General features: G+C 57.1%; 56 protein-coding genes (1 of these 56 running past the window's edge). 11 read left to right on the forward strand and 45 right to left on the reverse strand.

Annotated features, from left to right (window positions below; genetic code table 11):
- Positions 1-491: 491 nt before the first annotated feature.
- The 9 genes from lysS to hslO all read right to left on the reverse strand — a co-directional run bounded on the left by lysS (position 492) and on the right by hslO (position 7777).
- Positions 492-1991 carry a lysine--tRNA ligase gene (gene lysS, locus EL26_RS10845; protein ID WP_038088198.1) on the reverse strand — a complete coding sequence of 500 codons (1500 nt, stop codon included), beginning with the start codon at positions 1989-1991 and terminating at the stop codon, positions 492-494.
- 21 nt (positions 1992-2012) lie between these two features.
- Positions 2013-2489: a transcription elongation factor GreA gene (gene greA / locus EL26_RS10850; protein WP_038088201.1), complete on the reverse strand. Its 477-nt coding sequence runs from the start codon at positions 2487-2489 to the stop codon at positions 2013-2015.
- Between the two features lie 211 nt (positions 2490-2700).
- Complete coding sequence (dusB, locus tag EL26_RS10855; protein WP_202962855.1) at positions 2701-3699, reverse strand: tRNA dihydrouridine synthase DusB; 999 nt, start codon at positions 3697-3699, stop codon at positions 2701-2703.
- A 99-nt stretch (positions 3700-3798) separates the two neighbouring features.
- Positions 3799-4017: a helix-turn-helix domain-containing protein gene (locus tag EL26_RS10860; protein WP_038088202.1), complete on the reverse strand. Its 219-nt coding sequence runs from the start codon at positions 4015-4017 to the stop codon at positions 3799-3801.
- Positions 3972-4505: a 2-amino-4-hydroxy-6-hydroxymethyldihydropteridine diphosphokinase gene (folK, locus tag EL26_RS10865; RefSeq protein ID WP_038088206.1), complete on the reverse strand. Its 534-nt coding sequence runs from the start codon at positions 4503-4505 to the stop codon at positions 3972-3974. Before folK ends, EL26_RS10860 begins: the two co-directional genes overlap by 46 nt.
- Positions 4502-4861, reverse strand: coding sequence for a dihydroneopterin aldolase (folB, locus tag EL26_RS10870; protein WP_038088209.1), 360 nt, complete (start codon positions 4859-4861; stop codon positions 4502-4504). The genes folK and folB overlap by 4 nt, the downstream gene beginning before the upstream one ends.
- Positions 4862-4901: 40 nt before the next feature.
- Positions 4902-5759 carry a dihydropteroate synthase gene (gene folP, locus EL26_RS10875; RefSeq protein WP_238546095.1) on the reverse strand — a complete coding sequence of 286 codons (858 nt, stop codon included), beginning with the start codon at positions 5757-5759 and terminating at the stop codon, positions 4902-4904.
- Between the two features lie 95 nt (positions 5760-5854).
- Positions 5855-6781, reverse strand: coding sequence for a cysteine synthase A (gene cysK / locus EL26_RS10880; protein WP_038088212.1), 927 nt, complete (start codon positions 6779-6781; stop codon positions 5855-5857).
- Positions 6782-6880: 99 nt separating this feature from the next.
- Entirely contained in the window at positions 6881-7777 is an 897-nt protein-coding gene (gene hslO / locus EL26_RS10885) for an Hsp33 family molecular chaperone HslO (RefSeq protein WP_038088215.1), read from the reverse strand.
- Positions 7778-7923: 146 nt separating this feature from the next.
- Between hslO and EL26_RS10890 the strand changes: the two genes are divergently transcribed.
- The 3 genes from EL26_RS10890 to EL26_RS10900 all read left to right on the forward strand — a co-directional run bounded on the left by EL26_RS10890 (position 7924) and on the right by EL26_RS10900 (position 12706).
- Positions 7924-8979 carry a YheC/YheD family endospore coat-associated protein gene (locus EL26_RS10890; protein ID WP_038088217.1) on the forward strand — a complete coding sequence of 352 codons (1056 nt, stop codon included), beginning with the start codon at positions 7924-7926 and terminating at the stop codon, positions 8977-8979.
- Positions 8980-9033: 54 nt separating this feature from the next.
- Positions 9034-10287, forward strand: a complete 1254-nt coding sequence (gene dinB / locus EL26_RS10895; protein WP_038088220.1) for a DNA polymerase IV — start codon at positions 9034-9036, stop codon at positions 10285-10287.
- A 253-nt stretch (positions 10288-10540) separates the two neighbouring features.
- Positions 10541-12706, forward strand: coding sequence for a 5'-nucleotidase C-terminal domain-containing protein (locus tag EL26_RS10900; protein ID WP_038088224.1), 2166 nt, complete (start codon positions 10541-10543; stop codon positions 12704-12706).
- Between the two features lie 106 nt (positions 12707-12812).
- Here EL26_RS10900 and EL26_RS10905 read toward each other — a convergent pair whose 3' ends face one another.
- The 3 genes from EL26_RS10905 to EL26_RS10915 form a co-directional block, all read right to left on the reverse strand.
- On the reverse strand, positions 12813-14420 hold the full coding sequence (locus EL26_RS10905) for a CTP synthase (protein WP_038088227.1): 1608 nt from the start codon (positions 14418-14420) through the stop codon (positions 12813-12815).
- 213 nt (positions 14421-14633) lie between these two features.
- Positions 14634-15161, reverse strand: a complete 528-nt coding sequence (rpoE, locus tag EL26_RS10910) for a DNA-directed RNA polymerase subunit delta (RefSeq protein WP_052036257.1) — start codon at positions 15159-15161, stop codon at positions 14634-14636.
- A 127-nt stretch (positions 15162-15288) separates the two neighbouring features.
- The gene (locus EL26_RS10915) at positions 15289-16182 is read right to left on the reverse strand and encodes a nucleoside hydrolase (RefSeq protein WP_038088229.1); all 894 of its coding nucleotides are present in this window, start codon (positions 16180-16182) and stop codon (positions 15289-15291) included.
- 76 nt (positions 16183-16258) lie between these two features.
- Here EL26_RS10915 and EL26_RS10920 point away from each other — a divergent pair, with 76 nt between their 5' ends.
- The 3 genes from EL26_RS10920 to EL26_RS10930 are packed head-to-tail and all read left to right on the forward strand — an operon-like array spanning position 16259 to position 20000.
- Entirely contained in the window at positions 16259-17731 is a 1473-nt protein-coding gene (locus EL26_RS10920) for a spore germination protein (RefSeq protein ID WP_038088232.1), read from the forward strand.
- A 29-nt stretch (positions 17732-17760) separates the two neighbouring features.
- Positions 17761-18876, forward strand: a complete 1116-nt coding sequence (locus EL26_RS10925; RefSeq protein WP_052036258.1) for a GerAB/ArcD/ProY family transporter — start codon at positions 17761-17763, stop codon at positions 18874-18876.
- Entirely contained in the window at positions 18873-20000 is a 1128-nt protein-coding gene (locus EL26_RS10930) for a Ger(x)C family spore germination protein (protein ID WP_038088235.1), read from the forward strand. The genes EL26_RS10925 and EL26_RS10930 overlap by 4 nt, the downstream gene beginning before the upstream one ends.
- A 501-nt stretch (positions 20001-20501) precedes the next feature.
- Here EL26_RS10930 and EL26_RS10935 read toward each other — a convergent pair.
- From EL26_RS10935 to EL26_RS10995, 13 genes are all read right to left on the reverse strand, one after another.
- Positions 20502-20696 (reverse strand): hypothetical protein, encoded by a 195-nt coding sequence (locus EL26_RS10935; RefSeq protein ID WP_038088238.1) that lies wholly within the window; start codon positions 20694-20696, stop codon positions 20502-20504.
- A 160-nt stretch (positions 20697-20856) separates the two neighbouring features.
- On the reverse strand, positions 20857-21351 hold the full coding sequence (locus tag EL26_RS10940; RefSeq protein ID WP_038088243.1) for a S1 domain-containing RNA-binding protein: 495 nt from the start codon (positions 21349-21351) through the stop codon (positions 20857-20859).
- Positions 21352-21436: 85 nt separating this feature from the next.
- Positions 21437-21820 carry an FtsB family cell division protein gene (locus EL26_RS23730; protein ID WP_052036259.1) on the reverse strand — a complete coding sequence of 128 codons (384 nt, stop codon included), beginning with the start codon at positions 21818-21820 and terminating at the stop codon, positions 21437-21439.
- Between the two features lie 22 nt (positions 21821-21842).
- Positions 21843-22490 (reverse strand): spore cortex biosynthesis protein YabQ, encoded by a 648-nt coding sequence (gene yabQ / locus EL26_RS10950; protein WP_038088246.1) that lies wholly within the window; start codon positions 22488-22490, stop codon positions 21843-21845.
- Between the two features lie 12 nt (positions 22491-22502).
- On the reverse strand, positions 22503-22808 hold the full coding sequence (gene yabP / locus EL26_RS10955) for a sporulation protein YabP (RefSeq protein ID WP_052036260.1): 306 nt from the start codon (positions 22806-22808) through the stop codon (positions 22503-22505).
- A gap of 108 nt (positions 22809-22916) precedes the next feature.
- Positions 22917-23207 carry an RNA-binding S4 domain-containing protein gene (locus EL26_RS10960; protein ID WP_038088248.1) on the reverse strand — a complete coding sequence of 97 codons (291 nt, stop codon included), beginning with the start codon at positions 23205-23207 and terminating at the stop codon, positions 22917-22919.
- A gap of 3 nt (positions 23208-23210) precedes the next feature.
- The gene (locus tag EL26_RS10965) at positions 23211-23483 is read right to left on the reverse strand and encodes an HU family DNA-binding protein (protein WP_038088250.1); all 273 of its coding nucleotides are present in this window, start codon (positions 23481-23483) and stop codon (positions 23211-23213) included.
- A 98-nt stretch (positions 23484-23581) separates the two neighbouring features.
- Positions 23582-25054 carry a bifunctional methyltransferase/pyrophosphohydrolase YabN gene (yabN, locus tag EL26_RS10970; RefSeq protein ID WP_038088252.1) on the reverse strand — a complete coding sequence of 491 codons (1473 nt, stop codon included), beginning with the start codon at positions 25052-25054 and terminating at the stop codon, positions 23582-23584.
- A 50-nt stretch (positions 25055-25104) separates the two neighbouring features.
- Entirely contained in the window at positions 25105-26727 is a 1623-nt protein-coding gene (locus EL26_RS10975; RefSeq protein ID WP_038088253.1) for a putative polysaccharide biosynthesis protein, read from the reverse strand.
- 106 nt (positions 26728-26833) lie between these two features.
- Positions 26834-27139, reverse strand: coding sequence for a hypothetical protein (locus EL26_RS10980; protein WP_152559244.1), 306 nt, complete (start codon positions 27137-27139; stop codon positions 26834-26836).
- Positions 27096-28067 carry a hypothetical protein gene (locus tag EL26_RS10985; RefSeq protein WP_038088255.1) on the reverse strand — a complete coding sequence of 324 codons (972 nt, stop codon included), beginning with the start codon at positions 28065-28067 and terminating at the stop codon, positions 27096-27098. Before EL26_RS10985 ends, EL26_RS10980 begins: the two co-directional genes overlap by 44 nt.
- The gene (locus EL26_RS10990; protein ID WP_052036261.1) at positions 28068-28550 is read right to left on the reverse strand and encodes a TIR domain-containing protein; all 483 of its coding nucleotides are present in this window, start codon (positions 28548-28550) and stop codon (positions 28068-28070) included.
- A 356-nt stretch (positions 28551-28906) separates the two neighbouring features.
- Positions 28907-29422 carry a GNAT family N-acetyltransferase gene (locus tag EL26_RS10995; RefSeq protein WP_038088256.1) on the reverse strand — a complete coding sequence of 172 codons (516 nt, stop codon included), beginning with the start codon at positions 29420-29422 and terminating at the stop codon, positions 28907-28909.
- A 72-nt stretch (positions 29423-29494) separates the two neighbouring features.
- Here EL26_RS10995 and EL26_RS11000 point away from each other — a divergent pair, with 72 nt between their 5' ends.
- A complete protein-coding gene (locus tag EL26_RS11000; RefSeq protein ID WP_038088258.1) occupies positions 29495-30091 on the forward strand; it encodes a DedA family protein in 597 nt (198 codons plus the stop codon).
- A gap of 197 nt (positions 30092-30288) precedes the next feature.
- Here EL26_RS11000 and EL26_RS11005 read toward each other — a convergent pair whose 3' ends face one another.
- A complete protein-coding gene (locus EL26_RS11005) occupies positions 30289-31545 on the reverse strand; it encodes a cation:proton antiporter (RefSeq protein ID WP_038088263.1) in 1257 nt (418 codons plus the stop codon).
- Positions 31546-31759: 214 nt separating this feature from the next.
- On the opposite strand from EL26_RS11005, the gene EL26_RS11010 reads away from it, so the two are divergent.
- The 4 genes from EL26_RS11010 to EL26_RS11025 all read left to right on the forward strand — a co-directional run bounded on the left by EL26_RS11010 (position 31760) and on the right by EL26_RS11025 (position 37616).
- Positions 31760-32974 (forward strand): cytochrome P450, encoded by a 1215-nt coding sequence (locus EL26_RS11010; protein ID WP_052036262.1) that lies wholly within the window; start codon positions 31760-31762, stop codon positions 32972-32974.
- Between the two features lie 106 nt (positions 32975-33080).
- Positions 33081-35498 (forward strand): heavy metal translocating P-type ATPase, encoded by a 2418-nt coding sequence (locus EL26_RS11015; RefSeq protein WP_038088267.1) that lies wholly within the window; start codon positions 33081-33083, stop codon positions 35496-35498.
- Between the two features lie 77 nt (positions 35499-35575).
- Positions 35576-36952: a sensor histidine kinase gene (locus tag EL26_RS11020; protein WP_038088269.1), complete on the forward strand. Its 1377-nt coding sequence runs from the start codon at positions 35576-35578 to the stop codon at positions 36950-36952.
- On the forward strand, positions 36921-37616 hold the full coding sequence (locus tag EL26_RS11025; RefSeq protein WP_038088272.1) for a response regulator transcription factor: 696 nt from the start codon (positions 36921-36923) through the stop codon (positions 37614-37616). The genes EL26_RS11020 and EL26_RS11025 overlap by 32 nt, the downstream gene beginning before the upstream one ends.
- Before the next feature lie 202 nt (positions 37617-37818).
- Here the strand turns inward: EL26_RS11025 and spoVT are convergent, their stop codons facing one another.
- The 19 genes from spoVT to cphA all read right to left on the reverse strand — a co-directional run.
- Entirely contained in the window at positions 37819-38361 is a 543-nt protein-coding gene (spoVT, locus tag EL26_RS11030) for a stage V sporulation protein T (RefSeq protein WP_038088274.1), read from the reverse strand.
- Positions 38362-38647: 286 nt separating this feature from the next.
- On the reverse strand, positions 38648-39583 hold the full coding sequence (locus EL26_RS11035) for a peptidylprolyl isomerase (RefSeq protein ID WP_038088277.1): 936 nt from the start codon (positions 39581-39583) through the stop codon (positions 38648-38650).
- Positions 39570-43112, reverse strand: a complete 3543-nt coding sequence (mfd, locus tag EL26_RS11040; protein ID WP_038088280.1) for a transcription-repair coupling factor — start codon at positions 43110-43112, stop codon at positions 39570-39572. The genes EL26_RS11035 and mfd overlap by 14 nt, the downstream gene beginning before the upstream one ends.
- Positions 43113-43175: 63 nt before the next feature.
- On the reverse strand, positions 43176-43409 hold the full coding sequence (locus EL26_RS11045; RefSeq protein WP_038088283.1) for an anti-sigma-F factor Fin: 234 nt from the start codon (positions 43407-43409) through the stop codon (positions 43176-43178).
- 74 nt (positions 43410-43483) lie between these two features.
- A complete protein-coding gene (gene pth / locus EL26_RS11050) occupies positions 43484-44044 on the reverse strand; it encodes an aminoacyl-tRNA hydrolase (protein WP_038088285.1) in 561 nt (186 codons plus the stop codon).
- 100 nt (positions 44045-44144) lie between these two features.
- Positions 44145-46094, reverse strand: coding sequence for an ABC transporter substrate-binding protein (locus EL26_RS11055; protein ID WP_038088289.1), 1950 nt, complete (start codon positions 46092-46094; stop codon positions 44145-44147).
- A gap of 283 nt (positions 46095-46377) precedes the next feature.
- Entirely contained in the window at positions 46378-47013 is a 636-nt protein-coding gene (locus EL26_RS11060; protein WP_052036263.1) for a 50S ribosomal protein L25, read from the reverse strand.
- Between the two features lie 143 nt (positions 47014-47156).
- On the reverse strand, positions 47157-48119 hold the full coding sequence (locus EL26_RS11065) for a ribose-phosphate diphosphokinase (RefSeq protein ID WP_038088292.1): 963 nt from the start codon (positions 48117-48119) through the stop codon (positions 47157-47159).
- Between the two features lie 16 nt (positions 48120-48135).
- A complete protein-coding gene (gene glmU, locus EL26_RS11070) occupies positions 48136-49524 on the reverse strand; it encodes a bifunctional UDP-N-acetylglucosamine diphosphorylase/glucosamine-1-phosphate N-acetyltransferase GlmU (RefSeq protein ID WP_038088295.1) in 1389 nt (462 codons plus the stop codon).
- Positions 49525-49695: 171 nt separating this feature from the next.
- Positions 49696-50193, reverse strand: coding sequence for a hypothetical protein (locus tag EL26_RS11075; protein ID WP_038088298.1), 498 nt, complete (start codon positions 50191-50193; stop codon positions 49696-49698).
- Positions 50194-50225: 32 nt separating this feature from the next.
- Entirely contained in the window at positions 50226-50723 is a 498-nt protein-coding gene (locus EL26_RS11080) for a HEAT repeat domain-containing protein (RefSeq protein ID WP_038088301.1), read from the reverse strand.
- A 34-nt stretch (positions 50724-50757) separates the two neighbouring features.
- Positions 50758-51060 (reverse strand): hypothetical protein, encoded by a 303-nt coding sequence (locus tag EL26_RS11085; protein WP_038088305.1) that lies wholly within the window; start codon positions 51058-51060, stop codon positions 50758-50760.
- Between the two features lie 13 nt (positions 51061-51073).
- Complete coding sequence (locus EL26_RS11090; RefSeq protein ID WP_038088309.1) at positions 51074-51727, reverse strand: hypothetical protein; 654 nt, start codon at positions 51725-51727, stop codon at positions 51074-51076.
- Positions 51728-51894: 167 nt separating this feature from the next.
- Complete coding sequence (gene proS, locus EL26_RS11095) at positions 51895-53340, reverse strand: proline--tRNA ligase (protein ID WP_038088425.1); 1446 nt, start codon at positions 53338-53340, stop codon at positions 51895-51897.
- A gap of 232 nt (positions 53341-53572) precedes the next feature.
- Positions 53573-53851: a septation regulator SpoVG gene (spoVG, locus tag EL26_RS11100; RefSeq protein WP_038088312.1), complete on the reverse strand. Its 279-nt coding sequence runs from the start codon at positions 53849-53851 to the stop codon at positions 53573-53575.
- A gap of 190 nt (positions 53852-54041) precedes the next feature.
- Complete coding sequence (locus EL26_RS11105) at positions 54042-54422, reverse strand: RidA family protein (RefSeq protein ID WP_038088315.1); 381 nt, start codon at positions 54420-54422, stop codon at positions 54042-54044.
- Positions 54423-54442: 20 nt separating this feature from the next.
- Entirely contained in the window at positions 54443-55258 is an 816-nt protein-coding gene (gene purR, locus EL26_RS11110; protein ID WP_038088428.1) for a pur operon repressor, read from the reverse strand.
- 74 nt (positions 55259-55332) lie between these two features.
- Positions 55333-56181: a 4-(cytidine 5'-diphospho)-2-C-methyl-D-erythritol kinase gene (gene ispE / locus EL26_RS11115; protein WP_038088318.1), complete on the reverse strand. Its 849-nt coding sequence runs from the start codon at positions 56179-56181 to the stop codon at positions 55333-55335.
- Positions 56182-56299: 118 nt separating this feature from the next.
- Positions 56300-57671, reverse strand: the 3' portion of a protein-coding gene (cphA, locus tag EL26_RS11120; RefSeq protein WP_038088321.1) for a cyanophycin synthetase. The gene runs 1265 nt beyond the window's last position; the window shows 1372 of its 2637 coding nt (coding positions 1266-2637); its start codon lies off the right edge, out of view; it ends in the stop codon at positions 56300-56302.

Below are 57671 nucleotides of genomic sequence, written 5' to 3' on the forward strand. Positions count from 1 at the left end.
CGAAGAGCTTCTGGCTCGAATCGATCTTCATCTATCACTCGTTTAGTTTTCAAGGATCAATCAGTTCACATCGTGCCGCCGAGGCGACAAGAAGTAATCTATCACATTCAGTCGAAAATGTCAACTCCCTGTTTCCGCCACCGCATCTCTCGCGGCGACAAGAGTTATCTTATCACGCCCTTCCCCCGCACCTCAACGCGCATTCTGAAACAAATCCAAGCAATCCACGGCGCCTTTTTGCAAAGGTCGGGTCGCTCTCGATTTCTCGACATCTTTCGTGCTTGTTCTTGTGGATAAAAACTGAGCTATGCCGAAGTTATCCACATTACACACAGGTTTATCCCCAAAATCACCTTCTTTGTCCACATTTCATCCCCGTTTTCCACATAGTTGTACACATTTGCACGATTTTGTGCCTCCTTATGCAACAAAAAGACCCGGCTCCCTCATCGGGAACCGAGTCTTTTTATCCACATTCACACAAGGAACGCTTAGATGTTGCGCATGTGCGGGAAGAGCAGCACTTCGCGGATCGTCGGCTGGTCGGTCAAGAGCATGATCAGACGATCGATGCCGATGCCCAAGCCGCCGGTCGGCGGCATGCCGTACTCCAGCGCTTGCACGAAGTCTTCATCCATTTCGAATGCCTCATCGTTGCCTTGTTCTTTCTCGCGCAATTGCGCTTCAAAACGCTCGCGTTGATCGATCGGGTCGTTCAGCTCAGAGAACGCATTCGCCAGCTCGCGGCCAACAACAAACAGTTCGAAGCGATCCGTATAACGCGGGTCTTCCGTGTTTTTCTTCGCCAGCGGCGAGATTTCCACCGGATGACCGGTGATGAAGGTCGGCTGGATCAAGTTTGCCTCCACGAATTCCTCAAAGAACGCGTTGAGGATGTGACCGACTTTCCAAGCTTTCTCGACTTTCACGTTGTGCTTCTCCGCGAGCGTGTGCGCTTCTTCGTCGGTCAGTACCGCTTTGAAGTCCACGCCGACCGCTTCCTTGACCGCATCGACCATCGAGATGCGCTTCCACTGCGGGGTGAGATCGATCTCTTGACCGCCGTAGGTGATCTTGGTCGTGCCGAGCAACTGCTCCGCGATGTACGAGATGGAGTTCTCCACCAGCGTCATGATGTCGGTGTAGTCCGCGTACGCTTGGTACAGCTCCAGCATCGTGAATTCCGGATTGTGGCGGGTCGAGATGCCCTCGTTGCGGTAGACGCGGCCGATCTCGTAGACTTTCTCCAAGCCGCCGACGATCAGACGCTTCAAGTGCAACTCGATGGCGATCCGCATGTACAGTTCCATATCGAGCGCGTTATGGTGAGTGATGAACGGGCGAGCCGCCGCCCCCCCTGCAATCGTGTGCAGAGTCGGGGTTTCTACTTCCAAGAAGCCTTGCTCGTCCAGATAACGGCGCAGGGTTTGGATGATCTTCGAGCGCAGGATGAACGTATCGCGCACTTCCGGGTTGACGATCAAATCCACATAGCGGCGGCGGTAACGCTCTTCCACGTCCTTCAGACCGTGGTGCTTGTCCGGCAGCGGACGCAGCGCTTTGGACATCAATTGCAGGGACTCCACGTTGACCGACACTTCTCCGCGGTTGGTCTTGAAGATCTCGCCGTCCACCGCGATGAAATCGCCGATGTCCATCTTGTCAAACAAGCCGTAAGATTCCTCCCCGACGGTATCCTGTTTGACGTAGATTTGCACGCGGCCGAACTGGTCTTGGATGTGTGCAAAACCGGCTTTGCCTTGGCCGCGCTTGAGCATGATCCGGCCTGCGATCATCACGCGCTGCTTCAGTTCAGCGAGTTCTTCCTTGGACTTCTCCTCGCCGAATGCGACGATCTCCACGGAAGTATGGGTCGCGTCAAAGCGCGTGCCCCACGGGTCGATGCCGTTGTCGTACAGAGCTTGCAGTTTGTCCCGACGGACCTGCATCTGCTCATTGAGTTCCACTGCTGTCTGTTGCTGTTCTGACAATGTTCTCACTCCGATGATGTGCTATTTTTTGATTTCAAGTATTTCGTACTGGATCGCTCCAACTGGTACATTAACTTCAATCTTATCGCCAATCCCCCTGCCAAGTAAAGCCCGACCGACGGGGGATTCATTCGAAATTTTGTTTTCGACCGGATCTGCTTCCGCCGTCCCGACGATTGTATACTCCATGATGTCGCCAAATTCAAGGTCTTTGATGATCACAGTCGTGCCGATTCCGATGTTTTCAGTATCGACTTCGTGCGCCGAGATAATCCGAGCGTTGCGGAGCATTTTTTCCAACGTGATGATGCGGCCTTCGATGAAAGCCTGTTCGTTCTTGGCATCGTCATACTCGGAGTTCTCCGAGATATCTCCGTACGAGATGGCAATCTTGATTCTCTCCGCCACTTCGCGGCGTTTCACCGATTTCAGGTGATCGAGTTCGTCTTCGAGTTTTTTCAAACCGTTATGGGTAAGGAGCACTTCTTTTTCCGCCATGGTCATCGTCCCTCTTTCTCGGTAAACATCTAATTGTCAGAAATTATAGATTCCTCCTCACTTACTTGTCAAGATATTTCCAATAAATAATGGCAACACTTACATTTGTATCACTGAATTCCAGCAACAAAAACTTTTATATACACAAAAAAAGCCGATGTGCTCCTCCACGGGAGTTCATCGGCTTTGATTTCTATTTGCACAAAAATGCTTATACGGTCACTTCTGCCGCAGCGCGTGCGAGCAACGTTTCCAGATAGCGGTGCAGCGCGTCTTTGAGACCTTGGGACGACTCGATCAAGTTGATCTCATCGCGGAATCGGTTCGATTCAAAAAGACCCTTGGTGTACCACGCGATGTGTTTGCGCATCTCGCGGGTGCCGACGTACTCGCCTTTTTCCTCGACGAGGAGGTCGGTGTGGCGAAGTGCCACGGCGACGCGCTCTTCCGCCGTCGGAGCCGGAAGTTCGATGCCCGTCGCGATGTAGTGCGCGACTTGTTTGAAAATCCACGGGTTGCCAAGCGCCCCGCGTCCGATCATCACGCCGTCCGCGCCGGTTTCCTTGAGCATCTGAACGGCCTTCTGCGGCGACGTGATGTCGCCGTTGCCGACGACGTTGATGTTGACCGCTTCCTTGACCGCTTTGATGATCGACCAGTCGGCGTGACCGGTGTACATCTGCTTCGCGGTGCGTCCGTGTACAGCGACCGACTTCGCGCCCGCTTGCTCGGCGATCTTGGCGATCTCCACCGCGTTGATGTTCTCATCGTCCCAGCCCTTCCGGAACTTGACGGTGACCGGCTTGCTGCCCGCCGCTTTCACGACCGCTTCGATGATGCGTCCGGCGTTCTCCGGGTCGCGGGCGAGCGCCGCGCCGGAACCGGCTTTGTGGACTTTGTTCGCCGGGCAGCCCATGTTGATGTCGATGATCTGCGCGTCCGTCTCTGCGATCAATTCCGCCGCCAATTGCATCGACTCCACGTCGCAGCCGAGAATCTGCATCGAGACCGGTTGCTCGTCCGGCAGAATCTTGAGCATCGAGCGGGTCTTCGCGTTGCCGTGCTGGAGCGCGCGGGTCGCGACCATCTCCGCCGTGACCAAGCCTGCGCCCATCTCCTTGCACAAGATTCGGAACGACGGGTTGCAGACGCCGGCCATCGGGGCGAGAACGACGTTGTTCTCCAGTTCGACGTTGCCGATTTTCATCATTCCAATTGCACCTCCGTATATGCGAAAAACACAGGCATTCACCTGTGTTTCGCTCCTGAATTCGTATGCTACTTATCATACACATCTTGACGCGATTTCTCAACCGCCAAAAGTTACACTCTCGCCCCGCAGTTCCTGTTCGGTCACGCCGAGGACGTCGTGAATTTGGCGCAGGAGATCCGGCGTCGGCACCCGCGTGCCGCGTTCGATCGCCCCGACGATGGCGATGGAGACGTGCAGACGGTCTGCCAGTTCTTGCTGCGTTAAGTTCTTCAGCTTTCGGTAGGCTCTAAGCCGCTTGCCAATGGTATCTTGCATAGAAAGACCCCGTCCTTTCCTTCTACTCGATTGGCCATGTCAGACACGGTCTGGCGAGTCACCGGGTGGAGCAGCTCGCCAGCCAAGTCGGCAAGCGGAAGCAATACGAAGGCCCGTTCCGCCATCCGGGGATGCGGTACAATGAGGTCGTCCGTGTCCATGACCTGTTGATCCACCAGCAGGATGTCTATATCTATAGTACGGGGTCCCCACTTGATATCCCTTTGTCGTCCCAGCTCGATTTCTGTAGAACTGGTGATTTTCCACAATTTTTTTGCATCCAGCGAGGTGCAAAGTTCGATCACGAGGTTCAAAAAATCCGGCTGGTCGAGGTAGCCCACCGGTTCCGTTTCGTAAACGGGCGAAATCCGGGTCACTTGAATCTCCGGATGCGAATCAAGCATTTCAATCGCACTCTGCAAGTTCAAATGACGATCTCCTACATTGGAGCCCAGCGAGAGGTAGACGGTGTGCGGGAAGGGATTCATCGGCACCGCACGATCTCCACGGCGACGCCGTTCATCGGACCCTTGATCGGCGGATTCGGCTTGGTGACTTTGACTTGCACTTCCCGCACCGCCGGGTAGTTGTCCAAAAGCGCCTTGGCGATGCGCTCCGCCAGCGTTTCGAGCAGTTGCACCGGCTCACCGTCCATGATCTCGCGGATGCGGTCATACGCCTCTCCGTAATTCACCGTCGCGCGCAGGTCGTCGTCCTCGCCCGCCTTCTGCAGCGGCAAACTCATCACCACATCGGTATAAAAACGCTGCCCCAAACGGTTTTCCTCTTCAAACACGCCGTGGAAGCCGTAGAATTCCAGCCCGTTCATGTAGATTTTGTCCATGCAACAAACCTTCCTCTCTAAAAAACAATCTGTCACGCGCCTATTGAAACGAAAACGTACTCCGCACCATCGCATCGGTCATCCGCGCCACGCGGGTCATCTCTTGAATGTCATGCACGCGCACCATCTCCACGCCCTTGACAATCCCCAGCGCCACCGTCGCCGCCGTGCCTTCCACGCGCTGGTCGACCGGAAGATCCAGCGCATGCCCGATCATCGACTTGCGCGACGTGCCGAGCAGAACCGGATAGCCGAGCGCGCAGACCTTCTCCAGATGTTGCATGACGTAGAGGTTGTGTTCGTACGTCTTGCCAAATCCGATGCCGGGATCGAGCCAAATCTGTTCGTCCGGAATGCCGACCGCATGCGCACGCGCCACGCAGTCGCGCAGTTCTTGCAGAGTGTTCTCCAGCACGCGGCTCTCATGCGGCACGTCGCGGTTGTGCATCAAGATCACCGGAACCCCCAGGTCGGCGCAGGTCTGCGCCATCTCCGAGTCGCCGAGGAAGCCCCAGATGTCGTTGACGATGTGCGCCCCCGCTTCCACGGCGGCGCGCGCCACAGACGCTTTGAACGTATCGATGGAAAGCGGAACGTGCGGCAGTTCTTGGGCGAGACGCCGGATCACCGGAACGACGCGGGCGATCTCTTCCTCCGCCGAGACAGGAGCATGTCCGGGGCGGGTCGATTCGCCGCCGATGTCGAGGATGTCCGCGCCCAGTGCGACCATCTCGCGGGCATGCGCCAACGCGGCCTCCACGGAATCGAAGCGTCCTCCGTCGGAAAATGAATCCGGAGTCACGTTCAAAATCCCCATGATCAACGTGCGGTTGCCGATTTCTAAAGTTGAAGCGCCGGTTTTGAGCAGGCGCTTTGGTTGTTGTGCAGGTTGTGTCACGAAGTTCTCCTCCTTGCAATCGTCTCTATTATACAAAAAATAAGACACAAAAAAAGCACGAGACCCGCATAGGGACTCGTGCTCTCGGAAAGCTCTTATTCGAATTGGAACAGCGGGGTCGACAGGTAGCGCTCGCCGGTGGACGGAGCCACGGTGAGGATCTTCTTGCCGGCGCCGAGTTTCTTCGCCAGTTGGTGTGCCGCGTAGACGTTGCCGCCGGAGGAGATCCCGACGAGGATGCCTTCGTTCTTCGCGAGACGACGCGCATATTCGAACGCTTGGTCGTTCTCCACGTGGATGATCTCGTCAAACAGTTCGGTGTTGGCGACAGACGGAACGAAGCCTGCGCCGATACCTTGGATCTTGTGCGGGCCCGGTTGGCCGCCTGCAAGAACCGGAGAGTCCTTCGGTTCAACGGCGACCACTTTGATGTTCGCGTCGGTTTCCTTCAGGATTTCGCCTACGCCGGTGATGGTGCCGCCGGTGCCGACGCCTGCGACAAACGCATCGAGGCCGCCCATCGCGTCACGCGCTGCCAGAATTTCTTGCGCGGTGGTTTCGCGGTGGATCTTCGGGTTTGCCGGGTTGTCGAATTGCTGCGGGATGAACCAGCCGTTTTGCTCGCTCAGTTCTTTCGCTTTGGCGATCGCGCCCTTCATGCCTTCCGCGCCCGGGGTGAGCACGAGCTCTGCGCCGTACGCTTTGAGCAGGTTGCGGCGTTCAACCGACATGGTTTCCGGCATGACGATGACCGCACGGTAGCCCTTCGCAGCCGCGACCATCGCGAGGCCGATGCCGGTGTTGCCGGAAGTCGGCTCGACAAACGTGTCGCCCGGCTTCAAGATGCCGTCCTTCTCCGCTTGCGCGATCATCGCGTATCCGATGCGGTCCTTGACGGAGCCGCCCGGGTTGAACGATTCCAGCTTGATGTAGATTTCCGCTTCGTCCGGACCGGTGATCGTGTTCAACTTGATGATCGGAGTTTGGCCGATCAGTTCTGCTATGTTGTTCGCAACGCGCATTTCTGTTGCCTCCTCATCTATAAAAACCGACTAAGAACATTGGTTTTACTGTCTATCTAAAGTGTACGACTGCGCCGTTTTTCTGTCAATCCCTGACTTTTAGCGGTTTTCCGCCATGCGCAGCAGTTCTTCAAGTTCCGCTTCACCGAAGTTGTACTTCTCGTTGCAGAAATGACAGACGAGTTCGGCCCCTTTGTCTTCTTCGAGGATCGAGCGGATCTCCGCCGCCCCGAGCGAGAGCAAGCCGCGGGCGAAGCGGTCGCGGGTGCAGTCGCAGGTAAACGTCACCGGATACGTCTCCAAGAAGTTGATCTCGCCCGGAAGCAAGCGCTTCAAGATGTCTTCCGGCGTCGTGCCTTGAACGAGCAGAGACGTGATGTGCGGGAAGCTGCTCAGCTGCTGTTCCAAATAGTCGATGTCTTCGTCCGACACGCCCGGCAGGAGCTGGATCAAGAAGCCGCCCGCCGCTTTGACGGTTTGGTCCTTGTCGACGAGCACGCCGAGCGACAGCGCGGACGGGGTTTGCTCCGATTGCGCGAAGTAGTACACGAAGTCTTCGGCGATTTCCCCGTTGTGCAGCGGAACGGAGCCGGTATACGGTTCCTTCATCCCGAGGTCTTTGATCACGAACAGGTAGCCGTCGCCCACGCCTGCGCCGACGTCGAGCTTTTCCACATCTGCATAAGCACCGCCTTCTTTGGGCGGCAGTTCGACCAGCGGGTTCTCAATGTAGCCGCGCACTTTCGCGTCGGCGTCGGCGGTGACGATGATCTTGCCGAGCGGCCCGTCGCCGCGCACTTGGAGCGTGACGGTCTCATTGCCTTTCAACATGACGCCCATCATCGCGCCCATCGTCGCCGTGCGGCCGAGCGCAGCGCTTGCGAGCGCCAAGCAGCCGTGTCGGTTCGACAACTCTCTCACCAATTCTGTGGTTATACAAGCAAACGCACGCAACTTCCCGTCGAGGGCCGTTGCCCGTACGATGTAATCGCTCATTTCTGCGGTTCCTCCTCCAGAGTCATTCTTATGTAATGCAAATCAAAAAAAATCTATGTCTTCCCTATGTTAGCATGTTCCACCACCTGTTGCATGTATTCGGGGTTTCACATACATATAGAAAGAAAAAAACGGAGGTGTCTCGCGTGACATTGCCCCCAACCGTCGGCCTGATCACGACCGAAAATCCGATTGGAAATCCCCATTCCCAATGGCAACTGCTGGCCGAAGCGGGCGTTGCGGCGGGCGTGGATGTTGTTTTTTTTCACCCGGATCAACTGGATGCACGCAGGCGGCGGGTGCGCGGGCATCGATACCGCACCGAACGCGGCTGGCAAACCGGTACGACGGCGCTGCCCCGCGTGCTGATCGACAGCGTGTACGTTTCCTACGCGCGCGCTTCCCGCCGCTTCTCCGAGCAAAAAAAAACCCTGCGCCGCGCCGGGTACCACATCCTCAACCCGCGCTTTCCGGACAAATGGGGCGTCTGGGAATCGCTGATCTCCACCTCGGACTTAGCGCCGCATCTCCCGCAGACGTCGTTGTGGCGGGCGGTGTCGGATGTGGAGGTGTGGTTGCGGAGGCATTCGTCCGTTTTTTTGAAGCCGGCGCGCGGATCGGGGGGTTTCGGCGTGCTGGAAGTGCGCCCCGAGCACAATCTTACCTACCGCCTCACCACCGCTCGCGAATCGCGGGTGTTGGCGGCGGAGGAGATGCGGGCTTTCTTGCACGAGCAATTCGGGCAGGGGAAGTTTTTGATCCAAGGCGGGATTGCGCTCTTGGAAGTGGAGGGTCGCAAGTGCGATTTGCGGATCTACTTGCAGCGCGACGGTGACGGAAGGTGGCAGGCGGTAACCACGGTGGCACGGCTCGCCGCTCCCGAGCAAGTGGTGACGAATCTCGCGCAGGGAGGTGTTGTGAGATCGTTCGATTGGTTGGTGCAAGCCGCGCGCGAGCATCTGTTTCGCGTGCCGCCGCGCGCGGAAGTTGAAGCGGTGGCGATTCGCGCGGCGGACGTTCTGACGGAGAAGCGAAATACGCTTGCATTTTTAGGAATCGACATCGCGCTCGACCGCGAGGGGCGGGCGTTTTTGCTGGACGTCAACCCGCGCCCCGGCCGCAAGTCGCTCTCCGTGGAAGAGAAAAAAACGGCTTTCTCCCTCCTGCTCGCCTATGCCGTGCGTCTGTTGGGCTGCTCTTAGGTTTTGTGGTATGACAAGGGAAACAGACGTTCGGAAAAAGGGGGCGCAGCGTCCATGGAAAGGGACACGGCAAGGACGATCTTGCATTTAGATATGGATGCTTTTTTTGCGTCGGTGGAGCAGCGGGATCACCCGGAGTTGCGCGGCAAGCCGGTGATCATCGCGCACCCGGCGGCGGTGCGCGGCGTGGTGTCCACGTGTTCTTATGAAGCGCGGCGGTTTGGCGTGCATTCGGCGATGCCGACGGCCCGGGCGTTGCGGCTTTGTCCCGACGGCATCTACATCGAGCCCAACCACCGCAAGTACAGCGCGGTGTCGCGGGAGATGATGGCGATTTTGGCGCGGTACACGCCGCTGATCGAGCCGTTGTCGGTGGACGAAGCGTTCCTCGATGTGACGGGGTGCCGGCGGTTGTTTGGCGACGGGGTGACGATTGCGCGGCGTATTAAGGAAGAGATTCGTCGGGAACTGCAGCTGACGGCGTCGGTGGGGATTTCCTACAATAAGTTCCTCGCCAAGCTCGCTTCCGATCTGGAGAAGCCGAACGGATTGGTGCCGATCATGCCGGACGACTTGGAAGCGAAAGTGCACCCCTTGCCGATCACCCGCCTCTGGGGTGTCGGGCAGAAGGGCGCCGAGCAACTCCAGCGGCTCGGCCTGCACACGATCGGCGATGTGGCGCGGATGGATGTCGTACGAATGCGGACGTTTCTCGGCTCGACGGCCGATCACATCTACGCGCTGGCACACGGCTGGGACGAGCGACCGGTGGTGCCGGAGCGGGAAGCGAAATCGGTCGGGCAAGAGACGACGTTTGCGACCGATGTGCGGGATGTGGTTTTTTTGGAAAGCACGTTGCTCGCTCAGTGTGAGAAGATCGCGCGGCGACTGCGCAAAACGGGCGTTGAGGGCCGCACGGTGACGCTGAAATTGCGCTATGCGCCGTGGCGGACGATCACGCGCAGCCAGACGTTGCCGAGGGCAACCGACTTGGAGACGCCGTTGTATGCGGCGGTGAAGGGGTTGCTTACGAAGTGCGGGTTAACGCGGGAAGACGCGATTCGGCTGATCGGCGTGCAGGTCGGGAACTTGGTGCCCAAGGGGCAGGGCAGCGCGGAGGCGGAGGACGCCCAAGCGTTCGGGGAGCAGTTGTCGCTGTTCGACGTCCCCGCCGCGAAGCCTGCCGCGCCCGTCGTGGAAGTTGACCCGCGGCAGCAAGAGCTCAGCCGCGTGGTTGATTCCTTGAAGGACAAGTTCGGGGAGAAGATCGTCACGCGGGCACGGTTGGTGCGGCGGGACGAAGAATAGCCGTTTGCAGAGCAAAAAAGAACCAGTCCCACCCGGGTCGGGTTCTTTTTTATCTCAATGATTGAATCGACAGGTTTACGCGGTTTGCGGGAAGCTGTGCACATCCCCGCGGGCGGAGAAACGCTGGTTTTCCTTCGAGAATAGCAATTTTTGCGAAGAATTTTCTTGCTCATCCAACTCTTTCATCTCCTAATCTAGTATACTAGAAATCGATTCGGAATCTTGCTACTTATTAGGAGGCTATTCAACTCGTATGAAACGTTCTTCGAAGTTTGCTACGATGGCAGTTGCCGCATCTCTGCTCTCTGCTCTGTACGGCCCGCAAGCGTTTGCGGACGACTCGACCGGGAAAGTGATCTCTCCGGCTCCGTCCACCGCACCGAAATCCGACTTGGAACTGGCTCATGAGAAGGGCGCGATCTCCGGTTATCCGGGCGACTCCGACCTTCACGGGTCGCAATACGTCACCCGCGGTGAACTCGTCTCCATGATCAACCGCGCCGCAAAACTCACGGACGTCACCATGAAGAAAGCTCCCTTCGACGACCTTGAATCCTGGCAGACTCAAGCGATCGCCAACGCAGAAGCAGCCGGCATCGTGCACGGCACTGAAAACGGCCACTTTGAACCGAACCGCTACGTCACCCGCCAAGAACTCGCGGTGTTGATCGGCGCGGCAATGAACGGCGGCAAGACCCCGAACGTCAACCAAAACGTACTCAACTACTACAAAGATAAAGACACGCTCTCCGACTGGGCGAAACCGTTCATCGCGTACGCCACCCTCGGCGGCGTGTTCGCTCCGACGCTCGACGGCGCGTTCAACCCGGACGCTCCGATGACCCGCTCGGAAGCTGCCAAAGCGCTCAAACCGCTGTTGTTTGACGTCGTGGACGTGCTCTCCACCAACGACATCCACGGCCACATCGAAACCGCGCCGGACAAGAAGCGCAACAACCAACTCCAAGGCGGCATGGAAACGATCGGCGGCATCGTCAACGATTTCCGCTCCGTCAACCCGGATCACACCGTCGTCGTCGACGGCGGCGACATGTGGCAAGGCACGCTGATCTCCAACCTGTTCAACGGTCAATCCGTCATGGACACGATGGCCGACATCAAGTACGACGCGGCGGCGATCGGCAACCATGAGTTCGACTTCGGCCGCGACACCCTGATCAACAACATCAAGAACGCGAAATTCCCGATCCTCGGCGCGAACATCATCGACGATGCGACCGGCAAACGCGTCGATTGGACCCAACCGTACACCATCGTGGAAAAAGGCGGCCTGAAGATCGGCATCATCGGCTTCTCCACTCCGCAAACGACGACCACGACCAAGTCGACCAACATCGAAGGCTTGTCGTTTGTCGATCCGGCTCCGATCGCGAAAGACCTCTCCGCAGAGCTCAAAGCGAAGGGCTGCGACCTCGTCATCGTCACGTCGCACTTGCCGGGCGACCAAGCGTCCGCGTCCGACAAAGTCATGGACGAACTGGCGGATCTCGCAACCGGCACCGGCAACGGCACGCTCGACGCGATCATCGGCGGTCACTCGCACAAGCGCGTCGTCGGCAACGTGAACGGCATTCCGGTCATCGAAGCGCAAAACTGGACGCTGGCGGTCGGCCACATCCAGCTGTTCGTGGATAAGGAATCCAAGAAAGTCGTCTCTTCCAGCGCTTCGCTCTTGGAAACCTACACCAACCTGACCACCGGCGACGCGACCGTTCGCGACACCGTCTCCGGCTACCACTCCAAGGTCGAAGAGAAAGAACAGCAAGTCATCGCCACCGCAGGCGAAGCGATGACCCGCACGCCGTTCCGTTCGGCGATCGACGGCGGCGCAGAACGCGACGGCGTCACTCCGCTTGGCAACATCATCACCGACGCGATGCGCTCCAATGAGAACGCCGACGTGGCGTTCACGAACATCGGCGGCATCCGCGCCGACGTCGACGCAGGCGAAATCACGTACGGCGACATGTTCTCCGTGCTGCCGTTTGGCAACACCGACATGATCGGCACGATGACCGCGAAGCAGATCAAATCCGCGCTCGAAGTGCTCGACAAGTACTCCAACTTGCCGGCGATCCAATTCTCCGGCTTGAAAGTCGAATGGGACAACACCCGTCCGACCGGCGACAAGTACACCAAGATCACGCTGACCGACGGCACTCCGGTGTACGTGGACGGCAAATTCAACGAATCCCGCACCTTCAAGGCCGTCACCAACGACTTCATGGCGACCGGCACGGGCGACGGCTTCACCGTCTTCGGCGAAGTGAAGGACTGGAAGATCGGCGACGTGATGCTCGACGCGTGGATCAAGTACACGCAAAACCTCACCAAGGACGGCTCCAAAGTCGTGCTCAAGGACGACGGCCGCGACATCCGCACCGACCTCCAGAAGTAATTGCATACAAGTAAAAACCGGGGCGCAATCCCCGGTTTTTTTGCGCACAAAAAAGCGACCCCGCTGCTACAGGGTCGCTTTTTCCTTGCTATTGGATTGCTTCGCCTTACTTCCCTTCCCGATGCTCCAGCGACGCTTTGACGAAGTCGCGGAACAGCGGTTGCGGGCGGTTCGGGCGGGAGATGAACTCCGGGTGGAACTGCGAAGCGACGAACCACGGGTGGTCTTTCACTTCGATGATCTCCACCAGACGTCCGTCCGGGGACGTGCCGGAGAACGCGAAGCCCGCTTTCACCATCGCATCGCGGTACTCGTTGTTGAACTCGTAGCGGTGACGGTGACGCTCGTACACCAGCGTTTCGCCGTACGCCGCCGCCGCTTTGGAGCCCGGTTCCAACTTGCACGGGTAGAGGCCGAGACGCAGCGTGCCCCCCATGTCTTCGATGTCCTTCTGCTCCGGCAGCAAATCGATGATCGGCGTCGAGGTCAGCTCGTTGATCTCGCTGGAGTTTGCGTCCTCATGCCCCAACACATGACGCGCAAATTCGATGCACGCCACCTGCATGCCGAGGCAGATGCCGAGGAACGGGATTTTGTGCTCCCGCGCGTACTTCGTCGCGATGATCTTGCCTTCCACGCCGCGGTCGCCGAAGCCGCCCGGCACCAAGATGCCGTCCGCATTCCCGATCAACTTCTGCACGTTCTCTTCCGTCACTTCTTCCGCCGGCACCCAATCGATCTCGATGTTGGAGTCGGCCGCAAAGCCCGCGTGGTACAGCGCTTCCGCCACGGAGATGTACGCATCCCGCAAGGCGACGTACTTCCCGACCAGCGCGATGCGGGTGGTGTGCTGAAGGTTCTTGACCTTGTGCACCAGCTGCTTCCATTCGGTCATGTCCGCTTCCGGCACGTTGAAGCCGAAGTGGCGCACGACGAGGCGGTCGAGACCCTCCTCTTGGAACATCAAAGGCAAGTCGTACAGCGTATCCGCATCGCGGGACTCGATGACCGCTTCTTCGTCGGTGTCGCAGAACATCGCGATCTTGCGCTTCACATCGGAGGGCATCGGTTGCGCCGTGCGGCAGACGAGGATGTTCGGGGTGATCCCGATCGAGCGCAGTTCCTTGACGGAGTGCTGCGTCGGTTTCGTCTTCATCTCGCCCGCTTTGCCGAGGTACGGAATCAGCGTGACGTGGATGTACATGACGTTCTCGCGGCCGAGATCAAACTTGATCTGGCGGATCGCTTCCAAGAACGGCAGCGACTCGATGTCCCCGACCGTGCCGCCGATCTCCGTGATGACCACATCGGCGTTCGTGTCGCGGCCGCCGCGGAAGATGCGTTCCTTGATCTCGTTGGTAACGTGCGGAATGACTTGCACCGTGCCTCCGAGGTAGTCGCCGCGGCGCTCCTTGGTGATGACGGAAGAGTAGACTTTCCCGGACGAGATCGAGTTGTTTTTGGACAAGTTGATGTCGATAAACCGCTCGTAGTGACCGAGGTCGAGGTCGGTTTCAGCGCCGTCGTCCGTGACGAAGACCTCGCCGTGTTGATACGGACTCATCGTTCCCGGGTCCACGTTGATATATGGGTCGAATTTTTGAATGGTGACTTTCAGTCCACGATTCTTCAGCAGACGCCCGAGCGATGCTGCCGTGATGCCTTTGCCGAGAGAGGATACGACGCCACCCGTTACAAAAATATACTTAGCCATGCCTTGCTGTGCCCCCTATGTACGCTTCTTGTCCTTAGTTTCCCAATTCCGGTTCGAAAAACACATTTGCTATCTTAACTTTCCCCTGCAAGGTTGTCAATAGGAGCCCAGCGAAAAGAGCCGCACCCCGGTGGCCCGGTTTGCGGCTGGTGAACAGCATGGGTTGTTTTTTTGAAAAATAACGGGTTACGAAAAAAGCATCGCTTCGAAATCTTAGAAGTCGTCTTCCTCTTCGTACGCGTCGAGGTCTTCCTCTTCGGACTCTTCCGCTTCTTCCTCGTCGCCGAGTTCGCCGTCGAAGTCCTCTTCGGCTTCTTCCGCTTCTTCGTCGAGGTCATCGTACTCCGCCGCGAACGAATCGTCCTCGGTCTCTTCTTCGTCGAACGATTCCTCGTCTTCTTCGTCGTAGAAGTCTTCGTCGTCCTCGTCGATGTCTTTGCGGACAAATTTCTTGCCGCCGCCCGCGACTTTCTCCTTATCGGTCGGGTACCAACGCTTGAGGCCCCATACGTTGCTGCCGATGCAGACGAAACGGCCGTCGATGTTGATTTCCGTATAGAGACGCGCGATCACTTCGTTGACCTGTTCTTGCGTCAGGCCCTTCAGACGTGCAACTTCTTGCATCAGGTCACGATAGTTGTACGGCTTGTTGGTCTGCTTCAAGATCAAGTACGCCAGGTCAACCAAGGACAATTCGCTAACTTGCTCGGGATCAAGCTTTACTGCGTGAGCTTCTGCCAAAGTCAGCACTTCCTTTCTATGTACCCCAGAAACTGCCACATGATAGTCTAGCCAGCTTCAGGAAGAATATTCAATCCGTATAGAGAGCAAAAGCAATTATACCACACTGATTTTGCAATTGGAAACCTCAATTTTGCAAAACCCGCAAAACATCTTCCGCAAAAACGGCACCCTCCAGCTCCCACGCCAATCGCGTCCCCGCCGGCGCCGCCGCTTCCTTGGCACCCGGGCGAAAATCGGCGATCGTCTGCCCGCGGCACCGTCCGTTATCCGTGACGATGTCCACGTTGCGCCGAATGAAACCCAACGCCTCCTGATGCGTCAGCGCAAACGCCGGCAGGAGGTCGTGCATCGGGGCTCCGGACAGCGCGGGATTCTTGCTGTGGTAATAGCGCCAATAGGGCTCGTAGAGCGCCGTCAGCGGCGTCTGTGACACCATCTCCGGCGTGAGCACCGCTTTCATCGTGACGTGCAAGGGAAACAACGTCACATCCGCGCCGCTCGTCAGCACCAACTGCGCCGCGACCGGGTCGCCGTAGACGTTCGCTTCCGCCACTTCGGTGATGTTTCCCACGCCAAACGCGCCGCCCATCGCGTAAATTTGCACGCCCTTCCAACGCTCTCCGTACAGAAGCATCAGCGTCGCCAATGACGTCATCCGCCCCAGTTCCAAAATCGTCACGTCCGGCGTGATCCACGGGAGCAGCTCATGCAGCTCTCCCGCCGACTCCTTCACAAGCGGCAGTTCGATCAAGCCCAACCCCTGCGTGCCGTGCACCTCCGGAAAAAAAACCGGACGCTCGCCGGTCATCGGACGCGCACACCCGGCGAACACGGGAATGTCCTCCCGCCCCAATTGCCGGAGCAGCCACTTGGCGTTGCGCACCGCGATGTCGCGCGGCATGTTGCCGTAATCGCCGACGACGCCCCGCACGTCCAAATCCGGGTTGCGAACGCTGTACCACAAGGCAAACGCGTCATCCACGCCCCCGTCGAAAAACAGGATGATTTTTCTTCTCATGTCAAAAACGCCCCCTTACCTTGGATGAGTGTTCCTCCGATGGGTGAAACTAATCGAAAAAAGGGGGAACTCGCACATGTTGGGTCCCGGCCTTCCTGCGTCGCTCGAAGAAGTCGTCGGGCAGCTGCGGCAAAAACTTCCCCGAAGCGCCGACCTGGTGGTACGAACGCTGCACCGCGGGCAACTCGGTGTTTTTTATATCAGCTCCTTGATCGACCAAGACCGGTTGCAAAGAAGCGTCTTGGCTCCGCTGCAACGGCTCGGCGGACGCGCCGCCACGCCGCAAGCGCTGCTCGACATCGTGCCTCTGGGCAGCGTGCAAGTCACGCGCGCCCTCGCGGATCTGATCGACGGACTCTTATCCGGTTGGGTTTGTTTGGTCCTCGACTCGCAAAAACAAGCGGTGCTCGTGCAAGTCGATGCGACGCCGCAAGCGGCCGAACCGCAGCGCGAATACGCCGTCGTCGGGCAACAGGCTGCGTTCACCGAAGACTTCAACACCAACGTTGCGCTCGTTCGCAAGATGCTTCCTGACAGCAGTTTATGCAACGAAGCGCTGTCTGTAGGCACGCGCAGCAAGACCCGTTTGAGCCTGTTGTACGTTCGCGACATCGCAAGCGAGCAAAACGTCAACAGCATCCGCCAGCGCATCACGGATTTGGAGATCGACAGCGTGACGAACATTTCCGTGCTCAGCCACTTGATCGACGACAACTCGCTGTCGGTGTTCGCGCAGATGATGCTGACGGAGCGTCCGGATCTGGTGACGTATGCGTTGATGGAGGGCAAAATCGCCGTGTTGCTCGACGGCAGTTCGCTCGCGTGCCTTGCGCCGTGCACGATTTGGGACTTTATGAAAACATCCGAAGACTACAACATGCGCTGGAACCTCGCCCTGTTCGTGCGGGGGTTGCGGGTTTTCGCGATGCTCTCGTCGACTTTGATCACGGCGTTGTATGTCGCGGCGCTGACGTACCACTACCAAGTCATCCCGATCAACTTGCTCGACTCGCTGATCGAGTCCCGCCTGCGCGTGCCGTTCCCGCCCTTGTATGAAGCGCTCTTGCTCGAAGTGATCATCGAACTTCTGCGCGAGGCGGGCGCGCGCTTGCCGACCAAAGTCGGGCAAACGATGGGCATCGTCGGCGGGATCGTCATCGGCGAAGCGGCGGTGCAGGCGGGCTTCACGTCGAACATCTTGATCATGCTGGTGGCGCTGGGCGCGCTCGCTTCGTTTACGGCGCCCAATTATATTTTCGGCATGGTCATCCGGCTCTTGCGCTTCCCGATGATCCTCCTCGCCGGGTGGCTCGGGATGCTCGGCGTGATGTTTGGCACGGCGTTTCTCATGCTGCATCTCTTGCGGATGACTTCGCTTGGGCACCCGTATCTCTGGCCGTTGTACCCCCTGCGCTGGAAAAACTGGCGGGAAGCGCTGCTGCGGATTCGCATGCCCGCCTATGCGCACCGCTCGTCATACGGACGCCCGGAAGACACGCAGCGCTTCTCCGCCGTCCACGCCCGCGAACAGCACGACATCGACGAATAAACGCCGTGTTCAGGAAAGGAGGTTCCGCCGTGGACGTCCCCGTGCGCCCGCCCAAACGATTGCTGCTCAACGCCTATCTGCTGTTTTTTCTCGTTCATGACAACCAAGTCGGCGTCGGCGTGCTCGGCTTCCAGCGCTTGATCGCCGAATTTGTCTACCAAGACGCTTGGATCGCCGTCCTGTTGGCGGGGTTGTTCGTGCACGTGACCGTGTGGGCGATCCTCCGCACGTTGCGCCTCTATGACCCGACCGACTTGTACGGAGTGCATCGGGTCGTCTGGGGGAAGTGGCTCGGCAACTTGCTCAGCGTCGTCTACTTGCTCCTGCTCGCCGCTCCGGTGCTCGTCATCATCCAAACCTATACCGAAGTGGTTCAGACCTGGCTTGCTTCCGACTTTCCTTCGTGGTTCCTGTCGCTGGTGTTGCTGAGCCTCGTGCTCTACGGCGCGCTCGGCGGGTTGCGGGTGATCGCGGGAATGTGCGTGTTGGGGATTTTTTTTACGGTATGGATGGTGCTTTTGGCGTACTTTCCGCTGCAATACGCCGTCTGGACGCATCTGTTGCCGGTCTGGGAAGCGGACCTCCCCTCCATGATGAAAGCCGTTCAGAAGATGAGCCTCACGCTCTCCGGCTTTGAAATTCTCTACTTCGTTTACCCGTACATCCGCGACCGTCAACAGGCGATGCGCTGGGCGCAACTGGGCGTGCTGCTGACCAATCTGCTCTACTTGACCGCGATGTTGACGGCGACGGTGTACTTCTCGCACGAGCAGCTGATGCGCAACATCTGGGCACAGCTCTCGATGTTGAAGATCATCCAAATTCCGTTCTTGGAGCGGTTTGAGTATGTGGTGATTCCGCTGTGGGTGCTCGTGCTCTTGCCGAACCTCCTGCTCTACACGTGGGCGTCCACGCGCGGCCTGAAGCGAATCTTCTCCCTCTCGCAGAAAAAAAGCACGATTGCCCTGCTCTTCGTCGTGTTCGCCGCCGGGTTCTTCTTCAACACCCGTCAGAAGATCAACACGCTGAACAACTTGTTCAACATCGTCTACTTCTACGCGGTGTTTCTCTACCCGCTGTTGCTCTATCCGATCGCGATCCTGCGCAAGAAATGGCAGACGCGGCAGGAGGTTGCCAAGGGATGAAGTACCGCCTGCTTCCACTGTTGCTCTCGATCTCGCTGTGCACGACCGGTTGCTTGCGCACGAACATCCTCGAACAGACCGGCCTGATCGTCATGGTCGGCTTCGACAAAGCTGCCGATGACCAAATTCAGGGGACGTCGCTGCTCTACCAAATCGACCCGCGTGCCAAGGAAAAAACGCAAGTGATCACCTCCGTCGCCGCCTCTTCCAAAGGCTCCCGCGACCTCAACAACTTGGGCATGGCGAAGCGGATGGTCTCCGGCCAATTGCGCGTCGCCCTCTACAGCGACGAACTCGTTCGGCAAACCGGCATGCTCGAACTCGCCGACACGCTGTCCCGCGACGCCAACGTGGGGCGGATGCTGTACGTGGCGATCTGCAAAGGAAAAGCGCTCGACCTGATGTCGTTTCGCTACCCGGAAGCGTCCAACCTCGGCACGTTTCTGTACCAAGATCTCAAGCAAAACGCCAAGAACGGCACGTTGCCTTCCTCGACGCTCCACGAATTCATCCGCGATTACTACGAGATCGGACGCGACCCCGTCTTGCCGATCTTGGAGAAGGAAGAGCGGAAAGTCGTCATCTCAGGAATCGCCCTGATGCGAAACGACCTCATGGTGGGCGAAGTGTCGCCGCGCTCCGGCTATTACATCAAAGTGTTCCGCGACCAAAGCATCGCGACCAACCTCGAAGTGCGGCTGAAGTCCTCCGAGCTCCAACCGATGCTCAAAACCAAGCCCAAGAAAGCGCAAACCGCCGTCGTCATCACCACCCTCAAGCAGCACGGCAAGATCAAACTCACCGACCCGAAAAAACTGAACTTCGACATCTCGCTGAAGATCAACGCGGAGATGCTGGAGATCTCCGAGCAAGTGGACCTCTCCAACCCGGAAACCGAGCCGAGAATCGCGCAGTTGGTTTCCCGGCAGTTGACCCGCGAGCTGCAACAGTTGCTCGACCGGTGCATCGCCAAACAGACCGACCCGATCGGACTCGGCGAAGTCTACCGCGCTTCGGTGCGGCACAGCCTCCTGAACCGCGGGCAATGGCACCGGATGCTCTCCAACGTGCACGTCACCCCGCACGTGGACGTCACGTTCGTGCGCTCCGGCGTCGTGGAGTAGCCTCCCGCTCTCCTGCATAGAAACCGCACCCCGTGCAAAAAATGACATCAGCACCTTCCCCGAAGGAGGCACACTCCATGAACCCCTACCTCTATTCCTATATCGGAATCGCCGTCTCCGTCGTCGTGCTCGTCGGCCTCACCGTCTGGTGGACGTATTCCAAGTACAAACGCAAAGCGTAAGAAAAAACCGCCCTCTCCCCGGAGACAGGCGGTTTTTCCCGTAGACTAGCCGGTAGTCGAGAGCCTCACGCGCTCTACCACAGCCAATGCCCGACACGGCTCCAAAAAGACTCAATGTCGCGGACGGCAAACTCTTGCACTTTGGTCACCCAAAATTCATGATACATCTTCTGACTTCCCTCCAATATCTCTCTGAACTCACGCTCACAGGATATTGTCGAAACGTCGCAGATGTGCAAGAAAAATAAAAACAAATAAAAAAGCCCAGCTCTGCATTAAGAGAGCTAGGCTGCTTCCCCGACAGACGCCAAAAACCGCTCTAAGAGGCGTTGACGGTCGAAGAGACGTAGGCGCAGGCCAGCATGACGATCAGGGAGAGGAACATGAACCCTGCGAGGCCTTTTTTGCGTTGCTTGATCATCGACAGCATCGTGAACAGAGAGAGCACTGCAAGCAGCACAAAGCACAGCGCGACGCTGTACGGGTGAAGGGTCATACCTTCGTGGAGCAACATGGACGAGTCACCTCTTTTAGCATTCAACTGAAATCAGAACTATAAGACCGCACTACAACTATTTTATTATAAAGAACAGGCACAGGTTGTGTCAAAACAGGAAACATTATGCACGCAAAAAAGACACCCTGACGTACAGGGTGTCTCGGTATCACAACGATTAGCTGCGACGGCCGCCACGGCCTCCGCGCTTGGACTCGTTGCGTTTAAGGGCAGACAGACGGTCTTCACTTTCTTTGAGAAAACGGGTCAACTTGTCTTCGAATTGCATCGGGCGTTCCGGACGATTGCCGCCGCGTCCGCCGCGATTGCCGCCGCCGCCCATCGGACGGTTGCCGCGCGGTCCGCCGCCACCGCCGCCCATCGGACGGTCTTCACGCGGACGGAATTCACGCTTCGGGGCTTCTTGGCCCGGAACCGGATCCTTCGCTTGGCGGATGGAGAGGCCGATCTTGCCATCCTTATCGACGTTGATTACTTTGACGGTCACTTCGTCATTGACTTTGAGATGATCGTTGATGTCCTTGACATACGTGTCCGCGATTTCGGAGATGTGAACCAGACCCGTCACGTTACCCGGAAGCAACACGAATGCACCAAAATGAGTGATGCCGGTTACCTTCCCTTGCAGTTTGCTGCCCAATTCAATGGCCATGTAGAAAAAGCTCCTCCTTAAGGATTAACGAACGTATTTCTAAACAAATTATACAGAGAGACGGGGAAAAAGACAAGAAGCGCGCTTACGGTTTGGGCGCTTCTTGCTTCGGTTCTACAAATAAAGTTTCCCCGTCTTTCGCCATCATAAACTTGCTGCGGGCGAGCTGGGCGATGTACTCCGGGTCTTGCAGCAGTTTCACGCGGTCTTGCAAATCGCTGTTGGACTGCCGAACTTGCGCCATCTCCTTCGTCAGCGCCGTCTGCTGTTCATCCAATCGCTTCAAATCCGGCGATTGAACAAAGAAAAACACATACGCCGCCCACGAAACCATCCCGATCAACAAGATCCGGCGCGGTTTCCAACGGAGCTTGCCCGCGGGTTTGCGAGTCGCGGCAGGGCGGGGTGCCGCCGCCGCGGTCTCCTGTTCGTTTTGCATGCTGTATACCTGGGTGCGTCCCTGTTTCATAAGTCCTGCTGCGCCTCCCGTTCTATTTCTTCTTGGATTCGTCGTCCTCGTCTTCTTGGTCGACTAACCAATTCGCCACCTTCTTCAGAAATCCTTTCCATTTCTGACGGGCGCGTTCGAAAAATCTCTGAACGGGTTTGAACACCGGCTCGATCAACGGCTGGATCGTCCAGCGGTAGAACTTGCGTCCGCTCCACTCCAGCGCCGAGAGCAGCGGACCGAACGGCCAGAGGATGACGCGCTCCAGCACTTTGGCGAGACGGTCGATGCCGCGTATGACACCCTGCACCAGCGACCACAGCCAGAGCAGCGGCGTGATGACGGTGAGAAACAGGAAGCGGCCGATCACTTTCAGGATATAGGTGATCGTCTTGATCACGCCGACGGTGGAGCCGACGACGATTTTGCGCAGCAGCAGGCGGTAGAGACCCAAACCGATCAGCATCACCAAAAACACGTACAGCCGCACGTCGCCGTCGTTCGCCCAATGAATCGCCCAGAGCACGAGCAACAGCGCGAAGATCCAAAACGCAAAGTCGAGGATCGGGCCCAAGAAGCGCAGGTACTTCCACTCTTTGAGCACGGTGCGGTACACGTCATAAGCGGCACCGAGCACGGCGCCGCTGGTACTCATCGCGAAGACGGTCAGATACTGCGTCCAGAGGTTCATCGAACCCTCCCCCTAGCGGAACAGTTTGCTGAAAAACCCCTTGGCCTTCTCCGCCGGCGTCACGCCTTCGTCAAAGTAGCCGATGTCGTAGATCAGCCCTTCGATCGCGACAAAGCCGTTTTCCAAGTTCAGCGTTTTGATATGCAAGTTTTCGCCGCGCACCGCCACGAACCCGTATTGGGTCGCCAGCACGAACTCGTGCGCGTCGAAACTCTCGACATTCAGGACCCCGTTCACTTCCAGGCTCTGCCGGTTGCGAAGGACCAGCTCGTGTTGCTGATAGAGTTTGTTTCGAGGGTTGTTGCGTTCTTCTGCCATCATTCCAATCCTCCCCACAGGCTCTTGATATGTACAAGATATGGCCCGGACAACCAAAAAAGACCAAGCCCGTGAGAGGCTTGGTCTCTTTTCTCGTACGTTTATTCGTTAGTCTTCGTCGTCGACGAATTCCGGTTCCACAACTTCGCGGCGGGTTTCGGAAACGATCGTATACATCTGCGCCGCCAGGTCTTTCTTGGCCGACTCTTGCAGCATTTCCACGCGGGCTTCCACGATCTTCTGCCCGAACGTAATCGTCAGGAGGTCGCCGACGCCAACCGAAGTGCTCGCTTTGGCCGGACGCCCGTTGAGGGTGATGCGCCCTTGGTCGCAGACTTCCTTCGCCAAGGTGCGCCGCTTGATGAGACGCGACACCTTGAGGTATTTATCGAGACGCATGTCTTACTTCGTCGCTTCTTTCAGCTTGTTGCCCGGTTTGAACGCCGGAATGACCGATTCCGGGATCGTGATCTCTTCGCCGGTTTTCGGGTTGCGGCCGGAACGTGCGGCGCGCTTGCGGGTTTCGAAGGTGCCAAAGCCGATCAGTTGAACTTTGTCGCCGGACTTGAGCGCCTCTTCGATGGTGTCGAGCAAGCTGTTAACCGCGAGTTCCGCGTCTTTTTTCTTCAGGCCGGATTTTTCCGATACAGCCGCGATGAGTTCCACTTTGTTCATGGTACGTATGTGCCCCTTTCGCAATTACACTCATGGTATATGGCAGATGAATCACGTTGTGAATTCCATGTCTCTCGGGAAATTCCTGCCACCGTTCGTTATTTTCCGTGTTTTTTTGCCTCGTTCCAGAGTGCGTCCATTTCTTCCAAGGTGCTTTCTTGCGGGGTTTTTCCTGCTTGTCGCAGCGCGTCTTCGATATAGGCAAACCGTTCGCGGAACTTGCGGTTGGTCCGCGCGAGGGCTTCTTCCGGGTCGACTTTCAGGAAACGCGCCACGTTGACCAGCGCGAACAGCAAATCTCCGAGTTCGCCGGCTTGGTCGTCGGTCGTCTCTTGTAATTCAGTTATTTCTTCTTTGACCTTTTGGTATACCTGCGAGAGATCCTCCCAGTCAAAACCTGCTCCGGCGGCTTTCTTTTGAATCTTGTACGCCATCGCAATCGCTGGTAGAGAGGCGGGCACGGAGTCGAGGAGGTGCTCGACGACTTCGCCCTTGTCCGCTTTTTCCTGCGCTTTGATGTCCGCCCAGTTGGCGACGACGTCCTCGGCGGTTTCCGCTTCCGCCGCGGCGAATACGTGCGGATGGCGGCGGATCATTTTTTCGCTGGCGAGGCGGATCACTTCGTGGATGTCAAACGTGCCTTCTTCGCTGCCGATTTGCGCGTGCAGGACGATCTGCAAGAGCAGGTCGCCCAGTTCGTCCGCGAGATCGAACGGGTCGTCGCGGTCGATGGCGTCGGCGACTTCGTACGCTTCTTCCAGCACGTATTGGCGGAGCGTCTGGTGCGTTTGCTTCAAGTCCCACGGGCAACCGGTTTCCGGATGGCGGAGTGCTGCGATGATGTCGACGAACTGCCAGAGTTGGGAGTTGATCACTTTTTCTTCGAGAGTCGCCGGGAGATAGACGGTGGTGAGGTGGTCGATCCAATCCAAGCGGTCGATTTCGTAGAGCGGCAGCGTTTCCACGCGCTCCATCCCCTCCACGCCGACCGCGCGGGCGACGGTGACCGGATAATCGTCCGGGTATTGGGTCATCAGCGTGAGTTTGACGTCGCTTGCCACGTCGCGGGAGTAGACTTGCGCGATGACGGTGTGCAGGCTCGGGTTCAACTGGCGCGACAGCAGCGCCGTGCCGTCGAGGAACAGCAGCCCGTCGGTCGGGTCGACGCCGACGTTCACGAGCAGATCGTCGAGGAACGAGTGGCCGGGGCCGATGACGATTTCCACGCCGTGAAGTTTTGCTTGTTGGCGCAGGTTTTGCACGGTGATTTCCGCGACGCCGGGGTGTCCGGGGACGGCGTAGACGATCTGTCCGTGCTGCTTGGCTTGGTCAAACAGATGATCCGCGATGTTCTGGTAGACTTCGGCGAATTCATCCGCCGCTTCGTAGAAGGAATCAAGCGCAACAAAGACGATCCCTTTGGCTTCGAGATCGTCCACGACCGGATGGCGTTGTGTGCGCAGAAAAATCGCGCCGCCCGCCGCTTGTTGCGTTTCGAGAATTTGAAAGGAGCCGAGCGGAAGCCCGGTCCAAGAACCGGGCCCGAGGCCCACGATGGTGATTTGTGCCATGTGTAGGGTTCACTCCAAGTCATGAAATCGGTATCCGCGACACCCGGCTGTCAGCGCAGCAAGCCGATGCGGGTGAAAAAGCCCGCCAGTTTCGGCCCGAACTTCGGCACCGCCGAGATGTCGGAGCGCGTGACGGAGCCGGTGACCATCAGCGCGATGAGGTAGATGAGCGCGGCGGCTCCGATCGCGGTAAACGCGGTGAGCGCCGCAAGCAGGCGGCCGTCTTGCGTGATCGCACGCAACGCGGGCGCGAGATGTTCGACGACACCGTACGCCGCCACCGCGAGGAAGAACGTCGCAAACAGCGGGCGCAACAGCATCGTGCGCAAATCGAACACGACGCCGGTGTGCTTGTAGAGCGCGAGCAGATTCAGGAATGTCGCGATCAGGTAGGAAATCACGGTCGCGAGCGCCGCGCCGTTGATTCCTAGTATGGGTACGAGCAAGAAGTTAAATCCAAGCTTCGCAATCGCCCCCAGAAACAAGTTGCGAACGGGTATGTAGACGACGCCGACGCCTTGCAGAATCGCGGACGACGTGAGCTGGATGCTGGAAAACAGCGTGGCGGCGGCGATGGCGATGATCGCTTGCGTGCCTTCGTTGTTTTTGAACAGCATGATGTCGATCGGTTCGGCGAGCAGGGCGAGTCCGACGGCGGACGGAAGCGCGACGAGCATCGTGAGACGCATCGCCATCTCCATGCGGTAGGAGACGAGGCGTTTGTCCCGCAGCGCGATCGCGGCGGAGATGGCCGGCATCAGAGCGGTGCCGATCGCCGAAGCGAACGTCGTCGGGAGCAGCATCAGCTTAAACGCGCGTCCGGTGAGCAGGCCGAACATTTCGGTGGCTTGTTCTTGCGAGAAGCCGCACTTTTTCAGCAGGTTGACGACGGTGATAACGTCGACGTTGTTCATCAGCGGCACGACCAGAGCGCCCAGCGAGACGGGGAGGGCGTACCAGCAGAGTTTTTTCACAACTGTCCATGTCGGTTGCGGAGCGATTTTGTTTTTGAAACGCGCGTCGTGGCGGAAGTAGTGGCGGCGGGTCCACGCGAACACGAGGATCGTGAGGAAGCCCGCCAATCCGCCGGTGAACGCGCCGAACGCCGCTCCGGCGGCGGCAAATTCTTCGCCGTAGCCCCATTGGAGGAGCAGGTAGGAGAGGACGAGGATCGTGCCGACGCGCACGAATTGCTCGACGAGCTGCGACGTGGCGGTGGGCTCCATGCGTTGCCAGCCTTGGAAGTATCCGCGCACGGCCGACATCAGCGGGACGACGAGCAGAGCGGGCGCGATCATGCGAATGGCGTAGACGGAGTCGCGATCGCCGAACCAGTTTGCAAATTCATCCGCGCCGAAGAAGAGCACGAGGAAGAACAGCACCCCCGTGATCGTGAGGAGGACGCTGGAGACGCGAAACACTTTTTTCGCGCCTGCGTAATCGCCGAGGGCGATGTGTTCGGCGACGAACTTGGACACGGCAACAGGAAAACCCGCCGTGGAGAGGATCAGCAGCGTGGAATAGATGGGATACGCCATCTGATAGAGCCCGATCCCCCGGTCGCCGATGATGTTTTGCAGAAAAATCGTATACACAGACCCGAGCAGCTTGGACACAATCCCGGCGATGCCCAGAATCAAAGCCCCGCGTAAGAACAAATTGCGCTCTGACATGTTCGTCCCTCCCAGTATACCATCTCTTCCCATCGTATGAGGACAGGCGCCGAGATAGGACAACCGACGGGGGATAAAAAAAGAACCCTTGCGTAGGGTTCTTAGCTTAAATGATCACTTCACTCAGATCGGCAGGGAAGGAGACCACAACGTCCGCCTTCATCTTGCCTTTACGACGTCTTATGTGTTTGGAAGTTCGTTTGACCGTCACCTTCACCACATCATTGGAAGTATGTTTTAGAGGATCAGACGGAACCACAACAAAACCATTCACACTTACGGCAGACGGTTTAATCTCGTAAACAAAAGTCTGAGTCGCAGAAGTGCGGGATAAAGAGAGGCGCTTGCTCATTCCCTTAGAACCGATTTTATACGCTGTGGCCAGCAATCGTTTGCCTTGATGATCTCTCATATTGATTCCTCCTTCCAATAATATAATCAAGAGTAGCAACCAGCCGATTGTTAACGGATAACTCCGCACCGATCTCGGCAGAATTACTTAATATTACATCAGAAAGTAGGTGCACAGTCAAGGCGCAGCCTTGCCTTTCAATCGGCCAAACGAAAATGTGATCATACTTCCCTGTATCCCATTCTAATTGGTCGCAAGTGAAAAGTTTGGCTTCATTTGCACTGTAGGCCTCAAAGACAAATGATTGTTCATCAAGTGTCATAGGCTCGCGGTTTTGTTCATACCGAGAGGCCCCCATTTTGACGAAACCCGATTCGCAACGTCGAAAGAGATACGCAATCTTAATCGTGGTGCCCGTCGGCGGAATGAAGTTTCGGGCCACAGACTCAAGGATACTCTGATACTCTGATAGATCATAGGATAGCGCACATTTAAGAAGGTCCTTGACTCCATCATCAATTTGCTTATCCAATTTCCTATACCGCACTCTTCCACCAATTTCCCCAATCTTCAGGGAAATTTGGACCATCTGAGTTCCCATTGAATTATCAAATCTAGCTCGGTCAGATTGAAACTCAAGAACCTCATGACCGTCAAAAATAGAAGGCAATTCAGCACGACATTGGGACGGCAACAAGATGAACACCCGCTCGACACCAATTCTGCCCATCCCCATACCCAGTTTGATCAATTCGCCATGTAATATCGACGTTTGCTGAAAATCTCCCTCCGACAAAACTACGATAAAAAAGTCGTATTCATCTAATTCCGATTGAATATGTTGCAACTCTGTTAATCCGGGAGACCTAGGTGTAAATGACCAAAGGTTCGTCATCAAGTCAGAAGAATTTTGATTAAGACCAACGAGCAACTTCTGAGCAGCCGGTCTACCGCTTTCGGTATGCCAAATACAGGCCCTCAAGCTCATCTACAGCCTCGTATACGCTTTTGGCGTTGCCAAAATAGCAGCTTTACGCATCGACAACTCGGAGATTGCATTACCCATCATATGAGTCGGATGGGCTCCCCGATCAAAGATATATTCCAATGGTTGTACACCGTGCAAATCCGACGGAAGATGCAAGTCCTTCTCACCGCGAGGAACCACAAAGAATGTCCGTTGGAGCCCCAACAATCCCATGAAAAGACCCAGTTCAAAAAGTACATTATCTCGAACTGCAAAAGATACTTTATCACGTGATTCCACGAGGTCATCTGGGGTAAAAACAAATACCGCAACCTCGAACTTGCTCGTTGCCTCTGCTAAATCAACGATTGGAATAGAAGACGGACGAAAAATCCCCTCCGTCCATAGATGTGCATCGTAATCATGTGAAAGACCCACCCGCAGTCCTTGCGCTAGTGTCAACCCTTCTGTCGATGAGCCGATGAATAATTTAGGTAAGGTCATTTGAAGTCCTCCGTTTCAGGAACTTGTTGTTCCACGTTTGTACACTTGTGAAATCTGTAGCTCTATTATATTCGGAATCTGATTAATGGTCAATAATAGTCAAACATCAATTCTGTCTCCTGACTTACGCCCCTCCAAGCTGTTTTTATAGAACTTCCACATGTCAGAAAGCATCTTCGGTAAAGGTACGATCTACTTAGCTTTCGAGATATTCATAGGAACCGTACTTGTCTTCGTAATGCTTGATTCGCAAGATGGCGGTGTTACTCAATTCTTGGTCGCCGATATTATCCAGAGCGGCTTGCTCTCAGTAGTACGTCTCTCTTCCTGCTCTTATACGCAAAAAACCACCCTGCCTACGACGATTGGGTGGTTTTTTTCTCGAGAAAACGCTCATTGGTCAGCTTCACCAAAAACACATCTGTCACGGACGCGTCGTGCTCGAAGCCGAATTTCAGCAATGCTTGTTGGCCGGGGACGTTGTCGAGGGCGATGTCGTCGAGCAAGAGGCGGCCGCCTCGTTCGAGGAAGAAATGCTCTGTGAACAGTTGCAAGGCAACGGATGCGTACTTGCGGCCTTGGTGCGGTGCTTCGATCTTCATGCCAAGATACGCGGTGCCTGTCTCTAAGTCGAAGCTGTGATAGCAGATCTCCCCCACGGGCTCCCCTTCTCGGTTGACGACGAGGAAGTAACAGCGCGACGGCTCCCCCGGTTCTACCCAACGTTCGTACCAAGCCCGCCCGTCTTGCATGGTATACGGACCGCCGAGGTGTTTGTTGGTTTCCGGACATGCCCATAAGTGTTTGATGTAATCCACCTCTTCGAAGGTCGGGTGGCGGAGGGTGACGTTTTTACCGATTCGTGGGTTCATGTGCAAGGTCTCCTGTTCTTTTTACCCAAAGTGGGCAATCCTACCATCAGGATAACATGGGGAGTGGCGCTCATGGAGCATATCATTCTGCACTTCATTGCGAAGTACGGCTATTACGCGCTGTTTGCCGCGCTGGTGACGGGGATTGTGGGGTTGCCGGTTCCGGATGAGATTTTGTTGACGTTTTCGGGGTTTTTGGTGTCGGTGGGGCGGTTTCGGTTTGCGTGGGTGCTGTTGGTGGCGTTTGCGGGGAGCGTCGTCGGGATGTCGATCTCGTTTTGGATCGGGCACCGCTTCGGTCTGCCGCTGCTCGAAACGTACGGGCGCAAAATTCACATCACCCCGGAGCGCCTGCACAGCGTCGAACGCTGGTTCAACCGCTTCGGCAAATTCGCCGTGCCCGTCGGCTACTTCATCCCCGGCGTCCGGCATCTGACCGCGTACTTCACAGGCATCTCCAAATGGCCGTACTCCACGTTTCTGCTCTACGCCGCGCTTGGCGGACTGCTCTGGTCCAGCACATTTCTCACCATCGGCGTGTTCGTCGGACACCGCTGGCGGCTGGTGACGCTCTATCTGCACAAATACCTGCTCGCCGCCGGTCTTCTCCTCCTCGTCGCCGCCGCGCTCGTCTGGTGGGTGCGTCGCCGCCGCAGTAAAATCATGTAAGAAGCGGTCGAGAGCGTTTTTGAAAAAGAGAACCTGTAAAACCTCAACGCATCAAAAAAGACAGCCTCTCCGGCATTCACCCGGCAGGCTGTCTTTTTTCAATTCTACTGATCCGCTTCAAAATGTTCGGAGCGCTTGCGGTGAAAGCGAATCAACGCCTCTTCATTTTCCGTAGATCGACCATGAAGAAAATGCGGTTAGTGCACCCGCTCTGATTCTGTTTTTTCCAGCAGCCCGAGTTTTTTCGCGACAAAGGGGGTGGTGCTCGCTTGCAGCAACAGCGTGAACAGAATCGCCACAAATGCAATCGCCGACATCAACTTCCCGTCTTCCAAACCGGAGCTCCCGACGATGCCGACCAGTGCGGCGGCGATGACACCCGTCTCGCGCGTCCAGAAGAGAAACAGCACTTCGTTTTTCTTCCACTTCGCTTTGCGGTCCGGCAGCAAGCAACTGAGCACCGTAAGCGGGCGCGCGAGGAAGACAAACACCAACACGACCAACAATCCTTGCCAGCCGTATTCCTTCAACACGCTGAAATCGACCTGACTGCCGAGCAAGATGAAGATCAGCATCCTCAGCTTCAACGCCACCGCGTCGATAAACTCATGCGCGGCGTGCTCTTGTTTCGGCAGGATCGTCAGCTTAAACGACTCCGCGTTGCCGATCATCAACCCCGCCACGAACACGCTCATAAAGCCGCTGGCGTGAATCCGCTCTGCGACGAGATACGCCGCCAGCACGGTGATCACGACGACCATCGGCGTAAATTCGCGCAGCAGACCGCGGTCGTTCTCCGAAATCAAGAACGCCGCGATCCAGCCGACGATCGCCCCGACGATGATGCCGCCCAGCGCCAACTGCAAAAACTGCAGCCCGATCGCGCCCCACTCGACACTCGCCCCGGCCGAGATCAACAAGGAAAAAACGACCGTCGCCATGATCGCCCCCGTCGCGTCTGTGAACGCCGACTCGGTGATGACCGTCTGTGAAACTTTGCGGCGCACGGGGAATTTCTGAAAGATCGGCACGAGCGCCGCCGGGTCGGTCGAAGCTAAAATCGACCCAAGCAACAACGCAGGCAAAAACGGCATCCCAAAAATCAACACCGCCGCCCCCGCGACGACCAGCGCCGTCACGACCACGCCGACGGTGGAGAGCATCGTGATCGTCACCCAGACTTCCCGCAACACGGAAAGCCGCGTGATCATCCCGCCGTGAAAGAGGATAAACGACGCCCCGAACAACAAAATCACTTGGTTGATCGTCGATTCCGCCGGGATGTCGACGAGGTCGAGCACCGACGGCGAAAGCACCAAGCCGATGAGAATGTAGAGCACGACGTCCGGGATGCGTAATTTTTCAGAGAGTTTGCCGCCCAGCGTCCCGATGAAGAAAATGATCAAGACCGCCGTTAATAGTTCTTGTGCCAGTTCAACTGCATGTGAGTGCATAACAACCTCCTCAAGATGAGTTTTCTGTACCCTCATCTTACCATAACGTCGCTCCAAGAGCCTGTCACTTTGCTTCAGATTGTCCGATATCTCCCGGTTCCCCGACATACCTCCCTCATTTGCACGTTTTCCAACACATTGACGGATCTTGATGGTTGCAGACTTTTCTCATACTTTTTAAACTTATCCTCAACAAGAGAGAGGAGCGATTCACATGCAACCATCCACCCAGAAACGTGCCGCCATTCACATTCCTCCGATGGAGGAATTGAATACGCCCGAGAAACAAAAGAACGCGTTTGAAGTGTTCCGCAAACTCCGCGAAACCACCCCGATTCGCTACTGCGAGAAGCGTCAAATGTGGGAGTTCTTTCTCTACGAAGACTGCGTGCGCATTCTCAAAGACCCGAAAACTTTCTCTTCCCAATTAAACCGCGCAGGCTCCACGGTCGCCAGCATCATCACCACCGACCCGCCCCGTCACAAAGACGTGCGCAGCCTCGTCGAGAAAGCGTTCACCGCCAAGCGGGTCGCCAACCTTGAACCGGCGATTCGCTCGATTGCCAACGAACTGCTGGACGACGTGATCGAAAACGGCCGCATGGATACGTTTTTCGACTTCGCCGGGCCCCTTCCGGTCATCGTCATCGCCGACCTGCTGGGCGTGCCGAATGAAGACCGCCGCTTGTTCAAAAAATTGTCCATGCAGATTGCCAGCGGCGTCCAAGACGATTCCGAAGAGAGTTATGAAATCGTCCGCCAAAACAACGCCGAAGCCCGTCGACAGCTCACGGTCTACCTCCAAGGCATCCTCGACCAACGCAAAGTCGAGCCCAAGGACGACCTCATCACCGCTGTCTGGCAAAGCAACTTGGAAGAGAACATCCTCTCGGAGCCCGAACTGGTCAACTTCTATATCACGTTGTTGGTCGCAGGCAACGAAACGACGTCCAACCTGATCACCAGCGGCGTTCGCGCGTTGACCGAGCACCCGGAACTGCAAGAACAACTGACGAACCGCCCGGAACTCATCCCGAACTTCGTCGAAGAAGTGCTGCGCTTCTATCCCCCGTCCACGCAAATCCCCAGAATCGCCACGCAAGACGTGGAAATCCGCGGGCACCTGATCCAAGCAGGCGACATGGTCAACTGCTGGACCGTCTCCGCCAACCGCGACGCCGCCAAATTCGCGAACGCCGAAGACTTTGATGCGGACCGCAAACCGAACCTGCACATTGCGTTTGGCTTCGGCACTCATTTCTGCTTGGGCGCGCCGCTGGCGAGACTGGAAGGGCAAGTGGTCTTCGAAACCCTGCTTCAGCGCCTCTGCGACATCCGCCTGACCGATCCGGAACGCGCGGTTCTCCAGCCGTTCCCGCGCTTTACGTCCATGCACGAGTACCCGGTCGCTTTCACCGGAAAGTCATAGTACCGCTTTGGAAAAAAAGGCATCCTGCGAAGAGGGTGCCTTTTTTGCTACGCCATTGAGTACCCTATAGGGGTATGATACGATAAAAGGGAGAGGAGGTCTCTCTATGGAAACTCAACCCAAACAAACCAGCCTGCACATCACCGGCATGACGTGCGCCGCCTGCGCCAATCGCGTGGAACGGGGTCTGCGCAAAATCGAAGGCGTGCAGGAAGCCAACGTGAACTTCGCGCTCGAGCGGGCCTCTGTCACCTACGATCCGTCGCAAACGGACTTGCCCGCCCTCGAAGAGCGCGTGCAGAAACTCGGCTACGGCGTCGTGCATGAAGCGGTGGAACTGGAACTTGGCGGCATGACCTGCGCCGCATGTGCCAACCGCATCGAAAAAGGCTTGAACAAAATACCCGGCGTCCATCACGCCACCGTCAACTTCGCGCTTGAGACGGCGCATGTCGACTACCTAAGCGGTTCGGTTACCGTGGAAGACATGTTGCAGCGCGTCCAGAAACTCGGCTTCCAAGCGAAGCCCAAACAAACCCGCGATGAAGAGAACGACCGCCGCCAAGCACAGATTGCGCGGCAGACGTGGAAGTTTTGGATCGCGGCGCTGCTTTCGCTTCCGTTGCTCTGGGCGATGCTCGGCGAATTCTCGCTCACCTCGTGGATGGGGTCGCACGAATTTCTCATGAAACCGTGGGTGCAATTCCTGCTCGCCACCCCCGTGCAGTTCCTGATCGGCGCACCGTTCTACGCCGGAGCGTACAAAGCCCTGCGCAACAAGAGCGCCAACATGGACGTGCTCGTCGCCCTCGGCACGTCGGCGGCGTACTTCTACTCGCTCTACCAAACCGTCGTCAGCACCCTGAACCCTGACCGGATGGGTGTGATGATGTTTTACGAAACGTCCTCCATCTTGATTACGCTGATCTTGCTCGGCAAGCTGTTCGAGATGAAAGCCAAAGGCCGCTCCTCCGCCGCGATCCAGAAACTGATCGGCCTGCAAGCGAAAACGGCGACCGTGCTCCGCGGCGGCGCGGAACAACAGGTGCCGCTGGAAGCGGTCGCCGTCGGCGATGTCGTGCTCGTCAAACCCGGTGAGAAAATCCCTGTCGATGGCGTTGTCCTCCAAGGCTCCTCGACGGTCGACGAGTCGATGCTGACCGGCGAAAGTCTCCCCGTCCACAAAGAGGCGGGACAAGCAGTCATCGGCGCCACCGTCAACCAAAACGGCGTCCTCCGAATCCGCGCTCAAAAAGTCGGCCGCGACACGGCGCTCGCTCACATCATCAAAGTCGTGGAGGAAGCCCAAGGCTCCAAAGCGCCGATCCAACGCATCGCCGACCGCATCTCCGGCATTTTCGTCCCGATCGTCGTGGGGATTGCGGTTGTAACGTTCCTCCTCTGGTACTTGGCCGTCGATCCGGGCAATTTCCCGAACGCTTTGGAAAAACTGATCGCCGTCCTCGTCATCGCCTGCCCCTGCGCGTTGGGGCTCGCAACGCCGACTTCGATCATGGCGGGCTCCGGCCGCGCCGCGGAGCACGGCATCCTGTTCAAAGGCGGCGAACATCTGGAAGCGACGCACAAACTCAACGCCGTCCTGCTCGACAAAACGGGCACCGTCACCCATGGGAAGCCCGAACTGACCGACGTGCAGGTCTTCGGCGGACTCGCGGAATCCGAGTTCCTCCGCCTCGTCGCCAGCGCGGAAAAAAACTCCGAGCACCAACTCGCCGACGCGATCGTCGCCGGAGCTTTGGAGCGCGGCGTCACCCTCTCTCCCGTCGAGCACTTTGAAGCGCTCACCGGCTCCGGCATTCGTGCGAAGATCGACGGCAAAGTCGTGCTCGTCGGCACGCGCCGCTTGATGCAGCAACATCTCATCAACGCGTCCCCGGCCCTCGCGCAGATGAAAGAGCTCGAACACCAAGGGAAAACGGCCATGCTCGCCGCCGTGGACGGCGTGTTTGCCGGTCTGCTCGCCGTCGCCGACACGGTCAAAGAGACGTCGCACGAAGCGGTGGCCCGCTTGAAACAACTCGGAATCCAAGTCGCGATGATTACGGGCGACAACGAGCGCACCGCGCAAGCGATCGCCCGGCAAGTCGGCATTGACCACGTCCGCGCCGAAGTGCTGCCGGAGCAAAAAGCGGCGGAGGTCAAAAAGTTCCAAGAGCAGGGCTTTCTCGTCGGCATGGTCGGCGACGGCCTCAACGACGCTCCGGCGCTGGCGACGGCAGATATCGGGATGGCGCTCGGCACCGGAACGGACATCGCGATGGAAGCGGCAGACGTGACGTTGATGCACGGCGACTTGCGCAGCATCGCCGACGCGATCTGCATGAGCCGCAAAACGATGACAAACATCAAGCAAAACCTCTTCTGGGCGCTGATTTACAACCTGATCGGCATCCCGATTGCCGCCAGCGGCTTCCTCGCTCCGTGGGTCGCCGGGGCCGCGATGGCGTTCTCCTCCGTCTCCGTCGTACTCAACGCCTTGCGCTTGCAACGCGTGAAGTTGTAGGATAAAAAGAGAAGACTCAGACAAAAAGGACCCGTCACCGTACCGGGTCCTTTTTTCATAGCGGAGGTGCTTTCCATTTGCTTCCTGCCAAAAGACAATCGCTGACCACCAAACTGGCGTGGATGCTGACGGGGTTTGCGTTTGTGGTCGTCATGCTCTCTTCTTGGATTTTGGACTCCATCGACCATTACCACTTCACGCAATACATCGACCAAAACCGGGACATGCGCAATCAGCGGATCGCGAACGTCCTCGCCCAAGCGTATGAGCGCGATCACGGGTGGGAATCGGACACGGGCCTGGACGTGGCGCGGCTCAGTTCGCTGGAGGGTGTGAACATCCAACTGTGCGACATCACGCATCGGAAGGTCTGGTCGGACCACTCCGCCTCGCCGGGAAACGCTTCGGACACCTTGCCGATCCGAAGCGGCGGAACGACCGTCGGGTACGTGGAGATCTTCTACGTCCACCCCGATTCGTTCAGTCAATTTGACGATCTCTTCCAGCAGGCGATGAACCAGGGCGTGTTCACCACGATCCTTCCGGTGCTGGTGATCGCGTTGGGCCTGAGTTGGTTCCTCTCTCGCCGCATCTCCCGCCCGCTGGTGGAGATGAACCAGTTGGCACGGCAGATGCGGCAGGGCAATTGGGGGCTGCGGATTCAAGAGCCCAACGGCGGTGTGGAGTTGAGCCAGTTGGCGGAATCGCTCAACCACCTCTCTGAAGAGCTGCAAAAGCAAGACATGCTCCGCCGCAACCTCACGTCCGACGTCGCGCATGAGTTGCGCACGCCGCTGACAACGCTCAAAGGGCATCTTGAAGCGCTGATCGACGGCATCTGGACTCCCTCGAAACAGCGGTTTGAGACGCTGCACGCCGAAGTGGAGCGCTTGATCGGGCTGGTGTCGAGCTTGAGCAAATTGAATGAAGCGGAAAGCGACAGTCTGGATCTCAACCGGCAACAGGTCGATCTCGCCCGTCTCACCCGCCTCACCGTCGAACTGGTACAGCCCTCGTACCGGCAGAAGGGCGTGCAGTTGGACTGTCACGCAGACTCTATGATCCCGCTCTGCACAGACCCCGACAAGTGGAAGCAGATTCTGCTCAACTTGCTCGACAACGCGCTGAAATACACCCCGGAGACGGGACGCGTCACCGTGACCGTCGCCCTGCGCGACGAAACCGCCCTGGTGCAAGTCGCCGACACAGGGGTCGGGATTGCGGAAGAACATCTTCCGTATCTGTTTGAGCGCTTCTACCGCGCCGACCGTTCGCGCAACCGTTCGACGGGCGGTGCCGGGATCGGACTAGCCATCGTAAAAAAATACGTGCAGGCCCTCGGGGGATCTCTGCACGTTGAAAGCAACCCCGGCGACGGGACGCTGTTTGAAATTCACTTGCCGCTGCGAGGAGGTCCCCGACGTGACACAGGGAAAACGAATTTTGGTGATTGAAGACGAGCCGAACATCATCGACGTGATCGCGTCGTATCTGGAAGCGGACGGGTATGAAGTGACGGCTGTGATGTGCGGAGAAGCAGGGCTTCGCTTGCACGCGGAGCAGCCGTTTGACTTGATCCTCTTGGATCTCATGCTGCCCGGCATTTCCGGAGAAGAGACTTGCAAGCGGTTGCGGGCGACGTCGCGGGTGAGCTTGATCATGCTGACAGCCTGCTCGACGGAGCAAGCGAAAATCAAAGGGTTGGCTCTGGGCGCGGACGACTACATCACCAAGCCGTTTTCGCCGCGCGAATTGGTGGCGCGCGTGGGAGCGGTGTTGCGGCGGGCGTCGCCGGAAAGCCTGTTGGCGGAGCAGTTTCACTTGACGGAGCAGTTGGTGTTGGACGACCGGACCAAAGAAGTGCGCAGAAACGGCGAAGTGCTGAACGTCACGCCGACGGAGTTCAAGATCCTGCACACGCTGGTGCAGCATCCGAAGCGGACGTTTTCGAGGTCGGAGTTGATTGAGCGGGTGTTGGGCTATGACTTTGAAGGCGAAGAGCGCGTGATCGACACGCACGTCAAAAACCTGCGCAAGAAAATCGAAGAAGACCCCAAAAACCCGCAGCTCGTCGTCGCGGTGTACGGGGTCGGATATCGCCTCGGCGATCTCGTCTAGAGTAAAGGGCAACAAAAAAGGAGCGAGTTTCAGCAACTCGCTCTCAATCAAAGGGAAGGCTGCTCATAGAATGAGCCGCCCTCGACCATCCACTATAAACTCTACCACTTGATTGTGTAGAACTTGTGAAGTTTCCCAAAAAACCCCCTGTCTCCGAGTGAGAAGGGGGTTTTTTACGATGAATGTGAAATTGAGGTAATAATTATTGCTCCATCTGTTTCGCCAAGAACCCCGCCGCCGTTTCGGCGAGTTTGATTTCGAGTTCCCCCATTTTGGTGTTGTCTTCACGGGAAAGGATGATGACGGAACCGATCGGGTCGCCGCCGGCGATGATCGGCGCGATGACTTGCGACGTGAACGGTTCGGCTTTTTCACGGGTGATGTTGTACTCGCCTGCTGCGAAGGCGGAGACGGTTTTGCGCTCGTCCATCGACCGCTCCACGTCGCTGCCGATCGGCTTTTCCAAGAAGTCGCGCTTCGAGGCGCCCGCCACCGCAATGATCACGTCGCGGTCGGTGATCAGCGTGATATGGCCCAACGTCTCACTCAACGACTCGGCATATTCCTTCGCGAAGTCGCCCAGTTCGCCGATCGGCGAGTATTTTTTGAGGATGACTTCTCCGTCGCGGTCCACAAAGATCTCCAGCGGGTCTCCTTCCCGAATGCGAAGCGTTCTACGGATTTCCTTCGGAATTACGACACGGCCCAAATCGTCGATTCTGCGTACAATACCGGTTGCTTTCATTTCTTCGATTCGACCTCACTTTCCGTTGGGAACATTATGTTTTTCGGTGATAGGTTACGTATGTGTGGTTCTACTAACTTACTATCATCGTTGGCATTATCTTGTCCATTTGTCAGCGATTTTACCAATGTCCTGCTCTGGAATCTCTTGGTTGCTCACGGGGGCCTCCTTTCCTTTCAGCCTCTTTTTCGAGGGGAAAGTGAGGATAGTATGGGGCGGAAGTTCTTGGTTTATGCACGATCTGGCAGGACATAAAAAATCCACCCTCTCAGGTGGATTTTTGAGTTTACTTGGGTAATGTGATCTGAATACCGGCATTTTGCTGCGTTTGTTCATAGTAGGCTTGCCACGCCGCGTTCTGTTTGTCGGCGAGCGCTTTTTGCTCGGCGTCTTTCTGCACGTCGGCGAACGTCGGGTTGCTGCGCTTGTCCACGCGCAAGATGTGCCAGCCGTACACCGTGTGCACCGGATCGCTGATCTGCCCCACCGTCGCGTTTGCCGCCGCTTGGCGGAAATCGTCTTCAAACGAGTCAAACGAAACGTCCGCCATCGTGCCGCCGTTGAGCTTTGCCGTCGGGTCGAGCGACGACGCTTTGGCGATCGCCGCGAAGTCTTCGCCCTTCGCCAGCCGCTCCTTGATCTTCTTGGCTTCGTCTTCCGTCGCAACGAGGATGTGCGAGACGGTGCCGGTCATGAACACAGACGGATCGTGGTCAAAAAACGCTTTGGCTTCGTCCGGTGTGACCTTCACGTCCTGGGTCTTGAGCGTTTTGTACGCGCGCAGGTAGTAGTCGTCGAGGACGAGTTGCTTGACGTCGTCGTCGGAGAGTTTGTATTGCTTCATCTCCGCGTCAAACTTCGTGCGGTCGCCGCCGAACACCATGTTGGTCACTTGGTCTTTGTATTGCTCGATGTCGCCGGAGACGGCAGTTTGGTCGATGGTGACGCCCGCTTTTTTCGCTTCTTCGACGAGGATTTTGTGCAGGGTGATGTACTCGTTGAGGAAACTTTTCTTGTTGTCATCCGATTCCTTGTAGTCGGGCAGCAACAGCGTGCGTTGGAAATGGAACTGCTTTTCAAACTCCGATTGCAACACTTGTCCGCCGCTGTAGGTGGCGACGACGGCGGAACCCGTGTTGCAGCCCGTCGCCGGGATCAGCGCGGCGACGAGCAACAGAGCGGTCGGGATGGCGAACCAGAGTCGTTTGTTAGGGCGCGGCATTTTCCAAGTCCTCCTGACGTTTAGGAACGACCTTGTACAGTTCCATGAACTTCAGAAGCATGTTGAGGATCTCTTCGTCCTTGAGCCCTTTGGCTTTCAGGGTGACGATGATCTGCTGCTGCGCGGTGAGCTTCATGCGGTTCGGGAACTCGCGCGTCATCGCGAACAGCTTCTCGCCGTCGATTTCCTTGTTCTGCGATTCGTGGAGTTTGAGGAGGACTTCGCCCTGCGGCGTCTGTTTGATCTCCGTGAAGCGGTACTTGATCGCGTACGCTTTGAGCGTGGAGACCGCCAGCAGGTTGCGAACTTCCAGCGGAATGTCGCCGAAGCGGTCTTCCACTTCCTCTTCCAGATCGCGCACTTCGTCGAGAGTGCGCGCGCCCACGAATTTTTTATAGATTTCGATCTTTTGCATCGAGTCTTCAATGTACGTGGACGGCAGGTACGCGTCCACCGACAGCTCGACCGTCGGGTCCGGCCACTTCTCTTCTTTGACTCCGCCTTGTTTCAGTTCTTCAATCGCTTCCGCCAGCATCTGCGAGTAGAGATCGAAGCCGACCGACGCGATGAAGCCGTGCTGCTGCGCGCCGAGCAAGTTGCCGGCGCCGCGAATCGAGAGGTCGCGCATGGCGATCTTGAAGCCGGAGCCCAGCTCCGTGAACTCCTTGATCGCTTGCAGACGCTTCTCCGCCGTTTCGTTCAGCACTTTGTTGCGCTGGTAGGTGAAGTAGGCGTACGCGATCCGGTTGGAACGGCCGACGCGGCCGCGCAACTGATAGAGCTGCGAGAGACCGAGATGGTCGGCGTCTTGCACGATCAGGGTGTTGACGTTGGGCACGTCAAGACCGGTTTCGATGATCGTGGTGGAGACGAGCACGTCCGCATCGCCTTGCAAGAAGTCGAGCATGACTTTCTCCAGTTCGTCTTCCGGCATTTGGCCATGGCCGACAAGCACGCGGGCGTCCGGCACCAATTGCTTGATGTGGTTCGCCGCCTCTTGAATCCCGTTGATCTTGTTGAACAGGAAATAGACTTGACCGCCGCGTCCAAGTTCGCGCTCGATCGCTTCGCGGACGATGCCGTCCTGGTGCTCGACGACATACGTCTGCACGGGGAAGCGGTTCTCCGGCGGCGTCTCGATGACGGAGAGATCGCGCACGCCGATCATCGACATGTGCAGCGTTCGCGGAATCGGAGTCGCCGTCAGCGTCAGCGCGTCAACGTTCGTGCGCATCTGCTTGAGCTTCTCCTTGTGCGTGACGCCGAAGCGCTGCTCTTCGTCGACGATCAAGAGACCGAGGTCTTTGAACTGCATCGTCTTCGAGAGCAGGCGGTGCGTGCCGATGACGATGTCGACGGAGCCTTCCTTCATGCCTTTTTGCACTTCGCTGATCTGGCTTTTGCTCCGAAAGCGCGAGATGAGTTCCACGCGCACCGGGAAGCCGGCCATCCGCTCGGAGAACGTCTGGAAGTGCTGTTGGGCGAGAATCGTCGTCGGGACGAGCACGGCGACTTGCTTGCCGTCCATCACCGCTTTGAACGCGGCGCGGATCGCGACTTCCGTTTTGCCGTAGCCGACGTCGCCGCACAGCAGACGGTCCATCGGGCGGGAGCGCTGCATGTCTTTTTTGATGTCGTCGATGCAACGGATCTGGTCATCCGTTTCGCTGTACGGGAACATCGCTTCGAACTCGCGTTGCCACGCCGTGTCCGGCGAGAACGCATGACCCTTGGTCGCCTCGCGTTCGGCGTAGAGCTTGATCAAGTCTTGGGCGATGTCTTGGACGGCCGACTGGACTTTGGTGCGCACGCGCTGCCAGTCCGAACCGCCCAGCGCGTAAATTTTCGGTTCCTTCTCTTCGGAGCCCACATATTTCTGCACAAGGTCGATTTGGTCGACAGGGACGAACAGCTCGTCCTTGCCTTTGTATTTAATATGCAGATAATCCTTGTGTATTCCGAGAATATCTTTGGTCTGGATGCCCATGTACTTCCCGATGCCGTGGTTGATGTGCACCACGTAGTCCCCGACTTTAAGGTCTTGGTAGGACTTGATCTTCTGAGCGTCGGAAATCGTTTTCATCTTCCGCGATTTCTTCTTGGTGGTGAACACTTCGGTCTCGGTGATCACCGCCAGTTTCAGCGACGTCAGTTCAAAGCCGGTCGCCAAGTTGCCAAGCAAAATCAACGGACGCGTACGGGTGCCGTCCCACTGGGTGACGATGTCCGCTTGCATCAGATGGTCTTCGAGCACGCGTTGCAGACGGTCGGCGCGCTCCTTGTTCGCGGCGAGGAACACGACTTGGCAGCCGGTCTTCGTCCAGCGGTCGACTTCGGTCTTCAAGACGTTCATCTGCCCGTGGAAGTTCTGCATGGAGCGCGTCTGCGTGTTGACGACCGCCTGCACGTTCAGGCCGGGGATCGCCCGCGTAAACAGGGAGAAAAACAGCTTCTGCAACTTCCGGTCGGTAAACAGCAAGTTGCGGTTGGTCTCCGTGTGCAGGCCCGGCAGCATCTCGCCGTGTTCGAGCGCGGAGAGGAACCACTCCTGTTCTTCGCGCTCGACGACTTTAATCGTCTCGCGCAGGCGCGCGGGTTCGTCAAACACCCACAACGTCTGCGGCGCGAGGTAGTCCATCACCGTCGGTTTTTGCGGGTCGAGCAGTTCGATATAGCGCACGAGGTTCGGCGTCGGGATGCCTTCCTGCATCTGTTCAATGTCGGTGCCGATGTTCTCGCGGAGTTTTTCAATAATGCCTTCGTCGTTGACTTTGGAGATTTGTTCGTTGAGACGGATTTCCAAAGCCCCGGCAGCCGCGCGGATGCGCACCGGTTCGGCGATGAACTCGCGAATCGGGTAGAGCAAAACTTCGCTCAGCTTCTCCGAAGAGCGTTGCGTTGTCGCGTCAAAACTGCGAATCGAATCGATCTCCACGTCAAAAAACTCAATGCGCACCGCCTCGTCCCGCGTCAACGGAAACAGGTCGAGGATGCCGCCGCGCACGGAGAATTCGCCCTTGGACTCGACCATCTCGGCGCGTTCGTAGCCAAGGTAGACGAGGTGTTCCAAGAGCTCGTCGAGGTTGACTTCCTCGCCGACGCGAAGCCGGCGCGCCGCTTTGGCAAACGCTTGCGGACCGACGAGCGGTTGGTGCAGAGCGGCGATCGGCGCGATGATGACCGGCGCTTGGCCTTGCACGAGCGCTTCCAAGACGGAGAGGCGGTTGGACGCCAGTTCCGGCGAGTACGCCATCACGTCTGCAAAGCCCATCTCGCGCTCGGGAAACAGCCGCACGAGGTCGTCCGGCAAGAGTTCGATGAGGTCTTCGTACATCTGTTGAGCGCGCCCCGTGTTGTGGGTGACGATCAGGAGCGGGCGCGCCAAAGAGCCCCGCAAACCCGCGAGGCAAAGTTGTTGAGCCGACCCGGTCAGCCCGGTGATCAATTGTTCTGTAAGCCCTTCCAAGCATCCGTTCAGAACTCGCTGAAAGTCCTGGTCGGTGCGCATGACTTGTACCAAAGATTGCACGTTCTTCCCCCTCCAGCAAGCAAAAAAAGCCTTGAGCTGCGCCAAGGCTTATAGGTTTCTCCGTTACTGCAACGGGTTGGACAACAGGCTCAACTCCGGATTGGCTTCCAGAGTTTCTTGGCAGTGTTCACAAACCGTTTTGACATAGGTTGAATCTTGAATGGAATTATAAGAAATTATATCGGCGGCCTCGGCGGGCGTCAAGGAATGCAGGCCCGTGCGCACATCGTGAATGTGCGAATTCGGCAGTTCGCCGACTTTGGTTTGGCAGTGACGGCAGGTATAGATGATGCTCATACGGTGTCCACCTCCTCCGTAGAAGCATACCCACTTTTTGCCGCCCTTAGCCGTCAACCGTTCGCCGAGATCGACTAGCCGTTAAACCGGTTCATCGCGATGGTGAAGTTTTGGTCGATGATACAGTCTATGACGTCGGGGATTTTTGAGACCGCTTCGTCGATCAATTTCTGCTCTTCTTGTCGGAAATTCATCAGAACGTGCTTGATCGCGTCGCTGCCAGGCGCCGGACGCCCGATGCCCATGCGGATGCGCTGGAACTCTTGGGTGCCCAAGTGCTGGATGATCGACTTCACGCCGTTCTGCCCGCCGGCGGAACCCTTGGTGCGCAGTCGAAGTTTGCCCACCGGCGTGTCCATGTCGTCGTACACGATGACGATGTCCTCGAGGTTGGGCTTGTACCACTTCATCGCTTCCGCCAAGGCGTTGCCGGAGAGATTCATGTAGGTCATCGGCTTGAGCAGGACGATCTTCTCGCCCTTGTGGTTGCCTTCGCCGTAGAGTGCTTGGAATTTGCTTTTGGTGATTTCGATGCGGTAGGCCTCGGCGAGTCTGTCGATCGCCATGAAGCCGATGTTATGCCGGGTTTTTGCGTATTCCGGGCCCGGATTGCCCAGTCCAACGATCAATTTCATTTGAGAAGTACCTCCTCCTCGTATCTCTTTACGATAACAAAAAAAGAGACCCCGCCGCAAGCGGCTAAGGGCCTTTTTTCGTAGAGTGTTTTTTTCCTCATTACGGGGTGAGTTTGATGTTTCGCAGATCATACGTGTCTTGGGTGGAATTGAAGTACAGCCCCTGCACGTGCGGGTTGATCAACACCGACTTGCCTTGGAAGGCGATCGGCGTGATCGGCATGTCTTGCAGGAGAAGTTTCTCCGCCGCCATGAGGTCTGCGGTTCGACGCGCAGGGTCTTGCTGCAGGTTGGCTTTTTGCAACAGTTGGTCGAACGCCGGGTTGCTGTAGCCGGTTTCGTTGCTGACGCTGCCGGTTTGGAACAGGTCGAGGAACGTCATCGGGTCGTTGTAGTCGCCGCCCCAAAGTGCGAGCGAGATGTCGTATTGACCGGCTGTGGTCAATTGGGTGCGTTCGGCGAACGGAATGACCTTCACGTCCACGTCGATTCCCAACACGTCTTTCCATTGTGTTTTGACGAGTTCGGGATGCGGAAGCGGGGAGTCTGCAAGGACGGTGAGTTTGGGAAGTTGGTTCAACCCAAGCTCCCGAAGGCCGTCGGCCAACAACTGTTTGGCTCCCACTTTCGTATCGGTCGAGACCAGCGGGCCCGCTTTCTCCCGGTAGTCGGTGATGCTGTCCGGGACGAAGCCGGTGGCCGGTTTTCCGTCCTCCCCCCAGACGTGCACCGTAGCGGGCAAGTCGAGAGCGGCACTCAGGGCGCGGCGGATCTTGCTGTTTTTCAAGACGGAGTTGCGTTCGTTGTACTCCACGTACCCAAGCGAAGCGAGGGGAATATCCTGCATGTCCGGCGAGCCGACGAGATCGTTGTGAATGGCGGAAGGTACCGTCATCTCGTCCAACGCACCACCTTGATACATCGACTTGAGGAATTCGGGAGTGAAGTACGGCATCATCTGGAAGTGCACCTGTTGGAGTTGCACATGACTTCGATCCCAGTACGTGTCGCTTTTCTTCAACTGCAGATCGTACGGATTCATACCCTCGATCTGATACGGCCCGTTGGTAAGCGATGTTTCCGCGACTGCTGCATATACCTCTCCTTGTTCGTCGAGAAACGATTTCTTCTGCGGAGAGAAGATGGGAGAAGCGGTCAACTGCGGGAACCACGGAATCGGGCGGTCGAGTTGCACCGTCAGCGTATGATTGTCTTCGGCATGCAAACCGAGTTCCCCCAGCGTGCCAGGGCCGTACTTGTAGTTGTGAACGCCCTTGATTCCGTCAAACAGGTACGAGAGGTTGACTTTGTTGTCGAGGTCGATCGCTCGTTTCCATCCGGTGACAAAGTCGTCGGCGGTGACGGGCGACCCGTCCGACCATTTCGCCTCCTCGCGCAGGTGGAACGTCCACGTCAAACCGTCTTGAGAAACCTCCCACGATTTGGCGACACCGGGAACGACCTGTCCCTTCTGATCGAAGCGAACGAGACCTTCGTAGATTTGGCTGATCGCATACCAGTCATACGAGTTCGTAACCTGAATCGGGTCCACCGAAGTCATCATGTCCGCGACGTACAGATTCAACTGTTCCGTGGAATGCACACCGGACGAGGTCTCCACCGGAGCGTCGATGCTCACGGTGTTCGTCCCATCGTCCCAGTTCACCGTCGCGCCGAGCGCTTCGACGAGAATCCGCAGCGGCACCATCGTCCGGTCGTTGACCACTTCCGGAACTGCATCGAGAAGCTGAGGTTCTCCGTTGATCGAAGCAAGCGGCAAATCATGCATGAGAGTGATAAACGTATCGCCTTTTTTGACGATGACCGCCTCCATCTTTTCGTTCCAATACACTTGCGCCCCGAGCTTTTCCAGCACGCCGCGAAGCGGGATGTAGGTGCGGTCGTTTTTGACATAGGGTGCGACGTCAAACGATTGCTGTACACCGTTTACCACCACTTTCACCCCGTCGTCCGCCTGTGACGGAACCGGAATGGCGAGCAGAGAGAGCGCGGTCAGAGCGGCGAATGCGTGACGGATCTGTTTTTTCAATCAAAAAACTCCTCTCTCATCCTCCATAGTCTTCCAATTAACGAAACTGACTAAATAGTATCTTGATTCAGAATAAATGGCAAGTAAAAAAGAGCCCCTCCGCAGAAGGGACTCTCTCACTTGTAAATCAAGCAGGCGCGCAACATGCTCTCAAAGCGTTGTGCACTTTGACGGAGCGCAGCCCGCCCGCGACTTCGAGGCGGTTGGCTTCCAGCAAGTCGATCAAGTACTGAAGCCAGCCAGGCTCGCGGGAACGGTGTGTTTTGTACAGATGGACAGTTGGTTAGACGTTCGCTTCTTCGCCCTTGCCTTCGGTGTCGTGGACGAGCTCCGGTTCTTTCGGCTCGATCTCCGTTTCCGGCTCCGGGTTTCTCGCTTCCATCGCGATGGCGATCACGTCGGTCGGCTCGTTTTGAAGCGAGACGTTCGGCGGCAGTTGCAGATCGGCGCAGGTGGAGTTCTCGCCGATCTCCAGCATCGCGATGTTGTGCAAGATGTACTCCGGCACGTCGGTCGGCAGGCAGCGGACGGTGACTTCGCGCAGGTTTTGCTGGATCACCGCACCGCGTTTTTCCACCGCTTCGAGGCCGTCGAGGATGATTTGCACGTCCACGTTGATCGGTTCGCGCAAGTTGACAGCGTAGAGGTCGATGTGCATCGGTTTGCGGTTGAGCATGTCGCGTTCGATTTCGTTGACCATCGCGGAAATCGTGCCGGTGCCGTCGAGGGAGACGTCGACCAACACTTTGCCGTGGTGACGCAGTTGTTTAAACGACTCGCCGTTGATCGTGATCGGAGTCGGGGTTTGGTCTTTGCCGTAGATGATGCCCGGAATGTTGCCCGAGCGGCGGATGCGGTTGCGCTCGCCCTTGGTCAACTTCGTGCGCGGTTGTGCTTGAAGCGTGATGCGGTCTGCCATAAGATTGGGTCCCTCCCGGTAACGTACTGATCACTCCTACTTGGTCAGGATGCCCAAAATTGGCTCTGTTTACACCCGCCTCTTCGAACGACTGTAAAAAAAGCATGCACACGCCAAGGGTGGCGGTTGCATGCTTTTTTCGATTATTCCTTGTCAAACAGGGTGGAAACCGACTCTTCTTCGTGGATGCGGATGATCGCGTCGCCGATCAGCGGAGCGATGGAGAGCGTGGTGATTTTGTCGCAGCGGCCCTCGCACTTTTCCTTGTCCACTTTGATCGAGTTGGTGACGACGACTTCCTTGATCACGGAGTCTTGCAGACGAGTCAGCGCCGGGCCGGAGAGCACCGGGTGCGTGCAGCACGCATAGACTTCGGTGCAGCCGTTTTCCATCAGGTACTTCGCGCCTTGGACGATCGTGCCGCCGGTGTCGATCATGTCGTCGATCATGATCGCGGTTTTGCCGCGAATCTTGCCGATGACGTTCATGACTTCGGAGACGTTCGGCTCCGGACGGCGCTTGTCGATGATCGCGATCGTGGCACCGAGGCGCTCCGCCATGCCGCGCGCACGGGAGACGCCGCCCATGTCCGGGGAGACGACGACGATGTCTTCGAGCCCCTTCTGCGCGAAGTAGTCCGCGAGGATCTTCTCGCCGAGCAGATGATCAACCGGAATGTTGAAAAAGCCTTGGATCTGGCCTGCATGCAGGTCCATCGTGATCACGCGGCCGGCGCCGGCGGTGGAGAGCAGGTCGGCGACCAGTTTCGCGGTGATCGGCTCGCGGGCGCGGGCTTTGCGGTCTTGGCGTGCATAGCCGTAGTACGGGATGACCACGTTGATCGATTTCGCCGACGCGCGCTTGAGAGCGTCGATCATGATCAGCAGTTCCATGAGGTGTTCGTTCGCCGGATTCGAGGTCGGTTGGACAACGTAGACGTCGCAGCCGCGAACGCTTTCCGTAATCTTGATGCGGATTTCTCCGTCGCTAAAGCGGATGACGCTGGCATTGCCAAGCGGCACGCCGACATGATCGGCGATCTCTTGTGCCAGTTCCGGATTCGCATTCCCTGAGAAAATCTTCAACTTCGCGTCGCTGTATCCCATGTTCGCTGCAAGCTCCTTACGACTCTTTTTGATCCCGCAAGCGGGCTTTCAATTTTTCGGTATAGCCTTCCTTGGTGACTTGACGCTCACGAGCCACGGCCAATGCGCCGTCCGGCACGTTGTCGGTCACGGTCGAACCTGCTGCCACGTACGCCTCGCTGCCGATGGAGATCGGAGCGACGAGGTTCGAGTTGCAGCCGATGAACGTGTTGTCGCCGACGAGGGTTTTGTGCTTGTGGAAGCCGTCGTAGTTGACGGTGATCGTGCCGCACCCGACGTTGATGTTCTCGCCGAACTCGGCGTCGCCGATGTAGGAGAGATGCGACACTTTGGTGCCGGCGCCGATCTTGGCGTTTTTGATCTCCACGAAGTCGCCGATTTTGGCGCCTTGGCCGATGTGCGCTTTCGGGCGGAGGTACGCAAACGGACCGACGGTCGCGCCCGCTTCGACGGTGCAATCGGAGAGCACCGAGTGCTTCACTTCGACGTCATCGCCGATGACGGCGTTGGTCAAGTGCGAGTTCGGGCCGATCACAGAGCCTGTGCCGATGACCGTCTTGCCTTCGAGCACGGTGCCCGGCAAGATGACGGTGTCGTTGCCGATCACCACGTCCACGTCGATGTATGTGTTGTTGGGGTCGATCAGCGTCACGCCGTTCATCATGTGCTTCTCGGCGATGCGCTCGCGGATGATCGCGTTGGCGACCGCCAGTTGCGCGCGGTTGTTGATGCCTTGGATTTCCTTCGGCTCGCCGGTGATGAACGCGGTGACGGTATGTCCGTCGCTGCGGAGCACTTCAAGGCAATCTGTCAGGTAGTATTCGCCTTGCGCGTTGTTGTTATCAATTTTCGACAGCGCATCCCAAAGCAGAGCGTTGTCAAACAGATAGACGGAGGAGTTGATCTCGCGGATTTGACGCTCCTTAGGCGTAGCGTCCTTCTCCTCGACGATGCGCAGCACGTTGCCCGCGTCATCGCGAACGATGCGGCCGAGGCCGAACGGGTTGTCGACGACGGCGGTCAACACGGTGACAGCAGCGCCGGACGCTTGGTGGTGCTCCTGCATCGCGCGCAGAGTTTCGCCTCGAATGATCGGGGTGTCGCCCGCGCAGATCAGCGTGGTGCCTTCCAAGCCTTGAAGTTGCGGACGCGCCATCATAACGGCGTGCGCCGTGCCGAGTTGTTCGTCCTGCACCGCGTATTCGAGATCGCCGAGCGCTTCCATGACTTGCTCGCGGAGTTTTCCGACGACGACGATTTGACGGTCGACACCGGTCTCGGTCAGCGTGTCCAGAATGTGCTGGATCATCGGCTTCCCGCAGATCGGATGAAGAATCTTGTGCGTGTTGGATTTCATCCTCGTGCCCTGACCAGCTGCCAGAACCACCGCAAAGGTCCCTGCCATATTCATCCTCCTGTCCAGTTTCCTTCATCTATAGGTAGAAAATATACAGTTTTGAGCAACTATCCTATCACACTATATCTTAAAGGAATATGCATTTCAACCGCGTTCACAGGAATGTGAGAAAGATATGAGCGATTGGAAAAAAAAGATGCAGAGCGCGGGGGCTCTGCGTCATGGGTGCTCAATCTCCAGACCGATAAATCGAGATCGCGGTTGCAGGGCCTCGAAAAACCCTTCCCCGAACTTCTTCAGCTCCTCCTCGTTGCGTGCGGCCTCTTCCGGCGTCACGTCTTCGATCAAGGCGGAGTCGGAAAACACCAGCGACACCTCGTACGAGATCGTATCCACCAAAAAATCCACCAACAACCGAGACTCCCATCCGTTCGGAAGCGTGATCTCTACCCGCAAAAGCACGTGGGTCTCCAGATCCTCTCTTGTTACCGCCTCGCACTCAAACGAAGGCTCGCCCTCCCAAATCCGCTCATACGTCATCTCTTGCGCCGGTGTCCCTTGCAGAAAGCTCGCCTTGCCCAAGATCGCTCCTTGCGTCAACAGGTAGCGGATCGCGGCTTGGATTTTTTCAGGCTGATACGGAAGTTCCAGACAGCCGGTGATCTTAAAAAACAGCCCAGTTTCCAAGGTCTTCCCGTTTTTCCGGATTCCCCGCATGATATGACCTCCCGACCTGGACACATGCGTTTTTATTCACCAAACAGTTCATCTATTGCTTCTGAAAGAAAAGCCGCCTGTTCCTTGTCCTCCAACTCGTCGATCGCCTGCTGGAGTCTGCCGATGCACCATTCCCGCTCGTGCATCGAAATCTTGTCTTTGCAGGCTTGCAAAACGAGATAAGACTGACGGCTGACCTCAAAGTTTCCTTCACACATGAACTGCACGAGTTTTTGTGCATGTTTCGAGCAGTCGAACGATTCCAACGCGTATAACAAACTTCCGCGATTGCCCACGGTTTTCGGATCTTCGAGCAGTTCCATCAGCGGTTCGACCGCTTCTTGTGCCCCCATGTCGGAGAGGGCAATCGCGATCGCATTTCGGAATCTGGGATGATCCGTTTCCATCAGGTGGACAATCAGTTCCCCTGTTGCTTCGATACACTTCGTCTCTCCGTATTTCTCCACGATCTCAATGGCTTCCTTGAAATTCCCCAGCTCAACTTTTTCCCGTAGTTCTTGAAGTTCCAATTCATCACCCTCTACATGAAGCAGGAACGGCTCCTTATTGTTGGGACAGCAGGTATAGATAAAAAGGGTTGTAACCCGCGAGAAGCGCGATCGTGAAAAGCCCGATTCGAACAGGGAGTTTTTTCAGAAAGAGAAGGACCGCGGTGAGGAGGATCGCAAGAACCGAGACGGGTCCGGAGAAGATGATGTAGATCGGGTGGAACAGCAGTAACAAGTACACCCAGCCTGTGTGCTCAATCCCCATGATCCTGCCGAGTGTCAGTATCATCAGCGTGCCAAGCGCTTGATAGATCCCGAGAAGTAAAGGAACAGAAGCCCAACTCCACTTTTTCTCCATAACCTCTTCCTCCTCACATCCGTGGGTCTCGCTCCGTACGTTCGCGCAAGACTTCCCAACTGGTAACGTTTTCTTGTTGATCAAACGGGATGTGCGTCCATTTCCGCTTTCCTTGTGTATCTGTAAACTCGACGTACAAACTGCCGGTATGATTTGTAGCTCGCTGCCATTCGAAGAATTTGTAGATCGTTTGCAGCGTGCCATCGAGGTCGCTGATTTTCTTGTGCAGGGTGATCGTGTAGGCCGTGTTGTCAGGGAGGATTGGGGCGGTGGACATTTTGTTGATGATCACCTGCACCTCCGCGTCTTGCTTGGGGTACAGACGGGCCAACTCCTCCGATGCTTCTTGGGTCAAAGTGTGCATCGCGAGGTCATCCTCATATGTATCCTCCAATTCCCCGTCATAGTTTCTGTAGACCGTAAACGTGACTCCGTTTTGCAGATGAACCTCAGCGTAATAACTGTCATTCTTAAAGTCATGACCCACGTCTTGCTCGTAAGGTTCCGTGAAGTGCCGCTGCTCTCGCAGATACCGGTCCACCTCATGCCCGTACGCTTTCGCATCCCACGGGATTCCGTAATAAAACCGATACCACCACCCCAACACAACTACCGCCCCTAGAAAAAACAACACTTTCCTCGTCTTGCTCCAACTCTTCCAGTTCATGAGCAACACCCTCCATCCCCGACAGACAATGCCATCCATTTCTTCATAGAAGCAACCCCTCAACCATACTCACATCGGATTAACACCCATATATTAATATACATTCAACCCCTAGGTAAAAACAAAAACCCCTGCCGACGATCAGCAGGGGTTTCGCTAACTTGCAATTAGTACGCGCGGGAGAACCACACGGTGTGCTCTGCTTTCTGGCCGCAGCAGATGCAGGTGTCCTTCTCGACCGGCGGATCAAACGGGATGTTGCGGGTGGTGAAGGAGGTTTCTTCCTTCACTTTCGACTCGCAGTCGTCGTTGCCGCACCAGCCGCCGAGCACCCAACCGCCGAGCGTGCCGTCTTGTTCCGCTTTGGCGATATGCGCCTTCAGCTCCTCCAGCGAGTTGATGTGCGTGTGCGAGTTCGCGTCGCGGAACGCTCTGGCTTTGTTCAGCATGTTGACCTGGATGTCTTCCAGCAATTGCTGAACTGCCGCCACCGCGTTGTCGATGTCCACGGAGACTTTCTCCCCGGTGTCGCGGCGCGCCACCACCACTTGGTTGTTCGCGATGTCGCGCGGGCCGATCTCGATGCGCACCGGAACCCCGCGCATCTCCCACTCGTTGAACTTCCAACCCGGCGTTTCTTCGCGCAGGTCGGTTTTGACGCGCACGCCCGCGTCTTTCAACGCGAAGAAGATTTCGTCCATCTTCTCAATGACCGCTTGACGCTTGTTCGGCGGGCCGACCGGAATCATGATGACTTGGGTCGGCGAGATGCGCGGCGGAACGGCGAGGCCTTTGTCATCCCCGTGCACCATGATCATCGAACCGATCAAACGGGTCGAAGTGCCCCACGACGTCGTGTGCACATACTTCAATTGGTTGTCGCGGTCGAGGAACTTGATTTCAAAGCCCTTCGCGAACTTGTCGCCAAGGTAATGGGACGTGCCGGCTTGCACCGCTTTGCCGTCCTTCATCATCGCCTCGATTGAGTACGTATCGACAGCGCCCGCAAAACGCTCGCTCGGGGTCTTCTGACCCTTCCACACCGGAATCGCCAACACTTCTTCAACGACTTCACGGTAGATTTCGAGCATCTGCATCGTCTCTTGGCGCGCTTCTTCTTCATTTGCATGCGCGGTGTGGCCTTCTTGCCACAGGAATTCCGAAGTGCGCAGGAACGGCGTGGTGCGCTTCTCCCAACGGAACACGTTCGCCCATTGGTTGATCAGCACCGGCAGATCGCGGTAGGAGTTGATCCATTGGCTGTACATGTGGCCGATGACCGTCTCCGAAGTCGGACGCAGCGCGAGGCGCTCTTCCAGCTTCTCGCCTGCCACTTCCGTCACCCACGGCAGTTCCGGGTTGAAGCCTTCGACGTGCTCCTTCTCCTTCTGGAAGAACGACTCCGGAATCAGCATCGGGAAGTACGCGTTGCGATGGCCCGTTTCCTTGAAGCGCTTGTCCATCGCTTGCTGGATGCGCTCCCACAGTTCATAGCCTTCCGGTTTAAAGACGATGCAACCGCGAACCGGCGCATAGTCCATCAAATCCGCTTTGCGGATCGTATCCAAATACCAACGAGAAAAATTCTCGGATTGCGGCGTAATTTCTTTCATGACGGTGCTTTTGTTCGTTTCTTCCACTCCGTACACCCCCGAATCTTGATAGGAGGAAATCCCTCAAACGTTAGATTCCTCCACGGCGAATTTTATTATAAACCATCACAAGGCAAAAGGGAAATCACGCCGCAAAATAAGAAAGACTGCCGGCGCCCAAGCCGACAGTCTCGACCCTGACTCGTCACAAGCCGGGGGAGCTTGTCCCGAGATCAGAAAGGAATGTACGTAATTACGCGATCGTCGCTTCTTCGATGTCTTCTTCACGATAGAAGACTTCGAGGACAGCGTCTTGGATTTTCTGACGGGTTTCCGACGAGATCGGATGTGCGATGTCGCGGAACTCGCCGTCCGGGGTACGCTTGCTCGGCATCGCGACAAACATACCGTTGTTGCCGTCGATGACGCGAATGTCATGTACCACGAATTCATTGTCAATCGTGATGGAAGCGATAGCTTTCATACGACCTTCCGTGTTCATTTTACGAAGTCTTACGTCTGTGATTTGCATCACGGTTCACCTCTTCACCCATTTATGTTTGTACGTGTTGCCTAACTTAATCTTATAATACCACAATTCAGCGCTTAATGTCTGCATTTTCAGCATTATTTGATAAAATTTTTTTCGCATTCACTGTTGCCCGGTTATAAAAAAAGACGCAGCCCTTAGAATCAGGCTGCGTCCAAGCTTTCAAAATGTATTATTTCGTTACGGCGACGAGGTCGATTTCCACGCCTACATCTTTCGGCAAACGCGCCACTTGCACGGTGGAACGCGCCGGACGGTGATCGCCGAAGTACTGGGCGTACACTTCGTTGATCTCGCCGAATTGGTTCATGTCGGAGATGAACACGGTCGCTTTGACGACATCGTTCAGCGAGGAACCCGCTTCTGCGAGCACCGCTTGCAGGTTTTTAAACACTTGGTGGGTCTGCTCTTGGATCGAGCCGGTCAGCAGTTCGCCGGTCGGCAGGAGCGGAATCTGACCCGAGGTGAAGATCATGTTGCCGACTTTCACAGCTTGGGAGTACGGGCCGATCGCAGCCGGCGCATTGGTGGTGGCGATGATTTGCTTTTCCATAATGAAACAATCCCCTCTCTCTAAGCGAAGTACGTTCCCGGCTGGATCGTCACCTGACGAGTGGCTTCGTTCATCTCGGTGAGCGTCGCCAGCGAAACGTACTGCTCGATCATTTTATCTTCCGGGTCGACGGTGGACATGAACACGCCCACGCCGACCACGTCAACCTGAAACTCGCGCATGAGATCGGCGAGCGCCTTGGCGGTGCCGCCTGCTTTCATGAAGTCATCGATGATCAGAACTTTGGTCTTCTCCGGCAACGAACGGCGGGAGAGCGACATCGTCTGGATGCGCCTGGACCCCGACACGTAGTTGATGGAGACGGCAGAGCCCTCCGTGACTTTGTGGTCGCGGCGGACGACGACCATCGGCACGTTCAGATATTTCGCCGTGGCCACCGCCAGCGGAATCCCCTTGGTCTCGACGGTCACCACATACTCCGCTCCCGAGTCCCGGTAGCGGGACGCGAACATTTTGCCCGCGGTATCGAGCACGTCCGGACGTCCCAACACGTCCGACATATAGAGGAAGCCGCCCGGCAAAATGCGATCTCCCGTGCTCAAGACCTGCACCACGTCTTGCAAAAACTGCTCCGCCAAGTCGTCGCGCAACCCCGGCACGTAACGCACGCCGCCGGCCGCGCCCGCCTGGGTCTCCAACGTGCCGAGCCCCTCGGCTTCCATCACGTCCCGAATGATCGCCAAGTCTTCGGACAGCGAAGACTTCGCGGACGACAGCTTGTCTGCCATCTCGGTCAACGACAACACGCGATGTGGTTGTTCCAGGAGGATCTGCGTCAGACGCACGATGCGTTCACTGCGTCGCATTTTACTCAACACCCTATCCCCTTCCAAAACACGAACATTAATAGAAAAAATATATCATTTGATTCGTGTTTATGGCAACCTTTCTAGAAAAAGCGGCAGAGGTACACTTCCCGCGAGAAGCCGCGCAGAGCGTTGCAGATGCGCACGGCTTTCTGCTCGCGCTCGACGAGCGCAAACAAGGTCGGTCCGCTGCCGGACATCAGCGCCCCTTGAGCGCCGAACTTCAACAGTTGTTGCTTCAAGCGCTCGACTTCCGGGTACATGGCAAACGTCACGTTCTCCAGCACGTTGCCAAGCCCTGCCGAGATCTGTTTCACGTCGCCGGTCGTCAGCGCGTGCACCATCCCGGCAGTATCCGGATGGTGTTCGATCTCGTCGGCGCGCAATCGCCCGTAGACGTCGGCGGTCGAGACGGCGATCGGCGGTTTGACGAGCACAACCCACGTCGGGGAGACGCTCGGCAGACGTTCGATCTGCTCGCCGCGCCCGCGCGCGATCGCGGTGCCGCCGTAGATGCAAAACGGCACGTCGGAGCCGATCTTGGCGCCCAGCACCGCGAGCTCGTCCAGAGAAAGCCCGAGTTTCCAGAGGCGGTTCAAGCCGCGCAGAGTGGCTGCGGCATCGCTGGAGCCGCCGGCCAGTCCCGCCGCGACCGGGATGCGCTTCTCGATGTGGATGTGAATGCCCTTCTCGATGCCGTACGTTTCGCGCATCAGGTGTGCCGCTTGGTAGACGAGGTTGCGTTGATCGAGCGGTATGTAAGGAGCCGTGCAGGTCAGCACGATCTCGGCGTCGGCGCGCTCTTGAAATTGCAGATGGTCGGACAGGTCTACAGTCTGCATCACCATCTCCACTTCATGGTAGCCGTCCGGACGCTTGTGGAGGACGTCGAGGGTCAGGTTGATTTTCGCTTGGGCTTTTTCCGTCAACATGGGCTTGCATGACCTACCTTTGAGTAACGTTCGTTCCTAAGTTAATTTCGTACATCTTCAATAGGTAAGGCCGATTTCCTGCTCCAAACGTGAAAAAAAGCGTGCAAGACGCTTTTTTTCACAGTTTCAGCGACATGTGTGAGACGGAAACTGCCTCATGCTTTCTCAAAACGTCCAGAACCGGTGCCAGTTTTTCATAGAACACGACCACCAATTCCCCGTCCTCCAGATCGGACAACGCCGCTTCGAGCGCTTGGACTTCGTTGTGAATCACGCGGCACTCCTTCTCCGGCGAGACGCTTAAAATCGCTTCTTCGAGCAACGTCGCCACTTCGCCCGGGCGTCTGCCGCGCAAGTCGATGTCTTCCTTCACGAACAGGCGGTGGAAGCCCTGTGCCGCCGCGCGGCCCGACTCGCTGACGATGTCGTTGTTGCGGTCGCCCGGCACTCCGACAACGCCGGTCACGCGCACGTTCGGCAGGCGGCCCGCCATCTCGCAGATCGCTTGGAACGCGTGCGGGTTGTGCCCGTAGTCGACCATCACGTAGGAGTTTTTCACTTGGTAGAGGTTGACGCGGCCGGGGTTGTGCACGTCGCTTCTGAATTCGCGCAGTGCCGCGGCGATTTTTTCCCGCGTCATGCCGTACGCGCGGCAGGCTGCAATCGCCGCCATCGCGTTTTGGACGTGGAAGTGCGCCGCGCCGAGCATCGTGACCGGAATGTCGGCGGCGCGCATCACTTTGCGCGCATTTTCACCGCGCGCTTCGTGAATCCACCCGTCCTTCAGAAAATACCCGGTGCCCCCTTCGGAGAGGTGTTTTTTCAACACGCGGGAGTTCGGTTTGAGCGAGAAAAAAACAAACTTGCGCCCGCTGCGGTGGCGCGGCTTCATCTTGCGCGGCAGCTCCGCCAAGTGCGGGTCGTCGGCGTTCAGAATCACCGTGCCGCCCGGACGCACGCGCTCGGCGATCAGCGACTTCACGGAGATCAGGTCGTCGACCGTCTCGATGCCGTCGCAGCCGATGTGGTCGGGCTGGATGTTCGTGAGGATCCCGACGTCCGACCAGTCAAAGCCAAGCCCGGCGCGCACGATGCCGCCGCGCGCCGTCTCCAGCACCGCCACGTCGACGCCCGGATCGCTTAGAATCGCACGGGCGGAGCGCGGGCCGGTCGTGTCGCCCTTGGCGATGCACTTGCCGTCGATGTAGATGCCGTCGGTCGACGTCATCCCGACGATGCGGCCCGTCGATTGGATCACATGGCCGATCATGCGGGTCGTGGTCGTTTTTCCGTTGGTGCCGGTGATCGAGATCACCGGGATGCGCGTCGGCTGCCCCGGCGGATAGAGCATGTCGACGATCGCTTCGCCGACGGAGCGCGGGTCGCCGATCGACGGCGTCTCGTGCATGCGGATGCCGGGTGCCGCGTTGACTTCGATCACGCACGAGCTCGATTCGTCAAACGGCTCGGAGATGTCCGGGCAGACGAGG

The organism is Tumebacillus flagellatus (assembly GCF_000714935.1).
Taxonomy (GTDB): Bacteria; Bacillota; Bacilli; order Tumebacillales; family Tumebacillaceae; genus Tumebacillus; species Tumebacillus flagellatus.

Coding starts and splice junctions, on each gene's coding strand:
- greA (WP_038088201.1), bottom strand. CDS start 2,489: ATGGCGGAAAAAGAAGTGCTCCTTACCCATAACGGTTTGAAAAAACTC.
- dusB (WP_202962855.1), bottom strand. CDS start 3,699: ATGATGAAAATCGGCAACGTCGAACTGGAGAACAACGTCGTTCTCGCC.
- EL26_RS10860 (WP_038088202.1), bottom strand. CDS start 4,017: ATGCAAGATACCATTGGCAAGCGGCTTAGAGCCTACCGAAAGCTGAAG.
- folK (WP_038088206.1), bottom strand. CDS start 4,505: ATGAATCCCTTCCCGCACACCGTCTACCTCTCGCTGGGCTCCAATGTA.
- folB (WP_038088209.1), bottom strand. CDS start 4,861: ATGGACAAAATCTACATGAACGGGCTGGAATTCTACGGCTTCCACGGC.
- cysK (WP_038088212.1), bottom strand. CDS start 6,781: ATGCGCGTTGCGAACAACATAGCAGAACTGATCGGCCAAACTCCGATC.
- hslO (WP_038088215.1), bottom strand. CDS start 7,777: ATGAGCGATTACATCGTACGGGCAACGGCCCTCGACGGGAAGTTGCGT.
- dinB (WP_038088220.1), top strand. CDS start 9,034: ATGGAAAGGGACACGGCAAGGACGATCTTGCATTTAGATATGGATGCT.
- EL26_RS10900 (WP_038088224.1), top strand. CDS start 10,541: ATGAAACGTTCTTCGAAGTTTGCTACGATGGCAGTTGCCGCATCTCTG.
- EL26_RS10905 (WP_038088227.1), bottom strand. CDS start 14,420: ATGGCTAAGTATATTTTTGTAACGGGTGGCGTCGTATCCTCTCTCGGC.
- EL26_RS10915 (WP_038088229.1), bottom strand. CDS start 16,182: ATGAGAAGAAAAATCATCCTGTTTTTCGACGGGGGCGTGGATGACGCG.
- EL26_RS10920 (WP_038088232.1), top strand. CDS start 16,259: ATGTTGGGTCCCGGCCTTCCTGCGTCGCTCGAAGAAGTCGTCGGGCAG.
- EL26_RS10930 (WP_038088235.1), top strand. CDS start 18,873: ATGAAGTACCGCCTGCTTCCACTGTTGCTCTCGATCTCGCTGTGCACG.
- EL26_RS10935 (WP_038088238.1), bottom strand. CDS start 20,696: ATGTTGCTCCACGAAGGTATGACCCTTCACCCGTACAGCGTCGCGCTG.
- EL26_RS10940 (WP_038088243.1), bottom strand. CDS start 21,351: ATGGCCATTGAATTGGGCAGCAAACTGCAAGGGAAGGTAACCGGCATC.
- EL26_RS23730 (WP_052036259.1), bottom strand. CDS start 21,820: ATGAAACAGGGACGCACCCAGGTATACAGCATGCAAAACGAACAGGAG.
- yabQ (WP_038088246.1), bottom strand. CDS start 22,490: ATGAACCTCTGGACGCAGTATCTGACCGTCTTCGCGATGAGTACCAGC.
- yabP (WP_052036260.1), bottom strand. CDS start 22,808: ATGGCAGAAGAACGCAACAACCCTCGAAACAAACTCTATCAGCAACAC.
- EL26_RS10960 (WP_038088248.1), bottom strand. CDS start 23,207: ATGCGTCTCGATAAATACCTCAAGGTGTCGCGTCTCATCAAGCGGCGC.
- EL26_RS10965 (WP_038088250.1), bottom strand. CDS start 23,483: ATGAACAAAGTGGAACTCATCGCGGCTGTATCGGAAAAATCCGGCCTG.
- yabN (WP_038088252.1), bottom strand. CDS start 25,054: ATGGCACAAATCACCATCGTGGGCCTCGGGCCCGGTTCTTGGACCGGG.
- EL26_RS10975 (WP_038088253.1), bottom strand. CDS start 26,727: ATGTCAGAGCGCAATTTGTTCTTACGCGGGGCTTTGATTCTGGGCATC.
- EL26_RS10980 (WP_152559244.1), bottom strand. CDS start 27,139: ATGAGAGATCATCAAGGCAAACGATTGCTGGCCACAGCGTATAAAATC.
- EL26_RS10985 (WP_038088255.1), bottom strand. CDS start 28,067: ATGAGCTTGAGGGCCTGTATTTGGCATACCGAAAGCGGTAGACCGGCT.
- EL26_RS10990 (WP_052036261.1), bottom strand. CDS start 28,550: ATGACCTTACCTAAATTATTCATCGGCTCATCGACAGAAGGGTTGACA.
- EL26_RS10995 (WP_038088256.1), bottom strand. CDS start 29,422: ATGAACCCACGAATCGGTAAAAACGTCACCCTCCGCCACCCGACCTTC.
- EL26_RS11000 (WP_038088258.1), top strand. CDS start 29,495: ATGGAGCATATCATTCTGCACTTCATTGCGAAGTACGGCTATTACGCG.
- EL26_RS11005 (WP_038088263.1), bottom strand. CDS start 31,545: ATGCACTCACATGCAGTTGAACTGGCACAAGAACTATTAACGGCGGTC.
- EL26_RS11010 (WP_052036262.1), top strand. CDS start 31,760: ATGCAACCATCCACCCAGAAACGTGCCGCCATTCACATTCCTCCGATG.
- EL26_RS11015 (WP_038088267.1), top strand. CDS start 33,081: ATGGAAACTCAACCCAAACAAACCAGCCTGCACATCACCGGCATGACG.
- spoVT (WP_038088274.1), bottom strand. CDS start 38,361: ATGAAAGCAACCGGTATTGTACGCAGAATCGACGATTTGGGCCGTGTC.
- EL26_RS11035 (WP_038088277.1), bottom strand. CDS start 39,583: ATGCCGCGCCCTAACAAACGACTCTGGTTCGCCATCCCGACCGCTCTG.
- EL26_RS11045 (WP_038088283.1), bottom strand. CDS start 43,409: ATGAGCATCATCTATACCTGCCGTCACTGCCAAACCAAAGTCGGCGAA.
- pth (WP_038088285.1), bottom strand. CDS start 44,044: ATGAAATTGATCGTTGGACTGGGCAATCCGGGCCCGGAATACGCAAAA.
- EL26_RS11060 (WP_052036263.1), bottom strand. CDS start 47,013: ATGGCAGACCGCATCACGCTTCAAGCACAACCGCGCACGAAGTTGACC.
- EL26_RS11065 (WP_038088292.1), bottom strand. CDS start 48,119: ATGGGATACAGCGACGCGAAGTTGAAGATTTTCTCAGGGAATGCGAAT.
- glmU (WP_038088295.1), bottom strand. CDS start 49,524: ATGGCAGGGACCTTTGCGGTGGTTCTGGCAGCTGGTCAGGGCACGAGG.
- EL26_RS11075 (WP_038088298.1), bottom strand. CDS start 50,193: ATGCGGGGAATCCGGAAAAACGGGAAGACCTTGGAAACTGGGCTGTTT.
- EL26_RS11085 (WP_038088305.1), bottom strand. CDS start 51,060: ATGGAGAAAAAGTGGAGTTGGGCTTCTGTTCCTTTACTTCTCGGGATC.
- EL26_RS11090 (WP_038088309.1), bottom strand. CDS start 51,727: ATGAACTGGAAGAGTTGGAGCAAGACGAGGAAAGTGTTGTTTTTTCTA.
- proS (WP_038088425.1), bottom strand. CDS start 53,340: ATGAAAGAAATTACGCCGCAATCCGAGAATTTTTCTCGTTGGTATTTG.
- spoVG (WP_038088312.1), bottom strand. CDS start 53,851: ATGCAAATCACAGACGTAAGACTTCGTAAAATGAACACGGAAGGTCGT.
- EL26_RS11105 (WP_038088315.1), bottom strand. CDS start 54,422: ATGGAAAAGCAAATCATCGCCACCACCAATGCGCCGGCTGCGATCGGC.
- ispE (WP_038088318.1), bottom strand. CDS start 56,181: ATGTTGACGGAAAAAGCCCAAGCGAAAATCAACCTGACCCTCGACGTC.